Annotated in this window: 56 protein-coding genes, 1 tRNA gene and 1 other RNA gene (2 of these 58 only partly in view); 40 read left to right on the forward strand and 18 right to left on the reverse strand. The window is 42.8% G+C overall.

Going from position 1 to position 57169, the window contains the following annotated elements; genetic code table 11:
- The 5 genes from BUA59_RS15085 to BUA59_RS15105 form a co-directional block, all read right to left on the reverse strand.
- On the reverse strand, positions 1–389 hold the 5' portion of the coding sequence (locus BUA59_RS15085) for a TAXI family TRAP transporter solute-binding subunit (protein ID WP_072840526.1). The gene continues 574 nt to the left of window position 1, outside the view; only the first 389 of its 963 coding nucleotides appear in the window; it begins with the start codon at positions 387–389; its stop codon lies off the left edge, out of view.
- Between the two features lie 89 nt (positions 390–478).
- Positions 479–793, reverse strand: coding sequence for a non-heme iron oxygenase ferredoxin subunit (locus tag BUA59_RS15090; protein ID WP_072840527.1), 315 nt, complete (start codon positions 791–793; stop codon positions 479–481).
- Positions 794–828: 35 nt separating this feature from the next.
- On the reverse strand, positions 829–1317 hold the full coding sequence (locus BUA59_RS15095) for an aromatic-ring-hydroxylating dioxygenase subunit beta (RefSeq protein ID WP_072840528.1): 489 nt from the start codon (positions 1315–1317) through the stop codon (positions 829–831).
- A 2-nt stretch (positions 1318–1319) separates the two neighbouring features.
- Positions 1320–2576, reverse strand: coding sequence for an aromatic ring-hydroxylating dioxygenase subunit alpha (locus tag BUA59_RS15100; protein ID WP_072840529.1), 1257 nt, complete (start codon positions 2574–2576; stop codon positions 1320–1322).
- Positions 2577–2683: 107 nt separating this feature from the next.
- The gene (locus BUA59_RS15105) at positions 2684–3670 is read right to left on the reverse strand and encodes a 2Fe-2S iron-sulfur cluster-binding protein (RefSeq protein WP_072840530.1); all 987 of its coding nucleotides are present in this window, start codon (positions 3668–3670) and stop codon (positions 2684–2686) included.
- A 129-nt stretch (positions 3671–3799) separates the two neighbouring features.
- Here BUA59_RS15105 and BUA59_RS15110 point away from each other — a divergent pair, with 129 nt between their 5' ends.
- Positions 3800–4705, forward strand: coding sequence for a LysR family transcriptional regulator (locus BUA59_RS15110; protein ID WP_072840601.1), 906 nt, complete (start codon positions 3800–3802; stop codon positions 4703–4705).
- 100 nt (positions 4706–4805) lie between these two features.
- Here BUA59_RS15110 and BUA59_RS15115 read toward each other — a convergent pair whose 3' ends face one another.
- On the reverse strand, positions 4806–6080 hold the full coding sequence (locus tag BUA59_RS15115; RefSeq protein ID WP_072840531.1) for an aromatic ring-hydroxylating oxygenase subunit alpha: 1275 nt from the start codon (positions 6078–6080) through the stop codon (positions 4806–4808).
- Between the two features lie 318 nt (positions 6081–6398).
- Here BUA59_RS15115 and BUA59_RS15120 point away from each other — a divergent pair, with 318 nt between their 5' ends.
- Both BUA59_RS15120 and gbdR read left to right on the forward strand, forming a co-directional pair.
- Positions 6399–7523: an FAD-binding oxidoreductase gene (locus BUA59_RS15120; RefSeq protein ID WP_281251022.1), complete on the forward strand. Its 1125-nt coding sequence runs from the start codon at positions 6399–6401 to the stop codon at positions 7521–7523.
- Between the two features lie 255 nt (positions 7524–7778).
- Entirely contained in the window at positions 7779–8891 is a 1113-nt protein-coding gene (gene gbdR / locus BUA59_RS15125) for a choline metabolism transcriptional regulator GbdR (protein WP_072840532.1), read from the forward strand.
- A gap of 92 nt (positions 8892–8983) precedes the next feature.
- Here gbdR and BUA59_RS15130 read toward each other — a convergent pair whose 3' ends face one another.
- Complete coding sequence (locus BUA59_RS15130; protein ID WP_072840533.1) at positions 8984–10414, reverse strand: ArnT family glycosyltransferase; 1431 nt, start codon at positions 10412–10414, stop codon at positions 8984–8986.
- The gene (locus BUA59_RS15135; RefSeq protein WP_072840534.1) at positions 10414–11439 is read right to left on the reverse strand and encodes a glycosyltransferase family 2 protein; all 1026 of its coding nucleotides are present in this window, start codon (positions 11437–11439) and stop codon (positions 10414–10416) included. Before BUA59_RS15135 ends, BUA59_RS15130 begins: the two co-directional genes overlap by 1 nt.
- A 156-nt stretch (positions 11440–11595) precedes the next feature.
- Between BUA59_RS15135 and BUA59_RS15140 the strand changes: the two genes are divergently transcribed.
- From BUA59_RS15140 to BUA59_RS15150, 3 genes are all read left to right on the forward strand, one after another.
- A complete protein-coding gene (locus tag BUA59_RS15140; protein ID WP_072840535.1) occupies positions 11596–12276 on the forward strand; it encodes a response regulator transcription factor in 681 nt (226 codons plus the stop codon).
- A complete protein-coding gene (locus tag BUA59_RS15145; RefSeq protein WP_072840536.1) occupies positions 12273–13562 on the forward strand; it encodes a sensor histidine kinase in 1290 nt (429 codons plus the stop codon). The genes BUA59_RS15140 and BUA59_RS15145 overlap by 4 nt, the downstream gene beginning before the upstream one ends.
- Before the next feature lie 112 nt (positions 13563–13674).
- Positions 13675–14685: a pirin family protein gene (locus tag BUA59_RS15150; protein ID WP_072840537.1), complete on the forward strand. Its 1011-nt coding sequence runs from the start codon at positions 13675–13677 to the stop codon at positions 14683–14685.
- Positions 14686–14707: 22 nt separating this feature from the next.
- On the opposite strand, the gene BUA59_RS15155 is transcribed toward BUA59_RS15150, so the two are convergent.
- Positions 14708–15148: a GtrA family protein gene (locus BUA59_RS15155; RefSeq protein WP_072840538.1), complete on the reverse strand. Its 441-nt coding sequence runs from the start codon at positions 15146–15148 to the stop codon at positions 14708–14710.
- A 90-nt stretch (positions 15149–15238) separates the two neighbouring features.
- Here BUA59_RS15155 and BUA59_RS15160 point away from each other — a divergent pair, with 90 nt between their 5' ends.
- The 4 genes from BUA59_RS15160 to BUA59_RS15175 all read left to right on the forward strand — a co-directional run bounded on the left by BUA59_RS15160 (position 15239) and on the right by BUA59_RS15175 (position 18192).
- Positions 15239–15754: an NADPH-dependent FMN reductase gene (locus tag BUA59_RS15160; protein WP_072840539.1), complete on the forward strand. Its 516-nt coding sequence runs from the start codon at positions 15239–15241 to the stop codon at positions 15752–15754.
- 29 nt (positions 15755–15783) lie between these two features.
- Positions 15784–16842, forward strand: coding sequence for an NAD(P)H-dependent flavin oxidoreductase (locus BUA59_RS15165; protein WP_072840540.1), 1059 nt, complete (start codon positions 15784–15786; stop codon positions 16840–16842).
- 101 nt (positions 16843–16943) lie between these two features.
- Positions 16944–17831 carry an EamA family transporter gene (locus tag BUA59_RS15170; RefSeq protein ID WP_072840541.1) on the forward strand — a complete coding sequence of 296 codons (888 nt, stop codon included), beginning with the start codon at positions 16944–16946 and terminating at the stop codon, positions 17829–17831.
- Between the two features lie 7 nt (positions 17832–17838).
- Positions 17839–18192, forward strand: a complete 354-nt coding sequence (locus tag BUA59_RS15175; RefSeq protein ID WP_072840542.1) for a VOC family protein — start codon at positions 17839–17841, stop codon at positions 18190–18192.
- Between the two features lie 93 nt (positions 18193–18285).
- Here BUA59_RS15175 and BUA59_RS15180 read toward each other — a convergent pair whose 3' ends face one another.
- From BUA59_RS15180 to BUA59_RS15190, 3 genes are read right to left on the reverse strand one after another with little or no spacing between them, the layout of a single operon-like run.
- Positions 18286–19317, reverse strand: a complete 1032-nt coding sequence (locus BUA59_RS15180; RefSeq protein ID WP_072840543.1) for an asparaginase — start codon at positions 19315–19317, stop codon at positions 18286–18288.
- Complete coding sequence (locus BUA59_RS15185; protein WP_072840544.1) at positions 19314–20717, reverse strand: aspartate ammonia-lyase; 1404 nt, start codon at positions 20715–20717, stop codon at positions 19314–19316. Before BUA59_RS15185 ends, BUA59_RS15180 begins: the two co-directional genes overlap by 4 nt.
- Before the next feature lie 53 nt (positions 20718–20770).
- Positions 20771–22198, reverse strand: a complete 1428-nt coding sequence (locus tag BUA59_RS15190; protein WP_072840545.1) for an alanine/glycine:cation symporter family protein — start codon at positions 22196–22198, stop codon at positions 20771–20773.
- A gap of 236 nt (positions 22199–22434) precedes the next feature.
- On the opposite strand from BUA59_RS15190, the gene BUA59_RS15195 reads away from it, so the two are divergent.
- Complete coding sequence (locus BUA59_RS15195; RefSeq protein ID WP_072840546.1) at positions 22435–23250, forward strand: helix-turn-helix domain-containing protein; 816 nt, start codon at positions 22435–22437, stop codon at positions 23248–23250.
- On the opposite strand, the gene BUA59_RS15200 is transcribed toward BUA59_RS15195, so the two are convergent.
- Positions 23247–23444, reverse strand: a complete 198-nt coding sequence (locus BUA59_RS15200) for a DUF2986 domain-containing protein (protein WP_072840547.1) — start codon at positions 23442–23444, stop codon at positions 23247–23249. The genes BUA59_RS15195 and BUA59_RS15200 overlap by 4 nt on opposite strands.
- Before the next feature lie 88 nt (positions 23445–23532).
- A tRNA-Leu gene (locus tag BUA59_RS15205) sits at positions 23533–23617 on the reverse strand.
- Positions 23618–23775: 158 nt separating this feature from the next.
- On the opposite strand from BUA59_RS15205, the gene queA reads away from it, so the two are divergent.
- The 5 genes from queA to secF all read left to right on the forward strand — a co-directional run bounded on the left by queA (position 23776) and on the right by secF (position 29240).
- The gene (gene queA, locus BUA59_RS15210; RefSeq protein WP_072840548.1) at positions 23776–24837 is read left to right on the forward strand and encodes a tRNA preQ1(34) S-adenosylmethionine ribosyltransferase-isomerase QueA; all 1062 of its coding nucleotides are present in this window, start codon (positions 23776–23778) and stop codon (positions 24835–24837) included.
- A gap of 32 nt (positions 24838–24869) precedes the next feature.
- Positions 24870–25988 carry a tRNA guanosine(34) transglycosylase Tgt gene (gene tgt / locus BUA59_RS15215; protein ID WP_072840603.1) on the forward strand — a complete coding sequence of 373 codons (1119 nt, stop codon included), beginning with the start codon at positions 24870–24872 and terminating at the stop codon, positions 25986–25988.
- 72 nt (positions 25989–26060) lie between these two features.
- Positions 26061–26387, forward strand: coding sequence for a preprotein translocase subunit YajC (yajC, locus tag BUA59_RS15220; RefSeq protein WP_072840549.1), 327 nt, complete (start codon positions 26061–26063; stop codon positions 26385–26387).
- Positions 26388–26465: 78 nt separating this feature from the next.
- Positions 26466–28316 (forward strand): protein translocase subunit SecD, encoded by a 1851-nt coding sequence (secD, locus tag BUA59_RS15225; RefSeq protein WP_072840550.1) that lies wholly within the window; start codon positions 26466–26468, stop codon positions 28314–28316.
- A 9-nt stretch (positions 28317–28325) separates the two neighbouring features.
- Complete coding sequence (gene secF / locus BUA59_RS15230; protein ID WP_072840551.1) at positions 28326–29240, forward strand: protein translocase subunit SecF; 915 nt, start codon at positions 28326–28328, stop codon at positions 29238–29240.
- Positions 29241–29312: 72 nt separating this feature from the next.
- On the opposite strand, the gene asd is transcribed toward secF, so the two are convergent.
- The gene (asd, locus tag BUA59_RS15235; protein ID WP_072840552.1) at positions 29313–30173 is read right to left on the reverse strand and encodes an archaetidylserine decarboxylase; all 861 of its coding nucleotides are present in this window, start codon (positions 30171–30173) and stop codon (positions 29313–29315) included.
- A gap of 25 nt (positions 30174–30198) precedes the next feature.
- Positions 30199–31677, reverse strand: coding sequence for an HDOD domain-containing protein (locus tag BUA59_RS15240; RefSeq protein WP_072840553.1), 1479 nt, complete (start codon positions 31675–31677; stop codon positions 30199–30201).
- A gap of 120 nt (positions 31678–31797) precedes the next feature.
- Here BUA59_RS15240 and motA point away from each other — a divergent pair, with 120 nt between their 5' ends.
- Both motA and BUA59_RS15250 read left to right on the forward strand, forming a co-directional pair.
- Positions 31798–32652: a flagellar motor stator protein MotA gene (gene motA / locus BUA59_RS15245; protein WP_072840554.1), complete on the forward strand. Its 855-nt coding sequence runs from the start codon at positions 31798–31800 to the stop codon at positions 32650–32652.
- 36 nt (positions 32653–32688) lie between these two features.
- Positions 32689–33597 (forward strand): flagellar motor protein MotB, encoded by a 909-nt coding sequence (locus tag BUA59_RS15250; protein ID WP_072840555.1) that lies wholly within the window; start codon positions 32689–32691, stop codon positions 33595–33597.
- Here the strand turns inward: BUA59_RS15250 and rsgA are convergent.
- Entirely contained in the window at positions 33594–34628 is a 1035-nt protein-coding gene (gene rsgA, locus BUA59_RS15255; protein ID WP_072840556.1) for a small ribosomal subunit biogenesis GTPase RsgA, read from the reverse strand. The two genes, BUA59_RS15250 and rsgA, sit on opposite strands and share 4 nt — an antisense overlap.
- A 74-nt stretch (positions 34629–34702) precedes the next feature.
- Here rsgA and orn point away from each other — a divergent pair, with 74 nt between their 5' ends.
- A complete protein-coding gene (gene orn, locus BUA59_RS15260; RefSeq protein ID WP_072840557.1) occupies positions 34703–35260 on the forward strand; it encodes an oligoribonuclease in 558 nt (185 codons plus the stop codon).
- A gap of 102 nt (positions 35261–35362) precedes the next feature.
- On the opposite strand, the gene BUA59_RS15265 is transcribed toward orn, so the two are convergent.
- Positions 35363–36112, reverse strand: coding sequence for a sulfite exporter TauE/SafE family protein (locus tag BUA59_RS15265; RefSeq protein ID WP_072840558.1), 750 nt, complete (start codon positions 36110–36112; stop codon positions 35363–35365).
- Positions 36113–36274: 162 nt separating this feature from the next.
- Here BUA59_RS15265 and tsaE point away from each other — a divergent pair, with 162 nt between their 5' ends.
- From tsaE to mraY, 21 genes are all read left to right on the forward strand, one after another.
- Complete coding sequence (gene tsaE / locus BUA59_RS15270) at positions 36275–36745, forward strand: tRNA (adenosine(37)-N6)-threonylcarbamoyltransferase complex ATPase subunit type 1 TsaE (RefSeq protein ID WP_072840559.1); 471 nt, start codon at positions 36275–36277, stop codon at positions 36743–36745.
- An 86-nt stretch (positions 36746–36831) separates the two neighbouring features.
- Positions 36832–38160, forward strand: a complete 1329-nt coding sequence (locus BUA59_RS15275; RefSeq protein ID WP_072840560.1) for an N-acetylmuramoyl-L-alanine amidase — start codon at positions 36832–36834, stop codon at positions 38158–38160.
- Between the two features lie 59 nt (positions 38161–38219).
- Positions 38220–40145 (forward strand): DNA mismatch repair endonuclease MutL, encoded by a 1926-nt coding sequence (mutL, locus tag BUA59_RS15280; RefSeq protein WP_072840561.1) that lies wholly within the window; start codon positions 38220–38222, stop codon positions 40143–40145.
- Between the two features lies 1 nt (position 40146).
- Positions 40147–41079: a tRNA (adenosine(37)-N6)-dimethylallyltransferase MiaA gene (gene miaA, locus BUA59_RS15285; RefSeq protein ID WP_072840562.1), complete on the forward strand. Its 933-nt coding sequence runs from the start codon at positions 40147–40149 to the stop codon at positions 41077–41079.
- Positions 41080–41166: 87 nt separating this feature from the next.
- The gene (hfq, locus tag BUA59_RS15290) at positions 41167–41412 is read left to right on the forward strand and encodes an RNA chaperone Hfq (RefSeq protein WP_012070321.1); all 246 of its coding nucleotides are present in this window, start codon (positions 41167–41169) and stop codon (positions 41410–41412) included.
- Positions 41413–41447: 35 nt separating this feature from the next.
- Positions 41448–42737: a ribosome rescue GTPase HflX gene (gene hflX, locus BUA59_RS15295; RefSeq protein ID WP_072840563.1), complete on the forward strand. Its 1290-nt coding sequence runs from the start codon at positions 41448–41450 to the stop codon at positions 42735–42737.
- A 40-nt stretch (positions 42738–42777) separates the two neighbouring features.
- A complete protein-coding gene (gene hflK / locus BUA59_RS15300; protein WP_072840564.1) occupies positions 42778–44022 on the forward strand; it encodes an FtsH protease activity modulator HflK in 1245 nt (414 codons plus the stop codon).
- Positions 44022–44903 carry a protease modulator HflC gene (gene hflC / locus BUA59_RS15305; RefSeq protein WP_072840565.1) on the forward strand — a complete coding sequence of 294 codons (882 nt, stop codon included), beginning with the start codon at positions 44022–44024 and terminating at the stop codon, positions 44901–44903. The genes hflK and hflC overlap by 1 nt, the downstream gene beginning before the upstream one ends.
- A 115-nt stretch (positions 44904–45018) precedes the next feature.
- The gene (locus tag BUA59_RS15310; RefSeq protein WP_072840566.1) at positions 45019–45216 is read left to right on the forward strand and encodes a DUF2065 family protein; all 198 of its coding nucleotides are present in this window, start codon (positions 45019–45021) and stop codon (positions 45214–45216) included.
- 12 nt (positions 45217–45228) lie between these two features.
- Complete coding sequence (locus BUA59_RS15315) at positions 45229–46407, forward strand: ATP phosphoribosyltransferase regulatory subunit (protein WP_072840567.1); 1179 nt, start codon at positions 45229–45231, stop codon at positions 46405–46407.
- Between the two features lie 38 nt (positions 46408–46445).
- Complete coding sequence (locus BUA59_RS15320; RefSeq protein WP_072840604.1) at positions 46446–47744, forward strand: adenylosuccinate synthase; 1299 nt, start codon at positions 46446–46448, stop codon at positions 47742–47744.
- Positions 47745–47952: 208 nt separating this feature from the next.
- Entirely contained in the window at positions 47953–48651 is a 699-nt protein-coding gene (locus BUA59_RS15325) for a response regulator transcription factor (RefSeq protein ID WP_072840568.1), read from the forward strand.
- Between the two features lie 6 nt (positions 48652–48657).
- Positions 48658–49965 carry a sensor histidine kinase gene (locus tag BUA59_RS15330; protein ID WP_072840569.1) on the forward strand — a complete coding sequence of 436 codons (1308 nt, stop codon included), beginning with the start codon at positions 48658–48660 and terminating at the stop codon, positions 49963–49965.
- A gap of 95 nt (positions 49966–50060) precedes the next feature.
- Positions 50061–50409, forward strand: an RNA gene (rnpB, locus tag BUA59_RS15335) — RNase P RNA component class A.
- 312 nt (positions 50410–50721) lie between these two features.
- Positions 50722–51177, forward strand: a complete 456-nt coding sequence (gene mraZ, locus BUA59_RS15340; protein WP_072840605.1) for a division/cell wall cluster transcriptional repressor MraZ — start codon at positions 50722–50724, stop codon at positions 51175–51177.
- A complete protein-coding gene (gene rsmH, locus BUA59_RS15345; RefSeq protein WP_072840570.1) occupies positions 51174–52112 on the forward strand; it encodes a 16S rRNA (cytosine(1402)-N(4))-methyltransferase RsmH in 939 nt (312 codons plus the stop codon). The genes mraZ and rsmH overlap by 4 nt, the downstream gene beginning before the upstream one ends.
- The gene (gene ftsL, locus BUA59_RS15350) at positions 52105–52383 is read left to right on the forward strand and encodes a cell division protein FtsL (protein WP_072840571.1); all 279 of its coding nucleotides are present in this window, start codon (positions 52105–52107) and stop codon (positions 52381–52383) included. Before rsmH ends, ftsL begins: the two co-directional genes overlap by 8 nt.
- Complete coding sequence (locus tag BUA59_RS15355) at positions 52380–54143, forward strand: peptidoglycan D,D-transpeptidase FtsI family protein (RefSeq protein ID WP_072840572.1); 1764 nt, start codon at positions 52380–52382, stop codon at positions 54141–54143. The genes ftsL and BUA59_RS15355 overlap by 4 nt, the downstream gene beginning before the upstream one ends.
- A complete protein-coding gene (locus BUA59_RS15360; RefSeq protein ID WP_072840573.1) occupies positions 54144–55610 on the forward strand; it encodes a UDP-N-acetylmuramoyl-L-alanyl-D-glutamate--2,6-diaminopimelate ligase in 1467 nt (488 codons plus the stop codon). It abuts the gene before it with no gap.
- Positions 55600–56946, forward strand: a complete 1347-nt coding sequence (locus BUA59_RS15365; RefSeq protein ID WP_072840574.1) for a UDP-N-acetylmuramoyl-tripeptide--D-alanyl-D-alanine ligase — start codon at positions 55600–55602, stop codon at positions 56944–56946. Before BUA59_RS15360 ends, BUA59_RS15365 begins: the two co-directional genes overlap by 11 nt.
- A 14-nt stretch (positions 56947–56960) precedes the next feature.
- Positions 56961–57169: the beginning of a phospho-N-acetylmuramoyl-pentapeptide-transferase gene (gene mraY / locus BUA59_RS15370; RefSeq protein WP_072840575.1), read on the forward strand. It continues 874 nt past the right edge of the window; the window shows 209 of its 1083 coding nt (coding positions 1–209); its start codon is at positions 56961–56963; its stop codon lies beyond the right edge, outside the window.

The following is a 57169-nucleotide window of genomic DNA, read 5'->3' on the forward strand; positions in this document are numbered from 1 at the left end:
TCTGCAATCGTATTTATGCCCGCGTCTTTACGGACAAAAATGCCAATAGGTTGAGGGCTGATTCGTAGGGCAATTCTTAAGTGGTCGCGTTTTTTACCCTTGTAATCTGCTTCGCCTTGGGCAGCCACTATGGCATCGTTTACATCATTAATGGCAAACTCGGCCAAGCCTTGATTTACCGCATCCATCATGGCGCGGTTGCCGCTATAGGGCTGAACCACTAAATTAATGTTTTCTTTGGATCTGCCTACATTGGCTATGCCATTACTCATCGTGTTCCAAACAGAACCTTGTGGCGGTGACGCAATAGACAAAATTTGTGCAGAGGTATTGGCTGATAGCAGCGTGATTGAGCAAGTCGTAAGAACTGCTAATAGTGATTTTTTCATTGTTTCTCTCCAGATTATTTATATTTATTGTTTGCTGGTTTGCCAGTGATATCACAGCAGATGTTATAAGCATCAGACAGTGAATATCGTTAACTAAATCTTAGGAAAACCTGCCCGTTTTCCGTTCGAGTTACATAGGTTTTAATGTCTTCTGTTAGCGGTTCGCTCATGGCTTTACCGCTTTTTATACAGAACCGTCCTTGATGAAGAGGGCATTCAATTTCCCCATCTTCCAAGAAACCATCGCTTAACAAGGCATGCCCATGTGTGCAGATATTGTCTGTAGCGAAGATTTCATCTTCTACTTTATAAAGTGCTATCTGGTGGCCATTTACAGTGATACCAATAACGTCATCTTCGGGAATATCGTTAATACTGATCGTATTTATCCAATTTTCGCTCATAGGGACCTCGACTTATCCTTATGTTTTTAAGTGGGTTAGATGGGGTAAATTAACGAGTTGAGGATCATCTCGTTATCAAAAATACAGAGGCGGGATTCAATCTGAATACCATCATCTGTTATCCGCAAGCGATCGAGATAACGACCTACGTTGTAGACTTCTGCAATACCATCATTTTTGGTTCGGAAAACGGTGTAATTTGCTTGTGATTCAATAACACCTTTATCAGATTCACTGAGAATTAATGGTGATGACACCATATGCAATTGATGGTAAGGGTCGTGAAATATTGTTTCCGTGATGCCATAAATACGGTCTTTCAGCATGCCTTTACTGGTTAGCGAAAGCGCTGCCATTGGCAAGTTTCTGTCATAGTTTTCACGAGCTTGAACCTTGTAGACACAATCCTCTGCGAACATATCGAGCCATGCAGTCCAATTAGCTTGATCCACTACGGCGGCGTAGGTTTGATAGAACTGAGTCAGCTTTAGATAGTTTTCAGTTGTTATTAGCGTTGTTTTCATGGCTATACTCCCATCACTTTGCGCCAGTAGGCATACATGCCTCGGATTAAGGTTTCAGAGACCATGTGATCGGTTTCTTCTATGTCTTTACCGCCAAGTTCTGCAAGTGACCTATGGAAGGGTTTTTGTTCAAAACCCTGCTGGGAAAATTCAATAACCTCACCGTCATCGGCCGAAACAAAACCTGCTGGGCCAAATAAATTAGCTTGACGTAAACGGCGTTCAGTCATTTCTGGAGTGTCGTCTTCATAACCGAAATGCGTCCAGACAAAATCGAACGAGCCATGCCCATTGGGTTGAATGTGGCGCGTACTGACACTGTTAACTTGTTGTTGCAGAATGACACTAGGGAATAGGGTCATCATTACTGCTGTAGGACCGTCCCACCATGGCTCCACTTCAACATCCAGGAAGCTCGGATCATTGAGTTGCATGGACTCTTTAAAACTAGAGACATTGGTGGTTTGGGTGTCTTTACCACCTGAACCGCGAGTTGAAATCATTGCCGCATGACGAAAATGTTCATCCATTTTGAGTTCTGAGCGATTATCTGCACGCCATAAGCCAAAAGTGACAAACCAAGTATGCAATAAGCCAGGATGATAAGGATCTTTGATATTTTCTTGCATGAGTTTCCAGTTACCTGGAATGCGTTGTTTGTTGTAACCCAATAAAGTGAGTTTTCGACCATTAAACATGCGGTCAAAATAAGACAACATAGTAGGACCAAGGAAGGCTTCGAAAGATTCCACATCATGATCAAAACTGGCGAATACCACACCACCACGTTCTGCTACTAATAATTTGGTTAGCCCGTGATCGGAGGTTTTAAAGTCTTTTGACATGCCGCCTTTTACTTTGCCGTCTTGCTTGACGCCACGACGAAAAGGAACACCTTGAAGATTGCCTTCTAGGTCGTAATTCCACTGATGATAGGGGCAGGTGAAGCTTTTAGTGTTGCCATGCTTTTCACGGCAAAAACGCATGCCGCGGTGGGCGCAGACGTTTTCTACCACATAAATGCTGTTATCTTCATGGCGTACCATAATGACTGAGCGTTCACCAATCACGGTACGTTTGAAATCGCCTGGTTGTGGGATTTCTGCTTCTAATCCTACATAGCACCAATGATTCTTGTAGAAGAGCTTTTCAAGTTCTTGCTTGTGTATGTCTTCGTTTGTGTAAGCCCAAAATGGAATTCGACTCGTGTCTTCATGGTCCCAAATTGGCGTCATTGGAATGCGATTTTCCTGACTCATTTTGTTCACCCTTTTTTGTCTTTATTGTGGGTTGGATTTTGTCCTTTAAAGAAATGACTGGTTTTCTGTAAAGGCATTATTTGGATTCAAAAATTAGAAATACTGGCTTATACCCCACTCGGGTAAAATGCATCGGCGTATATCCGCTCGATGTCTGCACCGCGCTTAGTGCACGCCAAGGACGCAGCTTCTACCATGGCGGGAGCACCAGCTAAGTAGATTCGCCAGTTTTTAAGTTCGGGAAAATGAGCTGCGATGGCATCAGTCACCAAACCACGGAAAGAGGTGCTATTGGGTTTGGTATGATCTAAAGCGATTAAGTATTGGAAATTTGAGTATTCAGTAGCCAAGCAATTCAAATAGTCCAAGCCGTATAAATCTTCTTCCGTGCGGGCTCCAAATACCAAATGAATGTCGTTTTTCATACCAGATTCTAATGCACCACGAACAATTGAAAGAATGGGAGCAAGCCCTGTTCCAGTTGCGACACACAGCATAGGGTCGTTATTTTTACGTCTTAGGTAAGAGGCGCCAAGAGGGCCATTGAGTTTGATCGATGCACCAATTTCGATGTGTTCATCTAGTTTTGATGTGACTCGGCCATTGGGAACAAGACGTATATGAAATTCTAGTAAATCGTCTTCTGTAACCCCTGCCATTGAGTAAGAGCGGGTTCCGTCTTCACGCCAGAAAGTGAGGCTAGCAAATTGTCCTGGAGAATAGTCGAAGCCTTTGTTGATTTTGAGCTTAAGGCTACGAACGTCATTGGATAACACATCGTAAGCAACAATTTGGGCTTTTACTGTTTTGGTTGGGTGCGTAATGATTTCATCTGGCTCAGGTATCTCAATGATTGAATCGGTTTCAATACGGCTTTGGCAGGCTAAAACAAATTGACCATGTTGAGCCAAACGGCCTTCTGCAGCGGATGGTCCGCTTACAGTACCTTCAATTACTTTGCAGCGGCAGGTACCACAACGGCCAGATAAGCAACTATAGGAAATAGGAATCTGATTTTCCAAAAACGCTTCTAGCAATGTGCTGCCTTGAGTAGCTGTTATCGTTTTATTGGTAGGCTTAATTAAAATTTCCATCTTCGCTCTTACTTATTATTGTTTGATTTATGTGCGATGCTTTTGCATAAACGGACTATAGAAGTTGTAGAGATATTCAGATATAAAATAATCCTAATAATGTATATTCACGACAGTGAGATCTCTAACATGATTCGCCTGCAAGATATTGATTTAAACCTGTTGGTTGTTTTTCAACTAATGTATCGAGAACGTAAGACTGGGCTAGTGGCAGAACAGCTTGGATTAACTCAGCCTGCAGTAAGTAATGCCCTAGCCAGATTAAGGTTGGCGTTAAATGATGAGCTGTTTGAACGAACGGCACGTGGTATGAGGCCCACACCATTTGCCGACAGTATTGCGGAGTCTGTTGGCTATGCGTTAAGCACATTACAAGACGGCTTAAATTATCAGGAACGTTTTGATCCGCTTTCGAGTGATCGATCCTTTTGCATTAATATGACGGATTTAGGCGAGATTTATATGTTGCCAAGATTGATGGCGTATCTTGCTGAACATGCACCTAATATTTCGGTCAGTACTGTAAGAGATCAAGGGCAATCACTTAAAGAGGAATTAGAAACAGGAAGTGTGGATCTTGCGATTGGGCTTTTGCCTCAGTTAGAAGCGGGTTTTTATCAACGAAGACTATTTGACCAAGATTATGTTTGTTTGATGCGTAAAGGGCATCCCTATGCAGAAGAGACTCTTACTTTAGAAAGCTTTTCAGAATCGGAACATATTATTATAGAAGCTCAAGATACAGGGCATGGGCGAGTAGAAAAGTTATTGGCTAAAAGTGGTATTTTGCGAGTCAGTAAATTGAAGTTACCGCACTTTATTTCTGCTCCGTACATTGTTGCGAAAACAGATCTAATTGCTACAGTGACCGAGAAACTTGCCTTACAAACAGCCGAAAATCTTGGGTTGATCGTTAAGCCGCACCCAGTTGATATTCCTCCAGCACAGATTAATATGTTCTGGCATCGTCGCTATCACCAAGATACAGGCAACATTTGGTTTCGTAATCTGATTTTTGAATTGTTTTCAGAATAATTTTATAAAAAAGCAAAAAGCAAAAAGCGAATCAAACGATTCGCTTTTTGTTTTTCTAGAGGGACTAGAAAAAGATTTGGGCTATTTGAACATGTTCTAATTACTTGGCTTTTAGATTTTTCTGCATAGTGGATGAGTACCAGTCTAAAAAGTTGATAACACCAAATTCATAGGTTTCTGAGTAAGGACCAGGTTGGTAACCAATCGAGTTGATCCCTAACTGGTTGCGCTCGCCGAGAACTTTGTCTTGTTCGTTGGTGGCATCCCACACTTTGCGTAGGGTATCTGTCTCGTAATCTATGCCTTCTACGGCGTCTTTATGGACGAACCATTTGGTGGTGACGATGCTTTCTTGGGCCGAAACAGGTAATACGCGGAACACAATAAAGTGGTCTGACTGCATGTGGTTCCACGAGTTTGGTAAATGCAAAATACGCATGGAACCAAGTTCGCGGTTTTGAATTCTTCCAAGTGGTAACGAGCAAGCGGAAGAGCCGTCTATGGTCATTACTTTTGTTCCTTTTTTGAGCGGCATCCGCACGATGCGGTTACGTTGCACTTCACCAAAGCTTTTTAGCTTGTGAGGAATGCCTTCTTTATCCCATTGTGCAGCTTGAGCATTGTAATGATCGTGAAAGTCTTGTGGTGCGCGAGGATCTTCGGTGTCATCCCATTCTAATAATGTTTGAAGTAACTCTGGGTGACTACCGGCACAGTGGTAACACTCGCGGTTGTTTTCGAGTACCAATTTCCAGTTAGCGCGTTCATACATGGTGGATTCGACCGCTAATTTGGTGTTTTCCACGTCGTAGGGCTCCATGTATTCGTCTAGCGTTGCTAAGAATTCGTCAAATTCGTCGGTTGGTTCAGTTTTACCTAGGCAAACAAAGATGAAGCCACCGCCTGTTTTGCAAAACGCCGATTTTAGGCCGTGTTGCTTCAAATCGAACTCTTTATTCATTTCTGTGCCAGCAAACAGTAAGTTGCCTTTTAGATCATAAGTCCATTGGTGATAAGGACAAACGAGGTTGGCAACCTTGCCTCTGTGTTCGGTGCAAAGTATTGAGCCGCGGTGTCTACAAGTGTTGTGGAAGGCGTTCACGTTGCCCTCGCCGTCACGCAGAATCAACACTGGGTTTTGTCCAATTTCGACGGTTATATAGTCGCCTTTTTTTGGGATCTCACTAGTCATGCCCACAAATAGCCATTCTTTTTGAAAGACTTCTTCCATGTCGATTCTGAACATGTGTGGGTCGTTATAAAGCTGTGCGTCGAGTGAATAGTTGCTAGGACGTTTTTCTAGCAAGTCTGTCATGGCTGTTTTGGCTTCATCTAAGGAAGCATGGCGTACATTCAGTAGGTCGTGTTGATTCATCTTTCTGGGCCTTAATGACAAAAAGATTGATGGAATGCGTCTTTTGACTACGAGGCTATAGTCGCTTAATCAATAGGGAAAGAAATGACCATTAACGACAAGAGTTGATACATAAATCGACTCGCAATAGCTTGAGGTACCTAGTCTTGATCTAGCCTTGGCTGCCCTGAGCAACTAATTGTCGCGCAGAGTTAACTTGCATTGATCAACAGGACCCAGAATGGCTCAAAACGGTGCCGCTCTTTGTAAGTCAACGAGTAGATACTCAACTTCAGGCACTTTACTTTAGGTGTGTGAATTTAATTAAGAGATTTCAATATGACCAACTCTTCTACTATAGTGAACGCTGATTATTTAGCACCTGTAAATACTCAGACTTGGGTAAATGGACGTCACAATGTTCGTTGTGTGAAGGTGATTCATGAAACATGGGATGTGCGCACGTTTTGCTTTATGGCGCAGCAACCGGTTATGTTCTTTTTTAAACCGGGACAATTTGTCACTCTAGAGTTGGAGATCGAAGGCAAGCAGGTGATGCGCTCTTACACGATTTCGAGCTCGCCTTCTGTACCTTATAGCTTTTCGATTACGGTAAAGCGTGTACCTGGTGGTGAGGTGTCGAATTGGCTACATGAGAATATGTCGGTCGGTTCTGAACTGGCAGTACATGGTCCTGTCGGTCAGTTCAATTGCATCGACTTTCCCGCTGAGAAAGTCTTGTTACTGTCTGGTGGTGTTGGGATTACGCCTGTCATGTCCATGGCGCGCTGGTGGTTTGATACTAATGCAGATGTGGATATTACTTTTATTCACAGCGCGCGTTCGCCAAGGGATGTGATTTATTCCCGTGAGCTAGATCACATGGCGGCGCGATTAGACAATTTTGGTTTGTATTTGATTGTTGAGCGCATGGAGAACGGTCTGCCTTGGCAAGGATATCGAGGCTATTTGGATGCTTCAAAACTAGACATGATTTCTCCTGACTTTATGGAGCGAGAGATTTACTGCTGTGGCCCTGCGCCTTATATGAAAGCGATTCGTGCGCTGCTTCTCGATCGTGGCTTTGATATGTCGCACTATCATGAAGAATCTTTTGGCGCGACGCCAGCCGACGTAGTAGAAGACGCTATTGAGCAAGCAGAAGTGGCTCAGGCGGAAGCCGATGCAGTTAATCAAGAGGACTTATTGCGCGTTGAGTTTATGGGCAGTGGTAAGAGCATTCAGGTTCTTGCGGGGGAAACCTTGCATAATGCTGCGGCAAAACTGGATCTCATGATCCCGAAAGCCTGTGGTATGGGGATTTGCGGAACTTGTAAAGTTTTGGTGAAAGAGGGCGAAACCCAGATGGATCATAATGGCGGGATTACCGACGATGATATTGAAGCAGGTTATGTTTTGTCTTGTTGTACGGTGCCTAAATCAAACGTGGTTGTGGAATATTAGAGATAGGCGATTTTTTATTAAATAAGCGTTCAATAAAAGCGCGATCTTGTTCTATATTAGTGCATGGTGTTATGTTCTACGTATTGGTCTTTATTGAGGGTTAGGATGATTTACTCTCTAGAGTCGATAGGCATTGTGTGAATATACAATGTGATACCTTGGATTTTGTATTTCCTTAAAAAATAAAAAAGTGCTCGTTTAAACATGGTCTGGATTTTGCCTGTGTAAGTGAAGCACACATATGAGGACACTAATATGGTAATGGCAAATAACGCTACGCTCGCTTTTGATGCAAGAAGCACAACTAAAGTAGGTTTTCTATTGCTCGATCATTTTACGATGATCGCGCTTGCCTCTTCTATTGAACCGCTGCGTATGGCGAATCAGTTATCGGCAGAAGAACTCTATAGTTGGAGTTTGATTTCTGAAAATGGCCAGCCGGTTACCGCCAGTGACGGCTTGAGTTTGACACCTGATATGTCGATTGAAGACAGTACGGAGTTTGACCTCATTATTGTTGCTGGTGGTATCGATATTACTCGTACTTTTACCGCGAAGCAGGTTTCTTGGTTAATGAAACAATCGCGTAAAGGTGTCCAGCTTGGTGGTATTTGTACTGGCGCTTACGTGCTTGCTTATGCTGGCTTGTTAAATGGCTATCAGTGTAGCGTGCATTGGGAGTGTTTAACTGCTCTACAAGAAACCTTCCCCAAAGTTAACTGTAATAACAAGCTGTTCTCCATCGATAAAGATCGTCTGACGTCATCTGGTGGCAGTGCACCAATGGACATGTTTTTAAACATGATGACCAAGCAGCATGGTCCTAAATTATCTAATGCGATCTCCGATATGTTTATTTGTGATCGTATTCGTAATGAATCCGATCAGCAGCGTATGCCAATGCGTCAGTTTAATAGTGCAGGTGTTTGCACGCCGAAGCTGGTGGATGTGATCGAGTTAATGGAAAACAACTTGGAAGAACCCATTGAGCTAGATGAATTGGCGACTTTTGTTGACGTATCTCGTCGTCAAATTGAGCGCATGTTTCATCGCCATTTAGATTGTTCTCCGTCACGCTTTTATTTACGCCTGAGACTCGAACGAGCGCGTAAATTATTAAAACAATCGAATATGTCGATTGTAGAAATCTCCATGGCGTGTGGCTTTATCTCGACACCGCATTTTAGTCGCTGTTATCGAAAACACATTGGCGTATCGCCTCGTGATGAACGAAAAATTGCCTGGAAAGGTGAGGCGTCTGAGTCGCTTAAAATCGAAAAAGATGATGCGATTGTCTATATTCCTCATGCCCATGATGCGTTAAATCATTCGCATACTGAACCGAGTTATGGATCTGTTGCTGTTTAGGTTTACTGACTTAACATATTGAAAAGGAGCCTTAATCGGCTCCTTTGTTTATGTCTTGCTCTAAAACACGTTTAGTAAAGTAGAAATCAAAGTTATGGTTTGTTTTCGCAATACATAAGATCTTCTTTTCCTGTTGTGTTTCTTTCCTCACATAACCAATTTGAATACACAATATGATCATTATTAGATTGCACGATGAAAAACGGCTTGTTTTGTGCTGGTAACCAAGAGCTTAAATCTGTTGAGCGCTGTTTCGCTTTACCAGATGAATAGTATTGACCAGAGAACGGGCGCTTATGCAGATAAAATAAATCGCTTTGCGTAGCTTCTGGCTGTTGTTTCCAAACGGCAAGTATTTTGTTTTCAGAGCGGTTTGGTATTAAATCAAAATGCAATACGCTGATTAGAGCGATAAGTAAAAATGGCGTTATGAATCCGACTTTGTAGAGCCAGTTTTGTAACGGTCTTTGCTTATGAAGATGCGCTAATAACAGCGCCATTGCTGGCAATGCCGGCATCACGTAGCTCGCTAAAATGTTGCCGGAAAAACTGAATAGAATCATCGGTGACAACATCCAGAATAATAAGAAAGTGCCGAAACCATCTGAGCTTTCTTCAACATCTTTGTCGTCTCTTATAGAGCGAATCCATTGCCATATAATAAGGGGACTCCAAGGTAGCATAGAAGCTAACGCGTAAACCCAAATAGTGCCGCGAGTTCTTTCGTGTGCGCTGCCATACAAATCCCCTTGCCAGCCGCTGACAATGAAACGCTTTATGTGTTCACCGACGATGAAGTAATCTAGAAAACCTGGCGTTTTATATTCAGCAATGGCGTACCAAGGCACAGTAATAACGAGAAAAAGTAATGTGCCATATCCCCAAGGTAGAATGTTCCATAGTCTTTTCCAGCGGCCATTAGGAGTCAACCAAATAGTTAAACTTATGCCAATCAATACAATCGCCAATGGGCCTTTTGATAACATGCCTAATGCTAAACCGATAAAGAATAAATAACCCCAGATCTTGCCTTTATTACTCCAAGCTTGCCAAAAGCTAATCATGCTCAGGGCGATAGAAAAGGTGAGGGCCGTATCAGTCATTACCGCGCCACTTAATACGATAAACGAGACGGTAGAGGCTAATATGCTGGCAGAAAAAATGCCCATTACTGAAGATTGAAAGTGGTCTTTTGCCAACTTGTAAACTAACCAAATAACTGCTAATCCAACAATCAGGTGTGGTACTCGTGCGGCAAATTCATTGACGCCAAATAGGCTAAATCCAAGACTACTTAACCAAGTGAAAATTGGCGGTTTTCCCCAAAATGGCACATTGTAGTCAAACATCGGCGTGATCCAGTTGCCAGTTTCAAACATGATGCGTGCCATTTCGCCATAACGTGCTTCGGTGGTGTCCATTAACGGATAAAGAGATAAAGAAATAAAACGCAATGCCAAACAGCTAATTAATAGTATCAGCAGTAATTTGGCCGAGGGTAATGAGTAGGTCGGTTGTTGCATTATTCAGAGTCCGAGTATTTGAACGTGGGTTTTGTCATAGCGTCTTCCATGAGTACATACAACGGTCGTTGTTTGGACTCAATAAACAACCGTCCAACGTACTCGCCTAGTACACCAATGGATAAAAGCTGAATACCACCTAAAAATAAAACGACGAGTATTGTCGATGGATAACCTGCAACTGGATCACCCCAAACGATGGTTTTGGTGAAAATAATCAGAGCCATAATAAAGGCGATAGCCGATGTGGTTAATCCTGCCATAGTCGCCCAGCGTAATGGTTTGGTGCTGAATGAGGTAATGCCTTCCAATGCCAAATGAATGAGTTTTGGGTAATTCCACTTGGTGTCACCGGCCAAACGAGGGTCGCGGTCAAAGGTGAGGACTTTACGAGTAAAACCAGGCCAAGCAAGTAAACCTTTCATAAAGCGGGTCCTTTCTGGCAAAGTGTTAATAACGTTTACGACTTTTTGATCCATCAAACGAAAATCACCGACGTTTTCGGTAATTGGGTGATTGCTTATTTTGGACATAAAACGATAGAAGCAATGTGCGGTGGTGCGTTTTACCCAGCTCTCTCCATGGCGCTCGCGGCGTTGCATTTCGACGACTTGTGCGCCATCTTGCCACGCTTGTACCATATCGGGAATGTATTCTGGTGGATCTTGTAAATCCGCATCAAGTAGAATGACACAGCGGCCTGAGGCTGCTTTCATGCCTGCGCTCATCGCGGCTTCTTTACCGAAATTTCTGCTTAATCTTAAGCTGCGTATTTGATGTAAGGGGTGTTTGAACTGACTCACCATTTTCCAGCTGTTGTCATTACTGCCATCATCGATGTAGATGATTTCACAATACTGTTGGAGTTTAGAAAGCGCTTCACAGACACGTCGATGGCAAACTGCCAATACATCCGCTTCATTTAGGAATGGAATGATTACTGATACGAGAGGCTGCGCCTTTACTGTAGGCTCCTTTGCCGCGGATTCAAAGTTCGCGTATTGTCTATATGGAATGGCGCTCATTGGCGTTCTCCTGAAACGGAAAAAAGTTCATGAGTACATCCTAATAACAGTGGTGTCGCAAAAAGGTGATTCACTTTTTTTTCACGCTTTTATGTGACAATTCGGCTTTATTAGCCCACTCTTTTTTTACAGCATTTTTTGATAATTGAGACGAATATGAAATTACTGTTAGTGGAAGACCATAAAGATATTGCCGGTGTGATTTTTGATTACTTTGAAATCAAAAACTATGTGCTAGATTACGCGAATAATGGTTTGCAAGGTTATGAATTAGCAAAAGCCGAACATTATGATGCCATTATTTTAGATGTAATGTTGCCTAAAATGGACGGACTAACGGTATGTAAATCATTGCGAGAAGCCGGTATTGATACGCCTATATTAATGCTGACAGCGCGCGATACCAAAGACGATATATTGACTGGTTTTGCCCATTTTGCTGACGATTATTTAGTGAAGCCTTTTGATTTGGAAATTCTTGATTCTCGATTGCAAGCTCTGGTAAGAAGACGAAAAGGCAGTGTCGCCAACCGTACGTTGACTTTTGGTAATTTGTCTTTGGATATGAATACACGAGTGTTGCAGCGTGAAGGTGGCCGATATTCTTTAAATCCTTCTCAATACACGATTTTAAAATGTCTTATTCAAAAAGCCCCTGATGTGGTGTCAAAAGATGAAATCTGCGATGCCTTATGGGGTGATGAAGAACCAGATAGCAAAGTGCTGCGTAGTCATATTTATCAATTACGCAGTTTGATTGATCGACCTTTTGAGCATGCTTATTTAAGAACCGTATCTAAGGTGGGTTATCGTCTTGTTGCTGAAGGTGATGAATGAAACAAATTAAAACTGCGAAACAGCTAACCTTCACTTATTTCTCAATCGTAGCGTTCGCGATTATAGCGTTTCACTTTTCTATGTTTACCTCAATGATCGAAAACATAGAAATGATTTATGCAGAAAATCGCATGTTAAAAGATAAAAATACGGCTGTTTCTTTATTAAATGGCACTGATTTAACACATGTTTCTGTGCCGCCTTTTTCCGAAGTGTACGTGGGTAAAGAAAACTTACCATCTGGTGTGGTTCTTGCCGCCAACGCCAAAGACGATAAGCCTTATGAATTAGACAAAGAATCAGATACGACGTTAGAAATGTTTTCTATGCATTCTAGAGTGATGCTAAATGGCGAGTTGAAAGATATTTATGTGATTCATTACGATGAGATTTATGAAATCTCTGAAGCCCAGATGTTTGAAACACAGAGTACTCAACTTGTGTTGTCTCTGTTGTTGTTGATCGTCAGTTTGTGGGTGGTCATGCGAATCTCTGATCGCTTAACCAAACCGCTTGCCCAACTTTCTAAAAGTCTTGGCGAAAGAACGCCTGCCAATTTGTCTGCTATTGAGTTGCCAGAAGGGGCGGCGACAAGAGAAATTCGCCATTTAGTTGATAGGTTAAATAGCTACCAAAATCAAATTCGAGAGTTGATTCAGCGAGAGAGAGCATTCAACCGTTATGCGAGTCATGAGCTACGTACACCTCTAATGGTCATGAAGGGCGCGACAACGCTGCTTGGTAAATCTGACTCGAAGGAATTTTTAGAACGTCAACGAGTGCGCATGGTTCAAGCCTGTCAAGAGATGGAAGATTACATTACGACTCTGTTGTCTCTAACTCGAGATGAAGATTTGGCTGCTATTGCTTCGCGTGTTGTGCAGACAAGTGAATATGAAGACATTCGACAGACGCATTTGGGGTATCTCACAGGTAAATCTGTTGCGGTTGATATTGTTGAAAATGGTCAAATTATTACTAAATTACCTATTCCTACTTTTCATATTTTAGTGGGGAATTTACTGAAAAATGCCATGGCCTGTACTGAAGAGGGCTATGTGAATCTAGTGATATCAGATAATGAATTATCTATTGTCGATACAGGTTGTGGTTTGAGCGGCAAACCGGGCGGCGAAAGTTATGGTTTGGGGTTGATGATAGTGCGCGATATTTGCGCCAAGTATCATTGTTCGTTCTCTTTGGCGGATAACTGTTCAGCTGATAATGGTGCGCTAGGGTGCACTGCTACAGTCGTTTTTCCAAGTGATACACAATGTTCTCAATGATCTATGCATTTAAAAAATAGATAGATTGGAACCAATATAAGCATAAAACAATCAAGTTTATAGATGTTATGATGTGTGCATCAGTTACACTATTTCTTGATGGAGAAACATAATGAGCTCGTCAATTTTAAAACGAATTCCTCTGCAAATGTTCTGGCCTACATTTGATCCTTTTTTATTTTGTGCTTTCCATAATGATACTTACCCAAAAGCAAACGCATCTATGGGGCCTGATGCACCGCTAAATAATCGTCCATTGGGGCAAGACTTTGGCGGTATTGATGGTTGGCGTATGTATCACGGTAAAAGTATTCCTGGGTTTCCTGCTCATCCGCATCGCGGGTTTGAAACGGTAACCATTGTGAACAAAGGCTTTGTTGATCATGCCGATTCTATTGGTGCGGCTGGCCGTTATGGGGAGGGTGATACTCAGTGGATGACGGCAGGTGAAGGCGTTCAGCATTCCGAAATGTTCCCTTTGTTGAATGAAGAAGATGTTAATCCATTAGAACTTTTTCAAATTTGGTTAAATTTGCCAAGCAAGAATAAAATGGTGCCACCGCATTTCACCATGCTTTGGAATGAAGATACGCCAGTGGTAAAGGTTGCCGACAGTGAAGGTCTGGAAACTCAAGTTAAGGTGGTTGCTGGCACGTTTCAAAATGTTGATCCTTCACCTTGTCCGCCTAATTCATGGGCGGCGGATAGTAAAAACGATGTTGCTATTTGGTTGATTGATTTGCCAGAAAACGGTGAATGGAACTTGCCTGCAGCGGTAGCTAATTTGAGCCGTACTTTGTACTTTTTTGAAGGTGAGAAGGTCACGTTAGATGGTGCAAATGCGTCTATTAATGAAGCTTTTGTCTTGAAAAGTGATTCCGCTTTGGTATTGCGTAATCAGGGCAAAAAAGCCAGATTCTTGTTGTTGCAAGGCCGCCCAATCGGTGAGCATGTTGAGCAACATGGTCCTTTTGTTATGAATACACGTGCAGAGCTACAGCAAGCGTTTCAAGATTATCAACGTACACAATTTGGTGGTTGGCCTTGGCCGCGCCATGATCAAGTGCATGATAAATCGAAAGGGCGATTTGCTGAATATAGCGCTGAGCAAGCCAAGGCTTGATTGAATTGACAAGCACGGCTGATTAAAGCTTAGCGGGAGAAAACACCCAATAGCGTGAGAAAACATAATTGAGCATCATGCCAATTAATATGCCGGGTATCATGGCTAAATAAGGCCATAAAAGAGTCAGTGTAGAATTGGATGTTGCTGGTGGTTGAGACATTAATATTAGATAGCAACCCCAATTAGGCACAAAGGCAATAACAGAGCTGCCGAGAAATTGCATCCATTGCAGAGCAGCAGCCTTTTTGCTGTTGCTTGTTTTTTCTTGTTTGGGGTCAGTAAAAGTAATAGTGCGATTCCACCACCAGTTCGAGCTGGCTGCGACCCAAAATGCGAAACCACGAGCAACAAGATGCGGCAACCAAATGGAAAGCAGCAGCATACTGGCAAGGTCGACTAGAAAGCCAGCACCACCGACGATAGCAAAGCGTACAAAAGTATGTTTGAAAATTAAGTTCATGGTGGCATTCTAAGCAGCTGAACATCAAAAAAATATGAAACTATTTCTCTTGAAGAAATTTTTAATCTTAACGAAATAAAAGGACCGAAAATGAAAATACTTGCATTTGGTGCTAGTTCAAGCCGCCAGTCTATTAACAAGGCTTTGGCCGGTTATACAGCAAACCTTGTAGAAGGCGCGGAAGTGACACTTCTTGATCTTAATGATTTCGAAATGCCGCTTTTCAGTGAAGACTTTGAGAAAGAATCAGGTGTTCCAGCTCAAGCACAAGCATTTGTAGATGCTATTGCTCAAACAGATGTAATCGTTGCATCTTTTGCTGAGCACAATGGTTCTTATTCTGCTGCTTATAAAAATATCTTTGATTGGGCATCTCGTATTGAAAAAGCCGTTTATCAAGATAAGCCAATTGCTGTGCTTTCAACATCTCCAGGACCTGGTGGTGCAAGTAGTGTGCTTGCACAAACTGTTAACAGCATGCCGTTTTTCAAAGGCAATATTGTTGGTAGCCTGAGTGTGCCTAACTTCTATAATGTAATGAAAGACGGTGAGGTTGTTGACGCTGCCATTAAGCAAGCCTTGTCGGATATTGTTGCTAAGTTTTAAGCTTTTAGTTTTAAGTATAAGGAGGCCAGATGAAACAATTTCTTTTATGTGATTGGTTGGGGATGGACTATCCGATTATTCAGGCACCTATGGCAGGTGTTCAAGACAGCGCTTTGGCTATTGCGGTGTCGGAAGCGGGTGGTTTAGGTTCTTTGCCATGCGCTATGCTAAGCGTGGATGATATTGCTCATCAGGTTTCCTTAATTAAAGCCTCGACGAATAAACCGTATAATCTGAATTTTTTCTGTCATGACACTTCAGAATACAATGAAATAAAGCATCAACAATGGCGAGTGTTGTTGAAACCGTATTTTGATGAGCTTTCAGGTCAATATGATGCGACCATAAAAGCCGCAACCCGAATGCCTTTCAGTCATGATATTGCCGATGTGATAGAAGACTTTGCTCCCCCCGTTATTAGTTTTCACTTTGGTTTGCCTGACGCTAAGTTGCTTGCACGGGTTAAAAGTTGGGGAACTAAGGTACTGTCTTCTGCGACAACACTTGAAGAGGCGGTTTGGTTAGAAGAAAATGGCGTGGATGGCATCATTGCGCAAGGTCTTGAGGCGGGAGGGCATCGAGGGATGTTTCTGTCGAAAGATGTTTCTACTCAAATTGGTTTGTTTTCACTATTGCCTCAAATTGTCGATCGAGTAAGTGTCCCTGTGATTGCAGCAGGTGGTATTTGTGATACTCGCAGTATTGACTGCGCTTTGTCTCTGGGTGCGTCAGTAGTACAAATAGGGACTTCTTATTTGTTGTGTCACGAAGCTAAAACATCTCAACTTCATCGTGCTGCGTTAAAAAGTCAAAGAGCCCATCATACGGCTTTAACCAATGTTTTTACTGGGCGACCTGCACGAGGTATTGCTAATCGTATTATGAAAGATCTTGGCTATATGAATTCCAGTGTGCCAGATTTTCCTTATGCATCAATGGAAATGGCGCAATTGAAAAATTTGGCAGAGAAGCAGAATTTGGATGATTTTTCTTCTTTGTGGAGTGGGCAGAATGTGTCAGGTTGCCAAGAAATATCCGCTTTTGATTTGACCAAACAATTCGCTGAGGCCTGTCGAATTGTTTCCTAATTATTCCTATATGGAATCCAAAATATAAGTTTTATTCCTTTTACAAATACATGTCTTAACCTCATGCTAACGCTTTCAAATTTGTGAGATAAGGCGTTGGCATGTGGATCTTTATTACTCTGTTTGCAGCAGGTTGTCAGTCGGTTCGAACGGCGTATCAAAATACTCTGGCTCGTGAAACTGGGTTTTTACATGCCACTATGTCGCGTTCTTTATATGGCTTGCCATTAGTTAGTGTGTATCTTGTTATTTGTTGGCAGCTATTTGGTTGGGTATCTGTCGAAAAAAATCTAGTTTTTGTCGTCGCGGCAAGCATTTGTGCCATTACTCAGATTATGGCGACGTATTTTATGTTGCGAGCCTTTCAGGCTGGTAGTTTCGCATTGGGAACCTTGTTGTCTAAAACAGAAGCGGTTTTGGCTGCGTTAATTGGTTTGCCTCTGCTGCATTATACTTTGACAATGGGTGCGTGGTTTGGCATTGCTTTTGGTGTGCTAGGAGCTATTGTAATGAGTGTTAAGTGGAACAATATTAGACAAGCGCACAAGGACGTATCTCTTTTACTTGGGCTTGCTAGTGGTTTGTGTTTTGCTATTACCTCGGTAACATCGTCTATCGCCAGTCATTCTTTATCTGGTTCTCTCATTACTAGTGCAGGCGTCACGCTTTGGTATGTTTTAGCTTTGCAATCTATTATTTTGTGTGGCATTCAGATTTATAAAAGCAAAGATATTTTAGCTCCGTTTAGGCATGAATTTGCGTTAAGTTGTAAGGTAGGTGTCTTAAGTTCTCTAGGGTCAATTGGTTGGTTTACTGGTTTTGCTTTGGTTAATCCAGCTTTGGTGAAAACGTTAGGGCAGATTGAAATAATCGGAACCTTGTATTATTCAAAAGTTCGTTTTTCTGAAAAAATGACGACGCAGCAATGGATTGGTGGCGCAATGATTGTGATCAGCGTTATCTTAGTAGTGACATCGACGATTAAGTGAGGGATACATGGAATCCAATAAGATCAATTATGTTGAATTACCAGCGCGTGATTTGGCGTTAAATAAAGCCTTTTTTAGTCAAGTGTTTGGTTGGGGGTTTAGAGATTACGGCCCAGAATATTCAGCGTTTGAAAATGCAGGATTAGATGGAGGCTTTTTTCAAGCGAATTTTTGTTCAAGACCACAAAATGGCGCGGCGTTGATTATTCTGTATAGTAATGAACTTGAAGTCGTATTTGAAAAAGTACAAGCGGCGGGTGGAACGATTGAACAAGTAATTTTTGACTTCCCTGGTGGTCGTCGTTTTCACTTTCTAGATCCGTGTGGTAACGAATGGGCGGTGTGGAGTGAGCCTGCTTAACGTTTTAATCTGCAAATAAACATAACCGGACTGAATTCAAAAACAAACTCTGTCCGGTTATTGTGTCTGCCTATTTGTTTCCTCTAGTCATCGTTATTGGAGAGTAAACTCGCCACAATAATTAGTGTTCCATTTTTCTAGTATGCCGTAATAGCTTTCGCCTGTAGCAATGAGCCAATGGAGCTTGCAGAAGGCTGCTTCTAGGGTCATGTCTCTACCACTCAAAACGTTCATAGAGGATAAGATAGATCCCGCTGCATACGCGCCCTGGGACACTCCGCCGTGTAGGCATTGAGTCAGATTTACAATGTTTTTCTTGCGTAGCATAGCTTCTGTTAAGAATGATAAAAACGCTGGGTTTTGATCTGGTACATTACCTGCACCATAAGTTAGCAGAACAATTGCCTTGCAGTTATCGTCGTCCAAGAGGCTTAAATAAATGGCAACCGGTTGACTAGGGTGCAGTGTAACCACTCCAACCGCACCAGTTTTAAAGCTGACAATATTGTTTTCAAGTAATGTTGTTACGCTCTCGTCATTACTTTTAATCATGCGATTTGGATAAAGCTGCATGCCAATCGCTAATTCACCTAACAAATCGTCATTTGGGGTATGGAAGGCTTCAAATCGACCGCTGCTAATTTTTTGGATGCGATTGCCGCGCATTAGTTTGCCATCAAAAACCAAGCTTACGTCTGCTATCCTATGAGAAATTGCCAATGATAGGGCAGCTTGTAAATTTGAAGTGGCATCACTTCGGTTCATCCCTAACGGAATTTGAGAGCCTGTTAGAATGATGTTTTTAGTGCAGGCGCCTAGCATGAAAGACAAGGCTGAGGCAGTGTACGCCATGGTGTCCGTACCATGAAGAATCACAAAGCCATCATAGTCTTGCCAATGAGTTGCAAGAATAGACACTAGTTTGGTCCAGTGCTTTGGCGTTATATTGGCGCTGTCAATTAAAGGTGAAATTTCCAGCACTTCAAAAGAGGGAAGAGTGTTTATGCTCATCCCTAACGCCATTTCTATACGCTCTTGCAAACCAGAAGCAGGGGCTAAGCCCTGCTCTGTTTGAATCATGCCTATGGTACCACCTGTATACAAGATGAGTACTTTTGCGCTCATATTACAACCTTGCTAGGGGAAAGCATGGATTGTGGGCTTAGCAAAATATTCACCTGCTCTTCCGTTAGCAGGTTTTCTTCAATTACCAAGGCTTTTACTGTGTTGCCAGTGTGCAGTGCGGTGTTAGCAATTCGAGATGCATTAGCGTAACCAATATGCGGAACCAGCGCAGTAATGATACCGATACTGTTTTCAACGTGACCAGCGCACACGGCTTCATTGGCAGTGATGCCGCGTATGCAGCGAGTTTCCAGCATTTGGCAGGCTTCTTTAAGCATTTTTAACGAATTTAGTACGTTATAAATGATCATAGGTTCCATGGCGTTCAACTGTAATTGACCCGCTTCAGCCGCTAGAGTTACAGCAAGATCAGACGCGATGACTTGATACGCAGTTTGGTTCATCGCTTCAGGAATAACAGGGTTTACCTTACCTGGCATAATGGATGAGCCTGGCTGCATTGGTGGTAGGTTTATTTCGCCTAAACCTGTACGAGGTCCACTAGATAGCAAGCGCAAGTCGTTGCTCATCTTGCTTAGTTTAATAGCAAGACGCTTCAAAATGCCGGAGAAAAATACAAACGCACCCATGTCTGATGTTGCTTCGACTAAGTTGCTGGCAGGTACGAGTGGTTTTGTTGAAATAGTTGCTAGTTTTTCTACTACTAGTTTGGCATAACCTTCAGGTGTATTGATGCCAGTACCGATTGCAGTACCGCCAAGGTTTACTTCGCAAAGTAGTGCGCAGGCTTCACTGATGCGGTCGATATCTTCACCAAGGGTAACAGCAAAGGCATCAAACTCTTGGCCTAATGTCATTGGTACTGCGTCTTGAAGCTGCGTACGTCCCATTTTTACGATGTGCGCGAATTCACGAGCTTTGGCTTCTAATGCTTCTTTTAGTGATGCAAGGCTTGGTACAAAGTTGTCGGCTGCAAACTGAATGCCCAAGCATGCTGCCGTTGGGTAAGCGTCGTTGGTGGATTGTGAGCGGTTTACGTCATCGTTTGGGTGTAGGAACTTGTATTCGCCTTTCTCATGCCCTAATTTCATTAGTGCGATGTTGGCAATAACTTCGTTGGCGTTCATGTTGGTTGAAGTGCCTGCACCACCTTGAATTACATCAACAATGAATTGATCGTGATATTGACCTTGGATCAAATCTTGGCAGGCATAGACAATGGCATCGGCTTTTTCAGTTGTTAGTAGTTTCATATCTTGGTTGGTTCGAGCTGCAGCCGCTTTTACCATTGCCAAGGCTTTAATCAATTCAGGAAAGTGAGAAATAGGAACGCCAGTAATCGAGAAGTTTTGAGCTGCACGCAATGTCTGTATACCATACAACGCGTCAGCGGGAACGTCCATATTGCCAAGTAAATCGTATTCAGAGCGAGTATTCATGATGTTCTTCCTGACGCCTCACCGGATCACGATGAGGCGTAATTTAAGTTGGTTTATTGGTGGTTATTTTCGTTATTTGGCCAAGACTCTTGGTCTAGATCCAAATCGGCGAAACGGTTTGCTTCAAACGTTGGCACTTTATTACCTTTTTTGCGCTGATCATCAAAGTCTTTCATAACGCGTTTAGCAACTTTAAACAACAGAGCTAGAGCAAATAAGTTAACGAGCGCCAATAGACCCATGCTCAAATCTGCAAAGGCGAACACTGTTCCTAGATCAAGGATAGCACCCGTGCAGCAAAGGCAAATGATGATGACGCGGAAGGCATTCATGTAGAAGCCATGATTGTCTGATTTAGTTAGGTAGCTAACGCTGTTTTCGCCTAAGTAGTAGTTGTACAAGATGGTACTAAAACCAAATAGCAGCAGAGCAATACTGACGAACATACGGCCATAATCGCCCATGTGAGTTGCCAATGATGCTTGAGTTAGAGCTACGCCTTGAACAGTTTCAGTGCTGCTTGGATCATAAGCGCTACCAAGAAGGATAATCAGTGCAGTACAAGTACATAATACGATTGTGTCGATAAATACAGAGAAGGCTTGAACGATACCTTGGTTCGCTGGGTGTGGAATATAAGCAACCGCTGCAACGTTTGGTGCGCTACCAAGACCCGCTTCGTTAGAGAATAGGCCGCGTTTTACACCCATTAATATAGCGGCACCAATACCACCGCCAAATGCTGGCTCTAAGCCGAACGCGCTTTTAACTATCATAATCAAAGTATCTGGAACCGCGCTTAGGTTCATCGCAAGAACGATAAGAGCAATTAACAAATAGCCGCCAGCCATAATAGGGACTAGTATTTCAGCTACTTGCGCAATACGTTTAACGCCGCCAAAAATAATCAGGCCAACAATTAGTGCCATGCCGATGCCGCTGTAGTAAGGCTGGATGCCAAATGCGTCTTCTAATGAGGTAGCGACAGAATAAGATTGCAAGGTCGTGAAGGCGATACCGAAAGTGGCTAATAGTAAGATTGAATACAGTACGGATAACCATTTCCAATTTTTACCTAGACCGCGTTCAATATAAAATGCTGGGCCGCCACGGAAAGTACCGTCTTTTTCTGAAGCTTTATAGGTTTGTGCTAGCATACATTCGACAAAGCTGGTTGCCATGCCCATTAGGCCAACAACCCACATCCAGAAAATTGCACCTGGGCCGCCAATCGTAATCGCAACCGCAACACCAGCAATATTACCGCCGCCGACACGGCCCGCTACAGATAAAATTAAAGCTTGGAATGAGCTTAAATGTTTGCCATCAGCTTCATGATGTTTTGCGGTAAGAATACCGAACATATTGCCGAAATAGCGAAATTGTACAAAACGGGTTGCAATGGTAAACCAGATACCAATGCCGATTAATACGGCGATAAGAACCTTGCTCCAAAGCAAGTCGGTGAGAAGAGATAGCATGGGGGAACTCCTACTTTTTTAGATTTATTATTTAGTTTTATTTGGTAGTGCTAAGAAGCTCATTGGAACGAAAAATTAGTAGGAAAGGCAGTTCGTAAAAAGGCGCTATTTGGTGCTATTTGATGCTTCTATAGCGTCAACTAGCATCATATTTAGCGTGTTTTTGGTGAGATTATTTATTACACTGCTGAGTTGTTGGGTGAGTAGATTTTGGTATCGATTGAGTGGGAATAATCATGGTGCAGCATTTTGCTGATAATCTGCAGTTGTTATGCAGTTACTACAAATCGGTGGCGGATGTATGTCGTCGACTAAATATCAATCGTGCTCAATTTAATCGTTACCTAAATGGGACGACGGTGCCGAGTAGTAGTACGCGGCGTCGTATAGGAGAGTTTTTTGGTGTTGAGCCTAGTGAGATGGCGTTGCCACACGACCAATTTGTTAAATTGGTTCAAGCACGACCTATTCGTCAGAGTGAGGACGTAAAAAGTCTTACGCCTGAGCAGCAGCAATTTAATCAGCTGAATCAATCTGGACAGCATGGTTTAGCTAAGTACTCTGGTTATTACTTTGAATATTATCTTTCCATGGCGTGCCCAGGAAAAATTTTACGCACCTTGGTTCATATAGAGTCTCAAGGTGACAAAACTTACTATCAGCGTACTGAGCGTCTGAATCCTCGTAATTTAAAAAAATCTTTTCATGGTATTTATAATGGTGTGGTGCAGCTCTTATCGGATCGATTATTTTTAATTGATTATGAACGTCAGACTCATGTTGAGATGACGCAGACGATTCTTTATCCTTCTTTTCAAAATCGTGTCGAGCGATTAACTGGATTGCGTTTAGGTGTATCAGGAAGTGGTGAAAGAGCACCATGTTGCGCTCGAGTTGTCTATGAGTACTTAGGTTTGAATATCAATAAAAAGCGTGCAGTTGCTCAATGTGGATTGTATGACGTAGACAGTGATCTGATAGATGAGGATATTTGCCAGTCAATCAAAAATGATATGAAAGAAGGTGACTGGCATTTTAGAGCGAGATTTTAAGCGTCTTTTGTTTCGCTTGTTTCAGAGGCTTCTGCGTCAACATCCGTGCTTGGATTTGCAGCAGCTTCTGCTTCCATTTTTGCGCGCTCAGCTTTAGAAATGTACTTAGGCTTAGCCTTTTTAGGGTTAACCTTTAAGTTAGCTTGCTTCATACGCTTATCATAAATGTCTTTGATTTTTTTGCGGCGATTCATGTTTTGTTCCTAAAATGACGCTGTTGTCCCAGAATAGCATTCAAGGAACGAAAAAAAAGCCCTGATCAATGATCAGGGCTTTTTATGTTGGTACCAGTAGGCGGACTCGAACCGCCACACCCGAAGGCAACGGATTTTGAATCCGTCGTGTCTACCAATTCCACCACACTGGCCTTGAAAAAGGTGAGGCGTATTCTAGAGTATTTATAAGATAAGTCAACGGCTATACGTATTATTTTTTATCTTTTTAACAAGTAGTGGCTTGGAAGTACCTTTTTGAGAGGATTTTCGCTAGAATGCTGGGTCGTTTTTTCTAGGTAGCTTTCTTTTCATGCTCGTTTCCGATTATCACTTTGATTTACCTGATTCACTGATCGCTAATTACCCTATGCCTGATAGAACAGCCAGTCGGTTGTTGCATCTTGATGGTCCTAGCGGTGACGTGGTTCATCGTCAATTTCCAGATGTGTTGGATTTGGTTCAACCCGGTGACTTGATGGTGTTTAACAACACTCGAGTTATTCCTGCGCGGGTATTTGGTCAAAAGGAATCTGGCGGGAAAGTTGAGGTACTGGTTGAGCGAGTTATTAATACGAATGAAGCGCTGGCTCATGTTCGTGCAAGTAAGTCGCCAAAAGAAAACAGCAAGCTGATTTTGGGGCAAGATAAAGGTGAGCAGATTGAAGCGACTATGGTTGGTCGTTCAGGTGCGTTGTTCCACCTTGTTTTTAATGAGCCTGTGTTGGATGTCTTGACGCGTGCTGGTCATATGCCGTTGCCGCCTTATATTGAGCGTCCTGATGAAGACAGTGATCAAGAACGTTATCAGACGGTTTATAATCAAAAGCCCGGTGCTGTTGCGGCACCGACTGCTGGTTTGCATTTTGATGAAGTTTTACTTGAAAAGCTACAGGCAAAAGGCGTTGAGATAGCATTTGTTACCCTACATGTTGGTGCTGGAACATTTCAGCCAATGAAGGTCGAAAATGTAAAAGACCACATTATGCACGCCGAATACGTAGAAGTTGAACCCAGCGTAGTTGAGCAAGTTAAAGCTGCTAAGGCCCGTGGCGGACGAGTTATCGCTGTTGGTACGACCAGTGTTCGTAGTCTTGAGTCGGCAAGCCAGAGTGGGGAAATAGCGCCGATGCAGGACGACACCAGTATTTTTATTTACCCAGGTTACGAATTTAAAACAGTGGATGCTTTGGTGACGAATTTTCATTTGCCAGAGTCAACACTGATTATGCTAATTAGCGCTTTTGCGGGTTATGACCATGTGATGGCCGCTTATAAAAAAGCAGTTGAGCAGAAATATCGATTTTTTAGTTATGGTGATGCCATGTTTATTACACGAAATGCGCAGGCTAAAGGCCCGCAAGGTGAGGAATAAGACGTATGTCTGATAAGCGTCCAGAATGTTTTATGGATTTTGAACTTCACACTACGTCAGGAAAGGCGCGTCGTGCTACCTTGACGTTTCCGCGTGGAAAAGTTGAAACGCCAGCTTTTATGCCTGTTGGTACTTACGGTACGGTGAAGGGTATGTTGACCAAAGATATTGAAGAAATTGGTGCTGATATCATTTTGGGAAACACTTTCCATCTTTGGTTGCGTCCGGGAACAGATGTTGTGAAAGCACATGGTGATTTGCATGATTTCACTCAATGGAAAAAGCCAATCTTAACAGACTCTGGCGGTTTTCAAGTGTTTTCGCTTGGCGAAATGCGCAAAATTACCGAAGAAGGCGTTAGCTTTCGTTCGCCAATTAATGGTTCGAAGGTGTTTTTAAGTCCTGAAATCTCCATGCAAGTTCAACGCGATCTTGGCTCTGATATTGTGATGATTTTCGACGAATGTACGCCTTATCCAGCGACGCCAGAAGTGGCCGCTAAGTCCATGCGTATGAGTTTGCGTTGGGCGCAACGCTCGAAGGATGAGCACGGTGACAGTCCATCTGCGTTATTTGGCATTATCCAAGGCAGTATGTATGAAAACCTTCGAGATGAGTCTCTAGAGGGGCTGGTGGATATTGGTTTTGATGGTTATGCGATTGGCGGATTGTCAGTTGGTGAGCCTAAAGACGAAATGATGAAGGTGTTAGATCACACCACGCCAAAAATGCCTGAAGATAAACCTCGCTATTTGATGGGCGTCGGCAAACCAGAGGATTTGGTTGAAGGTGTTCGTCGTGGTGTTGATATGTTCGATTGCGTTATGCCAACGCGTAATGCGCGCAATGGTCATCTGTTTACTTCAGATGGTGTAGTTCGTATTCGTAATGCTCAATATCGTCACGATGTTGGCCCATTAGATAAAGAATGTGATTGTTACACTTGTAAAAACTTTTCTCGGTCTTATTTACATCATTTGGATAAGTGTCAAGAAATGGTAGGGGCGCAATTAAATACAATTCATAACCTACGATATTACCAAACACTCATGGCGGGATTGCGTCAGGCGCTCGATGAAGGTAGATTTGACGCCTTTGTTGATGAGTTTTATGCAAAGCGAGGCCTAGAAACGCCAGCTTTGAGTGAATAATAAACAAAATTATGCAAATTCCTTTACAAAAGGGTTCGCAACAGTTTCATAAACCATTGGAGAGTTAACACCATGATCGCATTGATCTCACCAGCTTACGCTGAAGGCGGCGCAGCAGCAGATACAGGTATTTTTAACCTAGTGCTTCTTGCAGGCTTCGTTGTCATTTTTTACTTCCTTATGTGGCGCCCACAAGCGAAACGTGCAAAAGAGCATAAAAACTTGATTGCATCTCTAGCGAAAGGTACTGAGGTAGTAACTGGCGGTGGTGTACTAGGTAAAGTGTCTAAAGTAGACGATAACTATGTAGTACTTGAAGTATCTGAAGGCATCGAAATGAAGTTTCAAAAGTCTTCAGTTGCTGCTGTTTTGCCTAAGGGAACGTTAAAGTCAATTTAACCTTCTTTGAAAAGCGCCTTCCTAGGCGCTTTTCTTCTTTATCGATCCATTTAATTTTTTAGGTGTAAAGGAATTTTCATGCTTAACAAGTATCCCTTGTGGAAGTATTTGCTAATTCTTCTTGTTTTGGCTTTGGGGCTACTGTATGCCTTCCCAAACCTTTATCCGGATGATCCAGCGCTACAACTATCTACCCAAAAAGCGACTGCTGTTGTTGATGAGCAGGCTCTGCAAAAAGCGAAAAGTGCGCTTTCAAAAGCGAATATAGATTTAAAAGAAGCAGAGCTTACCTCTGCTGGCGGTACCTTACGCTTTAATAGCGGTGAGGACCAACTTGCTGCTAAGCCGGTTGTAGCGGCAGCATTGGGTGATGACTATGTAACAGCGCTTAACCTTGTTCCTACGACGCCTGAATGGCTGTCTTCTTTAGGTGCTGGGCCTGCTAAGCTTGGTCTTGATTTGCGTGGAGGTGTTCACTTCTTACTGGAAGTTGATACGCCTGCAGCGTTAAAGCAAAAGCTTGAAGTTAGCTCAAGTGAAATGAAAGCAGTCTTGCGAAAAGATCGAGTGCGTTATCGCAGTGTTGACATTGAAGATGGTGTGCTTTCGATTCGCTTTTTACAGCAGCCTGATTTGGCTTCAGCTGAAACCTTGTTAAAGAAAGACTTTTCTGAATACCGTTATGCGACTCGTCAAGATGGCAGTGATTTTTACCTAGATGTGAGTTTTACTGAAGCGGCTAAGAAAGAAATCGAATCTTATGCGCTAAAGCAAAACTTAACGACATTACGAAATCGTGTAAACGAACTGGGTGTAGCTGAGCCTTTAGTGCAGCGTCAAGGTAGTAATCGTATTGTTGTTGAGTTACCTGGCGTTCAGGATACAGCTGCAGCGAAACGTATTATCGGTGCAACGGCCAACCTTGAGTTCCATTTGGAAGCAGGTTTGGATAGCAATGGTAGTGATGTTGAAACTTTAACTTTCCGTGATGGTAGTGGTCGTACTGCTCGTTTAGAGCGTGATCTTATTATTACTGGTGATAGTGTTTCTGATGCAAGTTCCTCTTTTGATGAAAATGGTCGCCCACAGGTAAACATTAGTTTGGATGCTAAAGGCGGTAAGCAGATGAGTAAAGTCACTCGTTCTGCTGTAGGTCGTAACATGGGGGTTGTCTTTATTGAGCATAAGTCTCGCAGTCGTTTTGTCGAAAAAGATGGCAAAATGGAAGAAGTGCGTAGAAGTTACAGCGAAAAAAGCATCATTTCTTTAGCGACGATTCAAACGACGCTGGGTAATTCATTTCGTATTACTGGGCTAGATAGTCCTCGTGAGTCTTCTGAGTTGGCTTTGTTGTTGCGTGCCGGTGCTTTAGCTGCGCCAATTTACTTTGTTGAAGAGCGTACCATTGGGCCTAGTTTGGGTGCAGAGAACATTAAATTAGGTGTTGATTCTGCCCAAATTGGTTTGTTGGTTGTTATGGTGTTTATGCTGCTTTATTACAAGGTGTTTGGTCTTTTTGCCAATATCTCGTTAGCATTAAATATTGTGTTGCTGATGGCGTGTATGTCTTTGCTTTCCGCTACGCTTACCTTGCCAGGTATAGCTGGTATTGTATTGACGATGGGGATGGCTGTGGATGCAAACGTGTTGATTTTCTCGAGGATAAAAGAGGAATTAGCAAGTGGAGTGCCGAATCAGCAAGCGATTCACTCTGGTTTTAACCGCGCATTTACGACTATTTTTGATGCCAATATCACCACTTTGTTGGTTGCTGTGATTTTGTTCGCGGTAGGAACTGGGCCTGTTAAAGGTTTCGCAGTGACATTGTCGCTGGGTATTCTTACTTCTATGTTTACGGCAATCGTTGTAACTCGTGCACAGGTTAATCTTGTGTATGGTGGTCGTAAAAACAAGAAACTGTACATTTAGGAGAACGCCATGAAAGTGACAAATATTCCGTTTATGGCAATGCGTAAGATCGTAGCTGTCTTTTCGCTTACGCTGATACTCATCTCTCTTGGCTCTTTGGCAACAAAGGGACTACAGTTTGGGTTGGATTTTACTGGTGGTACATTGATTGAGGTGTCTTATAAAGAGGCACCACAGTTAGATGATGTACGTGCGCTGCTAGGTGAGAATGGGTACTCTGATGTCGTTGTGCAGAACTTTGGTTCGCCAACTGATGTTGTGGTTCGTATGGCAAATTCCTACACAGCGACCCTTGGTGATGAAGTGTTATCTACACTTCAAAATAATGGGACGACTGATGTATCTCTACAGCGCTCTGAGTTTGTGGGTGCGCAAGTAGGTGAGGAATTACGTGAGCAGGGTGGTCTGGGTATGTTGCTTGCCTTGGCCATTGTGATGATTTACGTAGCTGTGCGTTTCCAGTTTAAGTTCTCTGTGGCATCCGTTGCGGCTTTGATTCACGACGTAATTATCACGTTAGGGTTCTTTTCTATCTTCGAGGTAGAGTTTGATCTTACAGTACTGGCAGCGTTGCTTGCTGTGGTCGGTTACTCTCTGAACGATACGATAGTGGTGTGTGACCGAATTCGTGAGAATTTCCGTATTATGCGCGATACGAAGCCCTATGATTTGGTGAATGATTCTATCAATCAGACGCTTGATCGTACTTTGATAACATCATTAACAACGTTGTTTGTGTTGGTTGTTTTGTTTGTTATGGGCGGCGAAGCTATTCACAATTTCTCTATGGCGTTGTTGGTAGGGATTGTGATTGGTACTTATTCTTCTATCTTCGTGGCAGCAAATTTGCTACTAGCGATGGATGTTAAGCGAGAGGATTTAATCCCCGCGCCAAAGGCGGAATTGGAAGACGATCTGCCTTAGGTGGTGAGTTTATTTTACACATAAAAAAGCCTGCTTCGAGCAGGCTTTTTTATGTGTTTTCTTTTGTGATAGTTATTTATCGGCAATTTTGCCAAAATGCATGCCCATTTTTGTTGGGGTTTCTGCTTGCAGAGATTCCTCCCAATTAACGGCATTTTTTCCAAATAAAACGATAGCTGTTGATCCTAGTTTGAATCGTCCCATTTCTTCGCCTTTTTTGATTTCAATGTTATTTAGTTCTTTGTAGTCCCAAGTAACGACGTTCTTATTGAATGGCGTTACTTGTCCAGCCCATACTGTTTCTATGCTGGCAACTATCATAGCCCCCACTAATATAACGGCCATTGGGCCTGCTTCTGTGTCAAATAGGCATACTGTACGTTCATTGCGTGCGAAGACGCTAGGTATTTGCTCTGCTGTCACTTTGTTGACTGAGAATAGCCTGCCTGGGATGTGAATCATTTTTGTCAGTTTGCCAGTCAGTGGCATGTGGACTCGATGGTAATCTTTTGGAGATAGGTAAACGGTCGCAAAAGAGCCGCCAAGAAATTGATTTGATAGAGAGGCGTCGCCACCCAAAAGGCTTGTTAGGCTATAGTGGTGTCCTTTTGCTTGTAGGATTGTGCCGTGCTCTATTTTGCCAAGTTGGCTGATTGCGCCGTCAGCAGGACAGGCGATGCCGTTATCTTCATCGCAGATTGGGCGTAGCTCTGGGCGAATGGCTCGGGTAAAAAAATCGTTAAAGTTACGGTAAGATAGTGGGTCATTATTGATCGCCTCAGACATATCTACTTGGTATTTTTTTACAAATTGGCCAATAAATGTGTTTTTAACCCAGTTGTTTTCGCATTCGGCTATTTTTCCAATAGCGCGAGACAGTGTTTTTTGCGGGGTGATGTGTTGAGCAAATGCAAAAAGTTGATCTTTAGTCACGTTATTTATCCTGATATTTGTGAATTTATAGTATGTTGTGGCTGATTAAAGACACGATCTGTTTTAGGTTTTTATAATCTATTTCGTTGAATTCGGTGCGGGTTTCTAACCAGAATATCGCTGTTTCATCTTTTGAGGTTTGTGTTGATGCCAGAATAAGGTGGCTATTTGCGTCAATTATTTGATCAGATGTGTGTGGTAAATCTTTTAGTAAATTATCAAGTTTTTGACCAAATATGTGAATGGCAGAGCGCTTGTCGGACAATTTTTTAAACACGCTTGATGGTGCGCTCCATTGGATGGCTTTGATGACATCTATATTGTAGCCAAATTGGTACATGGGGGCGGTTTTGTTATTTGAGTGTTTAAAAATAATGCTGTGTTGTGCATTTGGTATAGCTTGCTTGATGGCTTTTAGAGCAAGTCCTGTTTTTTGTTTTGTGTCGTATTCTTTATTTTGCTTGAGTGCTTTTTTGAGTGCTGCAATAGGGGATAAAGATGTTTTAGGTTTTGATCTTGTTTTTCCTAAATATAAATCAGGATCAAGTAATTGTTGCGCAAGTGGGATTTTTCCGCCGTTGTTAAATAAAGTTGCAGCTTCAGTGCTTGCGAAGTGTGCTGTTTTGATGATGTCGCTCAGTCGCTTGTGCATTACCGTGGCAACAACGCGATAGAAAAATGGCAGGTTTTTGGAGTCCCATCGCATTAGGCTGGCTTCATGGGCTACCTTGTTTGCGCAGTACGAAAAAATAAGTGGATTATTTACTAAAATGGTCAGTCTTTTATCTTCGGTGAAACCAGGTAGCTCGTCTGGATGGTTTGCTAGATGTGCCAGTGCTTGTAGCTCCTTTGCGTTCGGTATGTGCTTGGTTAAAAATGATTCTATGACTTTGTTTGGTGTGTGCCAATGGTTGCATAGATGGACGGTGAGCTCATCTATGCGACACCCCAAAATGTTTAGCTCGGCTTGGCTGGCTTTTTCGCCTTGCTGTATTCTTTGCTTTAGGGCTGCCATGGTTGGGTAGGCATAGAACCACAATAGCCACCTTGCAGAATCTCGAAATAGCGTTATCCAGAAAATATCATCTTCTTGGCTGGTTAGTTTTTCAATTGACCAGTGTCTGGCAATGGTAGCTGCTTCATAGCTGGTTTGTATCTCGCTTAAAAAGGCGACTAAATGTGGAGGTTTTTTTTGGGTGTTGGGCTCGTAGGGGGCAAAGTGTGAAAGTAGTTTTGCAATGCCGTTCATTCCCACCATGGCAGCAGCATGAAAAGGCGTTTTTATTTCATTGTTTTTATTCGGTATGATGCGATTTGCTTCATTTAGAATAGCGAAAGCTAGCAGTGGGTCTGAGGCTATATTTGCTTGCATTCCATCAAGAGTGTCTTCTGTTCTTTTAATTTGAGTTTTTAGGCGAGCTAAATTAACTGCTCTAACAGGAAATTTTTTATTTTTAAGAAAATGTAGCCATTCATTTAGGCCAGAAGGTGACTTGTCTATCATAGCTGGTTACATTAGTGACTCGGTTGTAGGTAGTTTTTAAATGCTCTTATATTTTTGATCTCATTAATCATACTGTATATTGAGGTAAGAGCATACTTTGTCGGTATTAAGGAAGAGAATATGTTTGCATTAGCTGGCTTGCTAGTGGTTATTGTTAGTGTGGTATTTGGCTATTTAGCATCCCACGGGAATTTGTTGGCGTTATGGCAGCCTTTTGAAATAGTCATTATTTGTGGTGCTGCTTTAGGTGCTTTTATGGTGGCGAACCCATTTATTGTGCAGAAAAAAGTGTTAACTATGTTGCCCCAAGTTATTTCTGGTAGTCGGCACAATAAGAAATTTTATTTGCAGTTGCTAGGGTTGATGTATTGTTTATTTCAGAAAAGCCGTCAGGAGGGTTTTTTGTCCATCGAAGACGATATTGAGTCGCCTTTTACTAGTGAATTATTTAATCGTTTCCCTGATGTGGTTCGTGACCATGAAGTGGTGGATTTTTTGACAGATAACTATCGTATCTTCACATTAACGGGTCTGCCTGCTTATGAAATAGAAGCCATCATGGATAATGAAATTGAGCAAATTCAAGAAGAATTGGTTGCTCCAAGTCATGCTCTAACTCGGGTAGCTGAAGGTTTGCCAGGTTTTGGTATTGTTGCTGCAGTGTTGGGTATTGTTATTACCATGGGATCTATTGGTGGTCCGCTAGAAGAGATTGGTGCTCATGTAGCTGCCGCTTTGGTGGGGACATTCTTGGGTATCTTTTTTGGTTATGGTTTTGTTGGGCCTGCCGCTTCGCACTTAGAGAGCTTGGGGATGCATGAATTGAAAGCCTATTTGTGTATTAAGGCATGCTTGAATTCCATTGTGTCTGGCTATGCGCCGCCTGTAGCTGTCGAGACGGGTCGAAAGTTACTTCCTCCGGAAATGCGTCCAAGTTTTATTGAGCTGTCGGATGGTCTTAAGCAATATCGTTAGACTGGGTGCATCGTGCTAAGTTGAGGAGAGTGTTAGATGGCCCTAGGTTCTAATGGGTTAGTAATTCGTCGGGTTAAGAAAATCAAAAAGGGCGGTCATCACGGTGGTGCTTGGAAAATAGCATTAGCTGATTTTGCCTTGGCGATGATGGCGTTTTTTCTTGTTTTGTGGATTATGAGTGTCGCTTCTCCAGAAGAGTTGAAAAGTATCGAGGGGTATTTTCAAGATCCTATGGGTGCATCTACGGCTGGATATAGTGCGAACCCTATAGATTTGGGGGGGAGTCCAGCAAAGAGTACAGAGAAAAAATTAGATCTGCAGTTACCTGAAGCGGGTAGTACTGATATGCAATCTAGAGATAAGCTTCTGGGGAATGGTCCTGATTCTGCAGAGTCTAAGAGCATTAATAACATGCTGCGAGAGGAGATGAGTAAAATGAACACTTTACTCTCTCAGCAGAAAAATATGCGCATTGAGATCACACCACTTGGTGTTCGGATTACTCTGTTAGATGATCCAAATAAGCCGATGTTTGAGCGTGGAAGTGCTCGAATGATGCCTGATATTGAGAATACTTTGCTTAGTATGGCGCCAATCTTCAATAGAGTGACGAATCCAATTGTTATCACCGGCCATACTGATTCATCTAAATTTGGTGGGGCTGGTCGAATTGATAATTGGGATTTATCTGCCCTAAGGGCTAATGCGGCGCGGCATATATTAGAAGAAGGTGGTGTTGAGGATAAGCGTATTGCTCAGGTGATAGGTTTGTCTGATACTATTCCTTACAATCGATTTGATACGGATAGTGCAGAAAATAGGCGTATCAGTATTACGTTATTAACGGATGATGCGTATAAGAAATTGCTGGACCAGAATCGTAGTAATTTTGGTAATCCTGGCCAGCAATCTGATTTTAAGTTAACACCTGAAACGGTTTTTTAGAACGCTTGATTCTCTCGTATTGAGTGCTTGATCCTTAAGAAGCTTTGGAAGCGGTGTTCTGTGATTTCACCTTTTTCTAAGGCTTCTAGGATTGCGCACCCCGGCTCTTTTTCATGAGCGCAATCGCGGAATCGACAATAACCAATATGCGGTCGAAACTCGATAAAACCGTTTAGAAGTTCGTCTTCCGAAATATGCCACAAGCCAAACTCTCGGATCCCTGGGGAATCAATAAGATCGCCGCCTTTCGGCATATGAAATAGTCGAGCAGTTGTGGTGGTATGTACGCCTTTTTTGCGCTTCTGTGAAAGCTCACCAACGCTGATGTCTATATCGGGTAGTAGTGTCCCAATAAGGGATGATTTGCCTACACCTGATTGCCCAACAAAAACGCTTGTTTTGTCTTGTAAGAAATCATAAAGCGCTTCCATCCCTGCTTGGTTCTTGATAGATGTCCTGATGATTTTGTAATTCAAATCTTCATAGGTTTTTAGTAGCTTGTCTAAATCTGCTTTGTTGCTGTCATCGATTAAGTCGCATTTGTTAAGTAGTATGACCGGTGGAATACCAACGGTTTCTGCTGCAACTAAGTAGCGATCTATTAAATTGGCGTGAGCAACTGGCTCGGCGGCAATAACAACAATTATATGATCTATGTTGGCGGCAACAGGTTTGATTCTGCCGTGCATGTCTGGACGAGATAGTGATGTATGTCTTGGTGTGGTAGCAACAACGACGCCACCTTCATTTTGTTTTGGGCGCCAGACAACCTTGTCGCCAGTTACAAGTTGGCCTAGATTGGCGCGTAAATTGCAGCGTGTAGAGGTGCCAATAAAAGGCTCTTGAGTGCCCTCCACTTCAACTTGTGTGCCGAAGTGAGAAATAATAATGCCTTCAGTTTCAGGTCCTAGGTCGGATGACTGAAGGAGTTCTTCGGCGACATCTCCTCGTTTTTGAGTGCGTTCAACGCGCTCTTTGTGAATTCTTTCGATTCGCCAAGTTTGTTGTTTAGTAAGTTTTCGCTTCGACATTAGATTCGTCTGGTCATAAAGTAAGGCGCATAGAGTATAATGCTTGGCATTGATAATAAAGGACTTGGAAGATTATGAGCTTAAATGAAGAGAATTTAGTGTGGATCGATCTTGAAATGACAGGATTGGACCCAGAAACCGACACTATTATTGAGATTGCTACCGTAGTAACTGATAAGCATTTGAATGTGTTGGCTAAGGGGCCGAGCCTTGCTATTCATCAAGAAAAAGCGGTGATGGATGCAATGGATGAATGGTGCACTCAGCACCATGGTGATTCTGGGCTGACGGCTAGAGTGTTGTCTTCGACTATTAGTATGGCGCAAGCAGAAGAGGAAACGGTTAATTTTTTGGCCCAGTACGTTCCGGCTGGAAAGTCACCTATTTGCGGTAATAGTGTTGGGCAGGATCGTCGTTTTTTGTACCGTTATATGCCTAAGTTGGAAGCCTTTTTTCATTACCGCTACTTGGATGTTAGTACAGTTAAAGAGCTTGCAAAGCGTTGGAAGCCAGAGGCGTTGGATGGTTTTTCTAAATCAGGTTCCCATCTGGCTATGGATGATATTTTAGAGTCTATAGGTGAATTGAAGCATTATCGTAAAACCATGTTTGGTTTGGATGATAAGGCTTAAGCGATTTTGTGTTAATCTCTTCTTACGAATTAGCGAGCTTATAAATTGTTTTGAAGCTCGCTAATCGGTTTGTTTCTTCTTTTTTTGTCGTCTATTTCTTTGTTAGCCAAGTCCCGTTATCCCGTCCCATATTAGCTTTACTCCTGTCAGGAAAAGAAAGCTGTACATGACTTTAAAAAATAATACGGTAGATATTTTGTAGTGTAGCCATGCGCCGAGTTGAACGCCTATAAAAGCCACAGGTATAAAGCAAAGTGACAGAAGTATGTTTGAACTATTAAGTTGTCCAAGCATTCCATATGGAATGAGTTTTACATAGTTGATGGCGGTAAAAATAACCGCTGCCGTTGCTACGTACTGTGTCTTGTCTAGATTTGCTCTAAGTAAATAAACGCTCATTGGTGGTCCGCCAGCGTGAGCAATAAAACTTGTAAAGCCGCCAAGTGCGCACCAGAGTTTTCCGGCCAGAGTGCTGAGTGGTTTTAGCGGTGTTGTTCGGCTCTTTTTTGGCCATGAATTTAGAGTGAAGCCTACCGCGATAATCCCTACCATTATTTTTAGCCATTCTGCCGAAAACCATGATGCTGTGAGGCCGCCGATTACAACACCAATAATGGCCGCTGGAATACATCTTATGAGTTGCTCGGTGTTCCATTTTTTCCAAAACTTTTGCACGGTAAATATGTCCATGATGCACAGAATTGGCAGCATTATGGCGGCTGCTAAGGTTGGTGAAGTTTGCAGTGATATTAGCGGGACAGCGATAATGCCAAATGCGCCTGAAAAGCCACCTTTAGATATGCCTGTAATGAAAACAGCAATGGCAATGAGTGAAATGAAAAGCCAGTCCATGTGAATCCTTTATTGTGTGGTTGTTGTTATGGATGGAAAAGTTAAATTATTATGAGTTATTGGTGCTTGTTTCAAAAGGCTTCTGTATTAGAATTGTTAGAAATAAAATGACCGTGTGGTCAGTGTTTGCTCTATTTTGAGTGGGAAAAGGATCGATAGGTAATGCAAATAGAAAAAGATGTTTATGGCGAAGAAGCAATGGAAAGCTTTGGTGAGGCTTTTTCGTTGGCGCTGACGTCGGGCGCAGTTGTGTATTTGGAAGGTGATCTCGGGATGGGTAAGACAACTCTTGTGAGAGGGGTTTTGCGCGGTTTGGGATATCAAGGGCCCGTAAAGAGCCCAACGTATACGATTGTTGAGCCTTACGATTTGTCGGGTTTTGAAGCTTTTCATTTTGATTTGTATCGAGTGGCGGATGCTGAAGAGCTTGAGTTTATGGGGATTCGTGATTATTTCACTGACGGAAGTTTATGTTTGATTGAGTGGGCTGAAATGGGGCGCGGAGCCTTGCCGGAAGCGGATTTGGTTATATCATTGAGCTTGATTCGACAAGGGCGTCATGTGTCTGTAGATGCCTATACAGAAAAAGGTAGAGCGGCTTTAGATGTTTTACGAGGCGCTATAACTTCTTGATGTATAGAAGACTTTACTATAAGTAAGATTGAGATCCATTTAATCAGCAGTTATAGTGTGTCAGATATACTAGCTAGCTGTCTGATATGCATACTAAATTTCGTACTTATCTATTTATTTTTGTCAATTTAATTTTGTCTTTGTCAACCTGTAGTGTTTTGGCTGCAGAGGTTCGAGATATACGTGTTGCCCAGCAAGAAGGGGTGACGCGTTTGGTGTTTGAGCTTTCTGAGGCGGCAGAGCATCGAATTTTTCCTCTTTCAAATCCTGATCGCGTTGTTTTAGACATCAGTGGCGTCGATTTGAATGCGTCTGTTGTTAATGGCTTATCGGCATTGTCTTCCGATGTGTTGATGCGCGTACGTTACGCTAGGCGAGACACTGGTGTTCGTTTTGTACTTGATCTAGGTCAGGCAGCTAAGGCGAAAAGTACTGTGTTGGCGGCAAATGGTACTTATGGGCCTAGGATATTGGTTGAGCTTGAGTATGGTGCTAGAAAGCCTGCGACCATAGTAAAAAGCTTGGCGAGCTTATCCAAGGAAAAGCGCGATATTGTGATTGCAATTGACCCTGGGCATGGAGGCAAAGACCCTGGTGCCTTGGGGCAATACAATGTGCGAGAAAAAGATGTTGTGCTCTCTATTGGTCGAGAGTTGGCAAGTAGAATTAATGCGGTTGATGGCTTTAAGGCTGTTTTGACTCGATCAACGGACACCTATCTTCAGCTTCGAGATCGATCGAGGGTTGCTCGTGAGGCCAATGCAGATTTGATGATTTCTATTCATGCGGATGCGTTTACCAAATCTAGTGCTAGAGGTGCTTCTGTTTGGGCGCTTTCATTGAGTGGTAAGAGTTCTGAAATGGGGCGTTGGTTGGCTCAACAAGAAAATTCTGCCGATCTGGTGGGGGGGATTTCGCTGGATGATAAAGATCAGTTGCTTGCTGAGGTTTTATTGGATATGTCGATGAACTCTACTATTCAAATGAGTTTGAATATAGGTAAGAGTGTTTTAGGTGAAATGAAAGGGGTTGCTGTTTTGCATAAAGACAGTGTTCAGCAGGCGGGTTTTGTTGTGCTGAAATCGCCAGATATTCCTTCTATATTGATAGAAACTGGTTTTGTTTCGAATAAAACAGAGGCCAAGAATTTGTCGAGCAGAACTTATCGTGTGAAATTAGCGGATTCTATTTCAAAGGGTGTAGTTGAATATTTTACTAAAAATGCCCCTGATGGAACCTTGGTCAATTGGAAGCAAAAGAAAAATTCTGATTATGTTTATACGGTTAGTAAGGGGGACACCTTGTCCGAAATTGCTCGTCGTAATCAAGTGTCTTTACCTGTTTTGCGGCAGGCCAATAATTTGAATAATGATGTTATTTGGATTGGTCAGAAACTTGTTATCCCTGCAGGGTAAAGTCTTATTGAGGCCTTTTTTGTTTTTCAAAAGGGCTGTTTTCACATCAAAGGTCGTTCATGCAAAGAATTAATCTTTTATCTCCACGTTTAGCCAACCAAATTGCCGCGGGAGAGGTGGTTGAACGACCAGCTTCCGTTGTTAAAGAGTTGCTTGAAAATAGTCTTGATGCAGGAGCCTCTCAGCTTGATATTGATGTGGAGCAGGGTGGTGTAAGGCGTATTAAGATTCGTGATAATGGTACTGGCATCATGAAAGACGATTTGTCTTTGGCTTTAAGTCGTCACGCAACGAGTAAAATTATTACGCTGGATGATTTGGAAGCTGTGCGCACGTTGGGATTTCGTGGCGAGGCGCTGGCCAGTATTAGCTCTGTTTCGAGGATGCACCTTACTTCTCAGGCAGAAAATGAAGTGGAAGCTTGGCGAGTTGAGGCGGAAGGGAAAGATATGGCGACAGCCATTCGACCTGCATCGCATCCTCAAGGTACTACGATTGAGGTGCGAGATTTATTTTTTAATACACCGGCTCGTCGAAAATTCCTTCGTACTGAAAAGACAGAATTTGTTCACTTGGAAGAAGTGGTAAAGCGACTGGCATTGAGTCGTTATGAAACTGGCTTTCGTCTAAGTCATAACGGCAAGCAGGTTTATGATCTTCGTCCTGTTACCGATCAGCTTCATGCTGAACATCGGCTAGCAACTTTACTTGGTAAAAAGTTCATTGAAAACTCCTTGACGCTGGATGTTGAGGCGGCTGGATTGCGTCTATGGGGTTGGATTGGTTTGCCGACTTTTTCTCGTTCTCAGGCGGATTTGCAGTATTTTTTTGTTAATGGTCGAGTTGTTAAGGATAAGTTAGTCGCTCATGCTGTTCGTCAGGCTTATCGTGATGTTTTGTATAATGGTCGCCATCCTACTTTTGTGTTGTATCTAGAGTTGGACCCTTCGACAGTCGATGTGAATGTCCACCCTACTAAGCACGAAGTGCGCTTCCGAGATGGGCGTTTGGTGCATGATTTCTTATTTAGTCGAATTCATAAGGCGATTGCAGATGTGAGGCCTGAATCTGATGCTGCGCCTACGGGTATGAATGATTCCGCTAATAATGAGTCTGCTGCTTATGGTGCGAATATTACGGAACAATCCGCTTTGCTGCTGTCTAATCGACCTGTGTCTAGTTCGATGGATTGGATGCGATCTACTTCAAATTCATTGGGGACTTCAGAAGTGCGTGGGCAGCTTGATGGCATGAGTCGTCTTTCTGGTTATGCGCAAGAATATGTTGCTAAGACTGAGGAAGTTGATCCTGAAACGGGCGAAATAAGAGAGGTTTCTCCCCCTGGCGCTTTAGGGCAAAGTGAAAGTCCGTTTGTGAGGCAAGAGGGTGATTATCAGGCCGTGCCGCCGTTGGGTTTTGCGGTAGCTCAGCTGCACGGAGTGTATATTCTTTCTGAGAGCGAGCAGGGGCTTATTCTGGTGGACATGCATGCGGCTCATGAGCGAATTGTTTATGAGCGAATGAAAACAGCGTTTTATCAGAAAAATATATCGTCTCAGCCTTTGTTAGTGCCGATAAATATTGCGGTTTCGCAAAGTGAAGCTGATCTTGTTGAAGAAAGCGGTGAGGTTTTTGAGGCCTTCGGTTTCCGTGTAGAAAGAACTGGGTTAGAAAGTGCGATGGTTCGCGAGGTTCCCGTTATACTGATTCGAGGTGACGTAGAAGGTCTTGTGCGTGATGTTATTAGTGATCTGTCTGCTAATGGCGTATCGGATCTTATGGAGTCGCGGGCGAATGAATTGATGGCGTCAATGGCGTGCCACGGTGCTGTTCGTGCAAATCGTAAGCTTACGATTGCGGAGATGAATAGCCTTCTTCGTGATATGGAGGTGACTGAACGCAGTGGGCAGTGTAATCATGGACGACCGACTTGGGCGCATTTGAGTATGTCCGATTTAGATAAACTCTTTTTGAGAGGACGTTGATATGACAAAACCGCATGTTGTGTGTTTGATGGGGCCGACGGCATCAGGTAAAACAGGTTTGGCAGTTGAGTTGGCTGAGCAGCACAATTTTGAAATTATCAGTGTCGATTCTGCTCTTGTTTACAAAGGAATGGATATTGGTACGGCCAAGCCAGATGCAGCGTTACTTGCAAGGGCTCCACATAGGCTAATTGATATTATCGATCCTCTTGAATCTTACTCCGCTGCTGATTTTGTTTTGGATGCAGTTGAGCATTCGAAAGAGATTATTGCTAAGGGGAAAACGCCACTTTTGGTGGGTGGGACTATGATGTACTTCAATGCCCTACAAAAAGGCTTGGCGGAAATGCCGCAAGCTGATGCGGAGCTTAGGGCGTTAATTGAGGTTGAGGCGGCTGAGAAAGGTTGGGGGTCCTTGCATGAAGAGTTGCAAACCTTTGATCCTGAAGCGGCGTCTCGCATTCATCCTAATGACCCGCAGCGTTTGCAGCGCGCTATTGAAGTGTATCGCTTGACAGGCAAGACCATGACTCAGTTCTGGGCGCAGCAAGAGGCTGTCTCTTTACCATTTGATATGATTAATATGGCGGTGATGCCGAAAGAGCGAAGTGTGCTTCATGAGCGGATAGAGCAACGTTTTTACGACATGATGGATCAAGGTTTTTTGGCTGAGGTGGAAGGGTTTTATCATCGTGGTGATTTGACTGTTGATATGCCCTCCATGCGCTGTGTTGGTTATCGCCAACTATGGCAATATTTAGACGGTGTTGATTTGCTAGATGATGCTATCTTTAAGGGAGTGGTCGCCTCTCGCCAATTGGCAAAAAGGCAGCTTACTTGGTTGAGAGGGTGGGAGGATTTGATGATTTTTGATAGTTTGTCGAAAGATCTTGTGCCTGAAGCCTTGAATTACATAGAAAGCAGGATTATATAGGGAAATAAATAAAGATTTGGTGTAGTATCTACAGTATTGTTTTATCAATAATTAATTTAATTTTTTTGCTTGTTTAAGGAGATTACAATGTCAAAAGGGCAATCATTACAAGACCCTTATCTAAATATTCTACGTAAAGAAAGAGTGCCAGTATCCATCTTTCTTGTAAATGGAATTAAGTTACAAGGTCAAATCGAATCATTCGATCAGTTTGTGATTCTATTGAAAAATACTGTTAGTCAAATGGTTTACAAACATGCCATTTCTACAGTTGTACCTTCCCGTACAATTCGCATCCCGTCTCCTGATCAGCCGGAAGATGACGCTGAATAGTTTGTCTGTAATAAGACAAGCAGAGGAATACTAGATTGTTTTTTGAACGTCCAGATAGTGGTGAAATAGCTGTATTGGTCCATATAGATTTTCACGATCAAAGTGAATCTTATGGACCGGAAGAGTTTGTTGAGCTTGCTATTTCTGCTGGTGCTGACCCTGTTGCTGTTGTTTCAGGGACTCGCCAGCGTCCAGATGCTAGATACTTTATTGGTACTGGCAAGCTAGCAGAAATTAAAGATATTGTTGATCGAGAAGAGGCGCAGGTTGTGCTTTTTGATCATGCACTATCTCCCTCCCAAGAGCGTAATTTAGAAAGTGTTTTGCAGTGTCGTGTGCTTGATCGTACAGGGCTTATACTTGATATTTTTGCTCAACGTGCACGTACCCACGAAGGTAAGTTGCAGGTAGAGTTAGCTCAATTACAACATATGTCGACTCGTCTTATTCGTGGTTGGACACACTTAGAACGCCAAAAAGGCGGTATAGGTATGCGTGGGCCTGGTGAGACGCAGCTTGAGACTGACCGTCGATTGCTTAGAGAGCGCATTAAAGCCATTCAAAAACGATTGGCGAAAGTGGGTTCTCAGCGTGATCAGAATCGTCGGTCTCGCGATAGATCTTCTGTGCCAACTGTTTCGTTGGTTGGTTATACCAATGCGGGTAAGTCTACTTTATTTAATCGTGCAACGGGTGCAGATGTGTATGCGGCGGATCAGTTGTTCGCAACACTTGATCCAACGTTGAGGCGTCTAGATATAGAGCAGATTGGCTCTATAGTATTGGCTGATACGGTTGGGTTTATTCGTCAATTGCCCCATAGATTGATTAAAGCATTTCAGGCGACATTAAAAGAGTCGTCTGAGGCGGATTTATTGTTACATGTTGTTGATGCTGCTGATATTTCTCGTGATGAAAATATGAAGCATGTTGACTCTGTGTTGGAGGAAATTGGTGCTAATGAAGTTCCAACTTTAACTATATTTAACAAAATTGATGCATTACCGACGGCAGAACCTAGAATTGATAGGGATGCTAACGGGAACCCTTTTCGAGTTTGGTTGTCTGCTCGTGATGGGCAAGGTATTGATTTGCTTAAGCAAGCCATTGCTGAGTTGTTGGCAGAGGATGTTTTTAGTGAAACACTTTATTTGTCGAGCAAGTATGGGCGTTTGAGAGCTATGTTGTTCGAGCATGGAGCTGTAAAATCGGAGCGCTTTGATGAGGCGGGTCGTTTTGTTCTTGAAGTAAAGTTGCCTAAGAAAGATTATTTGCAGATTTTGGCTCGTACGGGCATGTCTGAGGATCAGATAGAAGCTGTGTGAGCTGTACAGGATTATCATTAAAATAAAGTGGAGATGTAGTATGGCCTGGAATGAACCGGGTAATAACGACAATGACCCATGGAATCCAGATAAAAACCGTAATAATGGTGCTGGGCGCCCCGATGGAGATCGTGAAAAAGAGACCAATAATGACCCGTGGGGTCGTAAGCCTGGAGGTAAAGAACAGGGTCCTCCAGACTTGGATGAAGCCTTTCAGAAGCTGATGGGAATGCTTGGGGTTAAAAAAACTCGCAAATCCGGTGGTTCTAATGGCGGCGATTCCGGTATGTCTGGCAAATTTGGCGGTGGCTTGATTGCTATTGTGCTAATTGCTTTGCTTGCCTTGTGGGCGGCTACAGGTGTTTATCAGGTCGATCAACAGGAGCGTGGTGTTGTCCTTCGTTTAGGTAAATACCATTCTACCGTTATGCCTGGTCTTCATTGGAATCCACCAATGATAGATTCTGTTAGTAAGGTGAATGTAACTAAGGTTCGTTCCCATGATCACAAAGCGCTAATGTTGACGGTTGATGATGCCATTGTTGAAGTGGGTGTTTCTGTACAATATTCTGTGCAGGATCCAAAGAACTTCTTGCTTAATGTTCGTAATCCTGAAGAGTCACTTGCTCAGGTCACTGAAAGTGCGCTTCGTCATGTTGTTGGTGGTTCTGAAATGGATCAGATCTTAACGGAAGGTCGTGAGTTGTTAGCGACGGAAGTTAAGGCGCGTATTCAGGACTACAGTGATGCATATGGCACTGGCTTATTGATTTCAAAGGTTAACGTTGAAAATACTCAGGCGCCTACACAAGTGCAAGAGGCATTTGATGATGTTATCAAGGCGAAAGAGGATGAGTTGAGAGTTCGTAACGAAGCTGAGTCTTATGCAAATGGTATTATTCCTGAGGCTCGTGGTCGTGCTCAACGTATCCGAGAAGAAGCGGAAGCTTACCGATCTGAGATTGTTGCTCGTGCTAGCGGTCAAGCGGATCGTTTTGACAGATTGTATCGTGAGTACACTAAGGCGCCAGACGTAACTCGTCGTCGTTTGTATATAGAGACGATGGAGTCGGTCTATAAAGATGTGAATAAAGTTGTTGTTGATACTAAAGGTGGAAATAACATGATGTATTTGCCTCTAGATCAGTTGATGAAGCAACGTGCGGAGTCGTCTAAAGGGGCGGGTTCTGTAAATTCAGGGAATATTGGGGCGTTAACAGATCAAGTACTTGATGAAATACGTAAGCGCCAAAGTGCAACAGTTCGTAGAGAGGGCAGAAACTAATGAAAGGCTTTTCTTTTTCAGTTTTATTTGTTGTTCTTCTTGGTGTGCTGATTGCTTCCCAGACGCTTTTTGTTGTCAATGAGACCGAGCGTGCGGTTGTACTTAAGTTTGGTGAGGTTGTCCGGGATGATGTAGCGCCTGGTATTCACTTTAAACTGCCGATTATGAACGAAGTCAAAAAATTTGATTCTCGTGTTTTGACAATGGACTCTCGTCCTCAGCGTTATTTAACGTTGGAGAAGAAGGCTGTTATTGTTGATTCTTATGTGAAGTGGAAAATAGACTCCGTTACTAAATTCTATCAGGCAACGTCTGGTGATGAGTTTGTGGCAAATCGTGTATTGTCTTCTCGTGTAGATACTGGGCTTCGAAATAAGTTTGGTGAGCGAACTATGCATGAGGTGGTTTCTGGGGAGCGTGATCAGTTGATGACTGAGTTGCGTGACGACTTGAATAAAGTTGCTCAGAGTGAGTTGGGTATTTCTATTGTTGATATCCGAGTTAAGCGCATTGATTTGCCGCCAGATGTTAGTGAGTCTGTTTATCAGCGTATGAGAACTGAACGTGAGCGTGAAGCTCGAGAGCATAGATCAAAAGGTCTAGAGCTTGCTGAAGGTATTCGTGCGGATGCAGATCGTCAGCAGGTAGTCTTGGAGGCTGAGGCTCAACGTGATGCAGAGATGATTCGTGGTGATGGTGATGCTAAAGCAGCCGCTATTTACTCTAAGGTTTATAAGCAAGATCCTGAGTTTTACGAGTTTTACCGTAGTCTTCAGGCGTACCGTGAAAGCTTTAACGGTAACAATGATTTGTTTGTTCTTGAACCTGATAGCGAATTCTTTAAGTATCTGAATAGCTCTACTAGTCGTAGTGCTAAATAGAGTAGATATTCATCAATAATCGTACATGAAGCCTATTTGTTAAAATGGGAAACATGGTACTATTACACAAACCGGGCCTGGCCCGGTTTTTTAATGGTCAAAATAAAGAGAATCTATGCAGGAATTGTTGCAGTCGCTGCTGGTTGGCGTCAGCCTTTTATTGATCGCCGAGGGGTTTTTGCCATTTCTCGCTCCAAATATCTGGAGAGAAATAATGGTCAAAGCTATCGCGAGCTCAGATTGGAATTTACGTATTCTGGGCGCGGTTAGTATGTTTCTTGGATTAATGCTTCTTTTGCTGACTCGAAGCTAAGAGGATAATTTAATGACATTAGCAGATCGCTGGTTACTTCCTGAGGGCGTTGATGAGGCGTTGCCTGAACAGGCCGCTAAGATCGAGCACCTTAGAAGAACTCTGCTTAATCTCCATGAAAGTTGGGGATATCACTTAGTAATACCTCCTCTTTTAGAGTATCTGGATTCCCTTCTTACGGGTGCTGGCTCAGACCTAGAAATTGAAACATTTAAAGTTATTGACCAGTTATCAGGTCGACTTTTAGGTATTCGTGCCGATTTTACATCCCAGGTTGCTCGTATCGATGCTCATTGCCTTAAAGATGATGGTGTGCAACGTTTGAGCTATTGCGGCAGTGTTTTAAGAACAATGCCTGCTGGCTTAGATGGTACTCGTAGCCCTATTCAGTTAGGGGCTGAAATTTATGGTCATGGCGGCGTAGAAAGTGATGTTGAAGTTTTGTCTTTAATGTTGCAGACCTTGTCTACGGCCGGCTTGTCTAATCTCGTTCTTGATCTTGGGCATGTTGATGTTGTAAGTGGTGTGCTTGCTGCTTGCGGTCTTAGTGCAGATCAAGAAGGTAAGTTGATTGAGCTTTACAAGGCTAAAGATTTGCCGGAGCTTGATCGATATGCTGAAGAGCTTGGTTTTCTGAGTGATATTCAAAAGCAATGGTTGGTTGGTTTGCCGCGTTTGTGTGGTGGTAAAGAAGTATTAAAACATGCGACAGATTTGCTGGGTGATGTGAATGAATCAATTCGTGATGCGATTGTATTATTGCAGAAAGTGAGTGATTTCATCTGTAAGCGCTTCCCTCAGGTTGGCCTACATTTCGATCTGAGTGATTTGGTTTCTTATAGTTATCATACGGGTGTGATCTTTGCGGCTTACGTTCCAGGTCATGGTAATGCTATTGCTCGTGGCGGGCGTTATAACAATATTGGGCAAGTGTTTGGTCGGTCTCGTCCGGCTACGGGTTTTAGTACGGATGTGAAGGCCTTGGTTGCTTTGACTGATATTGTGGTCAATAAGCCAAAAACTGTTCTGTCGCCAATTTGCTCAAGTGATGAGCTTTGGCAGAAAGCAAATTCCTTACGTACTGAGGGATATCGAGTGGTAGAGGTCTTGGATGATATTTACGCTGGAGATGCTGATTTTAAGCTGGAATTTGTTGATGAAGCTTGGCAGTTAATGCCGGTTCATAACTAGACTTTTCTTTAAGAACTATCTAAATGAGACCTGAAATTATGGGTAAAAATGTTGTTATTCTAGGCACTCAATGGGGCGATGAAGGTAAAGGTAAGGTTGTAGACCTACTTACTGAAGATGTTGCTGCAGTTGTACGTTTTCAAGGTGGCCATAATGCGGGCCACACCTTGGTTATCGATGGCAAGAAGACAGTTTTGCATTTGATACCTTCTGGTATTTTGCGTGAAGGTGTTCAATGCATTATCGGTAATGGTGTTGTGTTGTCTCCTGCAGCGTTGAAGGCTGAAGTGCTTGAACTGCTTGAGCAAGGTGTTCCAGCAGTTGATCGCTTGAAAATTAGCGCGGCTTGTCCTCTGATTCTTCCTTACCATATTGCTATTGATCAGGCTCGTGAGCTTGCTAGAGGTGAGAAGAAAATTGGTACAACTGGCCGTGGTATTGGGCCAGCTTATGAAGATAAAGTAGCACGACGAGCAATTCGCGTTGGTGATTTATTGGATTCTGAGCGTTTCGCGTCTAAGCTTAAGGAAGTGCTTGAGTATTATAACTTTGTCCTTACTCAGTATCACAAAGTTGAGTCTATCTCTTTTGATGAGGTTTATGCTTCTGGTTTAGAAATGGCAGAATTTCTACGTCCTATGGTGGCTGATACTATTACTTTGTTGCATGACTTGCGTAAAGCGGGTGCGAACATCATGTTTGAGGGTGCGCAAGGTTCATTATTAGATGTCGATCACGGTACTTATCCTTATGTGACGTCTTCAAATACAACGGCAGGTGGTGCTCCAGCGGGTACTGGTTTTGGCCCTTTGTACTTGGATTATGTGCTTGGCATCACGAAAGCCTATACCACCCGTGTTGGCTCTGGTCCTTTCCCAACAGAGCTTTTTGACGAAGATGGTGAGCGTTTAGGTCGTCGTGGTCATGAGTTTGGTGCTACTACTGGTCGTTCGCGTCGTTGTGGTTGGTTTGATTCGGTTGCTTTGCGCCATGCGGTTCAGATTAACTCGGTTTCTGGCATCTGTCTGACTAAATTGGACGTGCTTGATGGTTCTTCTGTCATTAAAGTTTGTGTTTCTTACGCAGATGAAAATGGCAACCCTGTCGCTGGTTCTTTGGTTGATAGTGAAGGGTACGAAAAGGCTAAGCCGGTCTATGTTGAGTTACCTGGTTGGACTGAATCTACGGTAGGTGCTGAAAATTTTGAAGCTTTGCCAAAAAATGCTCAAGATTATATTCGCTTCCTAGAAGAGCAGGTTGGTGTGCCGGTTGATATTATTTCTACTGGGCCAGATCGTAATGAGACAATTGTGATTCGCGATCCTTTTAAACAATAAGTCTAAATTGCTGGATGTATTGTTAAAAAAAGCCGCTTAGTTGCGGCTTTTTTGTTTTTATGGATAGCTAAGTTCATCATATTAGTATTCTTTGTAAATAGAGTGAAAAGAGGGGGAGGAGTTTGTCTGGCGCTAAGGTAATATTTACAATTGAATTTTAGGCGATATAAGTGCCTGCTAAATAATGAAAAAATGAGAGGGAATATTTATGGTTAAGTTATTGCTTGCTGATGATGATGCTCGTTTATCGGATTTAATCAAAGAGTACTTTGATGGCGAGGGTTATGAAGTAGCGCATGCTTGGAATGGTCGTGAGGCATTAGAGCTTATGGCAGCAGACATGCCTGATATTATTATTCTCGATGTAATGATGCCTGAATTAGACGGTTTCGAAACGTTAAAGCAGATCCGTAATAAAAGCTCGGTGCCGGTTATTATGTTGACGGCAAAGGGTGACGATATAGATCGTATTCTTGGTTTAGAAATGGGGGCTGATGATTATTTGTCTAAGCCTTTTAATCCGCGTGAATTGTTGGCCCGAATTAAAGCGATTTTGCGTCGAGCTAGCCAAGAGCGTGAGGATGATCCAACAGCAGATATAGATCTTTCTGGTGTTTTATTGCGTCGCAAAGATCGTACTGTGTATCTGGAAGGTGAGTTAGTAGAGTTGACGACATCTGAATATACTTTGCTAGAGTGTATGTTGATGGCGCCAGGTCAGGTACTCACGAAGCAAGAGCTTTCTGAAAAGGCCCTTGGTCGTAAATTAACCATGTACGATCGAAGTTTAGATATGCACATTAGTAATTTACGTAAAAAAATTGGCAATTTAGAAAATGGCGATCCACGAATCAAAACAGTTCGCGGTGTAGGCTATATTTTTGTGTCAAATGAGCAGGGTGCATAGTCTTCTATGAAAAATACTTTTCTACGTGTGTTTCTGGTGGTGTTACTGTCCAATATTGTTGTTGTTAGTATTGGTTTGGCGATGGTTCAGTTTATCCAGAAGCGCAATCAGGTATCAGCTGATTTACTGGGAGATGTCGGTGTTCAGTTGGTGGCTGGGTATGAAAAGTTTGGTATTACTTCATTGCAGGAGGAAACTAAAAAGGCAGAGAAGCGATTGTCCGGAACTATTTATTTGTATCAGGAGAATGGTCGCCCTTTGTTAAAGCCTTTGCCTCGTAATTTTAAGGAGCAAAATACGCCAAGCGTTACTACTCGGCCAGCAGCGGATTTTTTACATAGCCAATTCATTCAGGTTATTGGTGGGAATAATGTTCAGTATCTGCTTATTTTTAAGCCGAATCCTGAAATTAGCTCTCTTGCACCTGAGGCAGTTGTTGGCTTCTCTTTGTTGGGTTTGTTTGTTTCGAGTGGGGTATTGGCGTATTGGTTGCTGGGGCCTTTGCTTAAGTTGCAGCGAGTAGCTCGTTCCTTTGGTCAGGGTGACATGACGGCTAGGGTCGAAAATAAGTTGGCTCGAAGAAGTGATGCTGTTGGTAAATTGGCGCGAGAGTTTAATGAGATGGCGGTCAGGATTGATACTCTACTCTCGTCGAAAGAGAGGTTGATGCGTGATGTTTCTCATGAGTTAAGGACGCCGCTGGCAAGGATTGAAGTAGCACTGACTATAGCGGAAGATAAATATGCAACAGAGGCTCAGAAAGGGTATTTGAGTCGTATTCGTACTGAGCTTCATGAGCTTGATGAGTTGATTGGTCAGGTTCTTACCTTGAGTCGGTTGGAGGCTGCTTCTCTAATAAAAGAGGAGATGGATCTTCAGGAATGGTTAAGTGAAATTGTTGCGGATGTAAGTTTTGAGAGTCAGTTAAAGGGAATTTCCGTTTCTAAAATTGGGCGTACACCAAAAACAATATTGGGGGATCCTCTACAGTTGCGTCATGCAATCGAAAATGTGCTTCGTAATGCCTGCTTTTATGCGGGTTGTAATGGGGTTATTGAGGTCGAAACTCAAGAAAAAGCCGGAACGGCTTTTATCTATGTGCGTGATAATGGTCCGGGTGTTTCCGATGATAAGTTAGAAAAGATTTTTCACGCTTTTTATCGCTCTTCTGAAGCAAGAGAGGCGAATAGTGGTGGATTTGGTGTTGGCCTTACTATTTCGCAACGTATTATTCGTGCTCATAAGGGGCAGATAATGGCGAGAAATCGGGAGGAAGGTGGTCTTGAGGTGTGTTTTCAGCTGCCTATTGCTTGATTTTTGATCTTTTGGTTTTTTTAATATGCATGAAAATTTTCAGCTTTCGAGAAAGCACTTGTTATTGTCTCTATAGATAAGTAATATGCGCCTCGCAAGTTGGCTAGGCAGTCGCCGCTCAATTTATTGGGGGGAGGAAAGTCCGGGCTTCGCAGGGTAAAGTGCCAGGTAACGCCTGGGGGGCGTGAGCCTACGGAAAGTGCAGCAGAAAATACACCGCCTAAGCAGTTTACTGCCGGTAAGGTTGAAATGGTGCGGTAAGAGCGCACCGCGCGACTGGCAACAGTTCGTGGCTAGGTAAACCCCACTTGAAGCAAGACCAAATAGGAGCTCTTTGGCGTGACCCGCGCTGAGTTCGGGTAGGTTGCTAAAGACGTGCAGTGATGTACGTATTAGATGAATGACTGTCCACGACAGAACCCGGCTTATCGGCCAACTTGCAATTTTTTCCTCGCGTTTCGTCTCCTTTTTTATTCTATGAGTGCCATGGTTAGTGGTGCTTTCCGTTTTATTGAATTTCCAGATCTGTTTGCTTCTTCTATCTATCGTTTGTGCTCAATTGCGTGAATGGCTTTCTTTTGCCTAAAAAGTGTCGGTTTGTGTTTTTTCTTCTGTTTTAGTCTCTCCATTTGTCTATTTTTTGCCTCTTTACAAAATCATTGCATCTATTTTTGCCTATTTGGTTGGTTTTTTTTTACTCTTTTTCATAAATAGTGTTAAATTGTGGGATAAAGTGTCGATAAGTGGGATATGGCAATGTTTCGTGGGATTCATCAGGTGAGTGTAGATGTGAAGGGGCGAATGTCGCTTCCGGCACGCTTACGCGATGATCTCGCCCAATATGATGACGATGGTGTGGTTGTGACCATTGATCCTGTTTCTCGATGCTTGTTGCTCTATCCTTTATCTGAATGGGAATTGATTCAGCAAAAATTAGATAAGTTGCCCACGTTTCAGCCACAAGCTAGGCGTTTGCAGCGTCTTTTAGTGGGGCATGCGACTGATTTGGAAGTGGATAAAGCGGGTCGGATTTTGTTGCCTGCGCCACTGCGTGAATTTGCTCGGTTGGATAAAAAGTTAACGATTCTTGGCCAAGGTAAGAAGTTAGAAATTTGGAGCCAAGAAGAGTGGGAAGCGCAACGTGAAGATTATTTGTCCCAAGATGCTCTTGCGGACTTACAAACTGAAACCATGATGGATATTTCTTTATGACAAAGACGATGGCAGAACACATAAGCGTCATGCTTAATGAGTCCGTCGATATGCTAGTAACCGATACCAATGGTCTGTATGTCGATGGGACGTTTGGTCGCGGTGGGCATACTCGTTTGGTTTTGGATCGATTAGATAAAGGCCGTTTGCTTGGTTTTGATAAAGACCCTGTGGCGATTGGTCATGGCAAGTTGTTAGAGCAAGAAGATGCACGTTTTTCTATTGTGCAAGATAGCTTTGCAAACATGGCTGAACACATTACGGGTGTGTTTGGTGTTGATAGGGTCGATGGTGTGATGATGGATTTGGGTGTGTCTTCTCCTCAGATCGATGACGCCGAACGCGGTTTTAGTTTTATGAATGACGGTCCGCTTGATATGCGGATGAATCCTGACAAGGGTATAAGTGCTGCCCAGTGGATAGCCACTGTTAGCGAAAAAGATATGGCGGATGTGATGTATCAGTATGGCGAAGAAAGATTCTCTCGTCGTATTGCAAAAGCTATCTGCGAATATCGTTCTCATACACCAATCTTAACAACGCTCCAGCTATCAAAAATTATTGCTGAAGCGAATCCAGCTTGGGAAAAAGGCAAAAATCCAGCTACTCGGGCGTTCCAAGGTATTCGAATTTACATTAATAATGAATTGGGTGACTTGGAAATTGGTCTTGATGCTGCTGCGCAAGCTCTAAAAGTTGGTGGTCGATTAGCTGTTATCAGTTTTCATTCTCTTGAAGATCGTATCGTTAAACGCTTTATGAAATTGCAAGCGAAAGGGCCTGAATTACCAAGACATTTGCCAATTCGAAATGCTCATCTTGATATTAAGTTTAAAACAGTCGGTAAGGCGATTAAGCCATCTCAATCTGAAGTGAGTGAGAATGTTCGCTCTCGTAGTGCTGTCTTGCGCGTTTTGGAGCGGGTCAGTGATTAAGGCTCGTTTTTCACCGTTAGTATTTGCTATCGGTGTTGTTGTTTTAGTGATTGTTTCAATTGCTGTTGTTATTCAGGTATACGATTTTAGGAAGGATTTCTCTTACCTTCAAACATTGAAGCAAGATGAAGTGGATTATGAAGTGAAATGGGGCCAGTTGCTTCTTGAACAAAGTGCACTAACCCAGCCAAGTCGCTTAGAGCAAGCGGCTATTAAAGATTTAAAAATGCACGCACCCTCTCAGGATGAATTGATAATAGTGAAACCATGAATATTGAAGACAGTGTTCACACTCCAGGAAAATGGCGCTTTAGATTTGTATATGGCGTCGCTTTGTTATTGTTTCTTATTGCGGGCGGTCGACTATTTTATTTGACTGTTGTTGATAAGGCGTTTCTACAAAACCAAGGCGAGATGAGAGCTGTACGCACAGAAGCCATTCCGGCGACCCGAGGTATGATTCTGGATCGTCGTGGAGAGCCTTTGGCTGTTAGTACGCCAACTTGGACGATAATTGCTAATCCAAGAGCCTTATGGAAGCTTCCTCGAGATCCTTCTTTAAATATTGGCCCAGAGCAAGAGATTAAACGTCTAGCAGAAGTGATGGGGGTTGGTCGTGCTTGGCTACAAGAAAGATTTGAAGCTAATAAGACTCGTTCTTTTATGTATCTTCGACGTCAAATACCGCCTCATGAAGCTGATGCTATTATGGCGGCTAATGTTGTTGGGGTGAGTAAGACTAAAGAATATAAGCGTTTTTATCCTGCTGGTGAAGTGGCGTCTCATGTTGTTGGTTTTACCAATATCGATGACAAAGGTCAGGAGGGTATCGAACTTGCTTATGATCAAGCTTTAGAAGGTCAGCCTGGTCGTCGAAGCTATGTGAAGGATCTTACTGGCAATATCATTCGTGGTGTTGGTGTTGAAGAAGCAGAGCATCCGGGTGAAAATATTGAGCTAAGTATTGATCTTAGATTGCAGTATTTGGCTTATCGAGAGCTTAAAGCTGCAGTGACGGAGCATCGCGCTACGTCTGCATCGGCGGTGATTTTAGACGTTAAGACTGGTGAAATCTTAGCGATGGTTAATCAGCCATCTTATAATCCAAATGACCGTTCTAAACTGGAATATGAAGAGCTGCGCAATCGTGCTGTGATTGATTTGTTTGAACCAGGTTCTACCATGAAACCGTTCACTATTTCGGCGGCGTTGATGTCTGGTCAATATACGACAGAGACAACAATTGATACCTCTCCCGGTTATTTGCGCTTTGGTCGTTATACTATCCGAGATGCCGCCAATTACGGTGTAATCGATTTTGAAAAGTTGCTAATTAAATCGAGTAACGTAGGGGCGTCGAAAATTGCTTTGTCTTTACCTCAGGATGCGGTATGGAATATTGATTATGAATTAGGTATAGGTTCGCCTGTCGGAATTGGGTTTCCAGGAGAAGCATCCGGTGTTCTTCCGTCTCATCCTAAATGGCATCCATCTGAAATTGCTACTTTATCCTATGGTTACGGCTTGTCTGTGTCTACATTGCAGTTGGCACAGGCTTATATGGTCTTAGCGAATGATGGTTATCGTGTTCCAGTTACAATGTTTAAGCAGGATGCACCGCCTGCTGGTAAGCAAGTGATTCCTCAAAAAGTGGCTCATGATGTTGTGAAGATGATGGAGTCTGTTGTGCAGCGAGGTTCTGGTAAAGCTGCGCAAATCCCAGGTTATCGAGTCGCAGGCAAAACGGGAACTGTGCATAAAGTTGGTTCTAAAGGTTACGAATACGATCAATACATTGCCTTGTTTGCGGGGGTTGCGCCTGCGTCAAATCCTAGATTGGCAATGGTGGTAATGATTAATGATCCAAAAGGTCGTGAATATTATGGCGGTGAGGTTGCTGCGCCAGTATTTTCTCGCGTTATGGAAGGAGCGTTAACAACTCTGAATATTTATCCTGATTTGCCAGAAGGGCTCAGAGAAGTTCGTTTAGAGTCTAAAAAAGTTCCTTATCAAGTTGTACAGGGTGGTTAAATGGGGCAAATAACACATGCTCAACTGCTTAATTTGGCGGGTTATTCTTTGGAGGATAACTCGCATTCTGCTTTATATAACCATCTGGAAACTGACAGTCGCAAAGTGGGTCGGGAAGGTGTTTTTTTTGCTTTGCCTGGTGTAACTTCAAATGGCTGGGAATATTTAGATGATGTCATTGAGCTAGGTTGTAAGATCGCGGTTGTTCCTTCTGAATTAAATTTGCAGCGTGATGATATTGAACTTGTTTCTGTTGCTAACCCAGCTGAGCTGTTAATTACTTGTTTACATAGTTTTTTTGGTCGTATGCCGCAGCGTATGGTGGCAGTGACTGGCACCAATGGCAAATCTTCTATTTGTTTTTATATTGCTCAGCTCGCTAAATATATTGGCTTTTCGAGTGGGTTGGTTGGTACTTTTGGTGTTGGGCCTTTGGACCGTTTGACAGAAGCTAAGCAAACGACACCTGATCTTCTCTCTTTACATCTCACTTTGATGAAAATGGCTGAAATAGGCGTCGATTTTGTTGCTTTTGAGGCGTCGTCGCACGCTTTAGATCAGGGGCGTATTGAAGGCGTTCCTTTTCAAACCGCTGTATTTTCAAATCTTTCTCGTGATCATCTCGATTATCATGGCGATATGAATTCCTACGCTTTAGCTAAGCAGCGTTTGTTTGCTTTTGATAGTTTATCTCATTCCATATTTTGTCTTGATGATAGTTATGCTGGTTTTATGGCGGAAGCTGCGGCTGGTTCGAGTCGCCATTATTATAGTGAGCAAAACTCGCAAGCTGATTTTTATGTGAAGCAGTTAGTGTTGGAGCCGGCAGGTTGTAGATTTATTTTGTGTCACCCGGAAGGTGAAACTCCCGTATTTTTGCCATTGTTAGGGCGTTTTAATGTGCAGAATGCCCTAGCTGCTTTAGTAAGTCTTTGGTATGAGGTAAGAGATAAATCGACCTTAATAAACGGTCTCTCTACATTAAGTGGTGCGCCTGGTCGTATGGATAAGGTTGAGTTACCAAATGCCCCTCTTGTCGTTGTTGATTTTGCGCACACTGCCGATGCTTTGGGAGTCGCTTTGCAGGCATTAAAAGAGCATACGAATGGTCGATTAATCTGTGTGTTTGGTTGTGGTGGTGATAGAGATCGAGGTAAACGACCTCTAATGATGGCGGCAGCTATGCAAAATGCTGATTACGTATGGTTAACATCAGATAATCCTCGTACTGAATCCATAGAGCAAATATTTTCTGATGTCTTAGCGCAAACAAACGAGGATGAGGCATTTAGTTTTGAGCCTGATCGTCGAGCGGCTATTCGTCAGGCCGTTTTGTCGGCTGGACCTAATGATGTGGTTCTTATTGCTGGAAAAGGACATGAAACTTATCAGGATGTTCAGGGTGTTAAACATCATTTCAATGACAAAGAAGAGGCGCTGAGAGCGTTGGAGGCTTATGTTAATTAACCTTACTCTTTCAGATATCGCCGAAGCTTGCGGCGGCCAACTTATCGGTGAAAATTGCGTGTTAAATGCAGTTATTACTGATACAAGGAAAATAACTTCAGGCTGTGTCTTCGTTGCCTTAAAAGGTGAGCGTTTTGATGGACATGATTATATAGGGCAAGCGGTTCAAGAAGGTGCTGTTGGTGTTGTCTCTGATCGAGATGTTGATGCGCCTAATTATGTTAAAGTTGTGGACACCACATTAGCTTATGGTGTGATTGCTCGCTTGATTCGGGATGCCTTTAAGGGACCTGTTGTATGCATTACAGGCAGTAATGGTAAAACAACCGTAAAAGATTGGTTGGCTCAGTCCCTTACGGATAAAAATGTGTTAAAAACACGCGCCAATTTGAACAATCAAATAGGTGTGCCACAAACGCTTCTTGAGTTAGATGCTGATCACGATGTTGCAGTCATAGAGGCGGGGACTAGTTTTACTGGCGAAATTCCTCTGTTGGCTAAGATTGCGTTTCCAGACATCGTTATATTGACGAATGCCAGTGGAAGTCATTTTGAAGGATTGGGTGGTATTGAGGATATTGCAAAAGAAAAAGGAGCGTTGATTTCTGGCTCCTCGCCCAATGCTAGCATAATTCTAAATGCTGATGATGAGTACTTCGATTATTGGTGTAGTTTAGCTGGAGATCGTCAGGTTTATTCTTTTGGATTTACTGAATCTGCCGATCTTTATGTGTCTGATATTGAGTTGAGTGCTGAGTCTAGTTTAGCTGTGTTTAATTACAATGGGGGAGCTCAATCCGTCTCTATTGCTGGTGCTGGAAAGCATCAAATTGCAAACGGTATGGCCGTTGTTTTGGCTATGTTAGTAATGGGGATTGATTTTAAACAAGCGGCTGATAAATTAGCCACCCCTGTGCTAGTTTCTGGACGATTAGAGCGGCTTAAAGCAAAAAATGGCGCTCTATTAATCAATGATTGTTACAATGCCAGCCCAGCGTCTGTTGAGGCGGCTATTGATGTTCTTGCAATTCAGCCAGTAGAAGAAACTTGGTTGATTTTAGGGGCTTTAGCTGAGCTTGGTGCTCAAAGAGATGACATTCATCATGGCTTAGGGGTATATGCTAAAAACAAAGGGATTTCGTGTTTGATTTGTGTCGGTCCCGTAGCGAGTATTGCTGGTGCTGCTTTTAGAAGTGAAGGTGGTAACGCTATTTTTTGTAATACTCATAATGAAGCGGCGACAGTAGTTCGTCCGCTAGATAAAAAACACGCTATTTTAGTCAAAGGTTCTCGTTCGGCTAAAATGGAAAATGTCATTGAAGCACTAATTAATTAGGATATTCCTTACCAATGTTACTTCTGTTAACGGCTTATTTAAGTAAATATCATACATTTTTTACGGTATTTAATTACTTGTCTCTGCGCGCCATTTTAGGTGTTCTCACTGCATTGGCTATTTCTCTATTAGTTGGCAATAAGGTTATTGTTTTGTTGCAGCGCTTGCAAATTGGTCAGGCGGTTCGCAGTGATGGGCCTCAAACGCATTTAGCGAAAGCTGG

Origin of the sequence: Marinomonas polaris DSM 16579 (assembly GCF_900129155.1) — a bacterium.
Classification (GTDB): Bacteria; Pseudomonadota; Gammaproteobacteria; order Pseudomonadales; family Marinomonadaceae; genus Marinomonas; species Marinomonas polaris.

Bases quoted from the DNA above. Each gene is read 5' to 3' on its own strand.
- hfq (WP_012070321.1), top strand. From the start codon at position 41,167: ATGTCAAAAGGGCAATCATTACAAGACCCTTATCTAAATATTCTACGT.
- BUA59_RS15185 (WP_072840544.1), bottom strand. From the start codon at position 20,717: ATGAATACTCGCTCTGAATACGATTTACTTGGCAATATGGACGTTCCC.
- BUA59_RS15145 (WP_072840536.1), top strand. From the start codon at position 12,273: ATGAAACAAATTAAAACTGCGAAACAGCTAACCTTCACTTATTTCTCA.
- BUA59_RS15310 (WP_072840566.1), top strand. From the start codon at position 45,019: ATGCAGGAATTGTTGCAGTCGCTGCTGGTTGGCGTCAGCCTTTTATTG.
- BUA59_RS15160 (WP_072840539.1), top strand. From the start codon at position 15,239: ATGAAAATACTTGCATTTGGTGCTAGTTCAAGCCGCCAGTCTATTAAC.
- BUA59_RS15115 (WP_072840531.1), bottom strand. From the start codon at position 6,080: ATGAATCAACACGACCTACTGAATGTACGCCATGCTTCCTTAGATGAA.
- BUA59_RS15120 (WP_281251022.1), top strand. From the start codon at position 6,399: ATGACCAACTCTTCTACTATAGTGAACGCTGATTATTTAGCACCTGTA.
- BUA59_RS15265 (WP_072840558.1), bottom strand. From the start codon at position 36,112: ATGGACTGGCTTTTCATTTCACTCATTGCCATTGCTGTTTTCATTACA.
- mutL (WP_072840561.1), top strand. From the start codon at position 38,220: ATGCAAAGAATTAATCTTTTATCTCCACGTTTAGCCAACCAAATTGCC.
- BUA59_RS15170 (WP_072840541.1), top strand. From the start codon at position 16,944: ATGTGGATCTTTATTACTCTGTTTGCAGCAGGTTGTCAGTCGGTTCGA.
- BUA59_RS15105 (WP_072840530.1), bottom strand. From the start codon at position 3,670: ATGGAAATTTTAATTAAGCCTACCAATAAAACGATAACAGCTACTCAA.
- BUA59_RS15175 (WP_072840542.1), top strand. From the start codon at position 17,839: ATGGAATCCAATAAGATCAATTATGTTGAATTACCAGCGCGTGATTTG.
- BUA59_RS15360 (WP_072840573.1), top strand. From the start codon at position 54,144: ATGGGGCAAATAACACATGCTCAACTGCTTAATTTGGCGGGTTATTCT.
- BUA59_RS15110 (WP_072840601.1), top strand. From the start codon at position 3,800: ATGATTCGCCTGCAAGATATTGATTTAAACCTGTTGGTTGTTTTTCAA.
- secF (WP_072840551.1), top strand. From the start codon at position 28,326: ATGAAAGTGACAAATATTCCGTTTATGGCAATGCGTAAGATCGTAGCT.
- BUA59_RS15355 (WP_072840572.1), top strand. From the start codon at position 52,380: ATGAATATTGAAGACAGTGTTCACACTCCAGGAAAATGGCGCTTTAGA.
- rsmH (WP_072840570.1), top strand. From the start codon at position 51,174: ATGACAAAGACGATGGCAGAACACATAAGCGTCATGCTTAATGAGTCC.
- orn (WP_072840557.1), top strand. From the start codon at position 34,703: ATGAGCTTAAATGAAGAGAATTTAGTGTGGATCGATCTTGAAATGACA.
- tsaE (WP_072840559.1), top strand. From the start codon at position 36,275: ATGCAAATAGAAAAAGATGTTTATGGCGAAGAAGCAATGGAAAGCTTT.
- BUA59_RS15240 (WP_072840553.1), bottom strand. From the start codon at position 31,677: ATGATAGACAAGTCACCTTCTGGCCTAAATGAATGGCTACATTTTCTT.
- miaA (WP_072840562.1), top strand. From the start codon at position 40,147: ATGACAAAACCGCATGTTGTGTGTTTGATGGGGCCGACGGCATCAGGT.
- gbdR (WP_072840532.1), top strand. From the start codon at position 7,779: ATGGTAATGGCAAATAACGCTACGCTCGCTTTTGATGCAAGAAGCACA.
- BUA59_RS15150 (WP_072840537.1), top strand. From the start codon at position 13,675: ATGAGCTCGTCAATTTTAAAACGAATTCCTCTGCAAATGTTCTGGCCT.
- BUA59_RS15095 (WP_072840528.1), bottom strand. From the start codon at position 1,317: ATGAAAACAACGCTAATAACAACTGAAAACTATCTAAAGCTGACTCAG.
- BUA59_RS15155 (WP_072840538.1), bottom strand. From the start codon at position 15,148: ATGAACTTAATTTTCAAACATACTTTTGTACGCTTTGCTATCGTCGGT.
- BUA59_RS15135 (WP_072840534.1), bottom strand. From the start codon at position 11,439: ATGAGCGCCATTCCATATAGACAATACGCGAACTTTGAATCCGCGGCA.
- BUA59_RS15180 (WP_072840543.1), bottom strand. From the start codon at position 19,317: ATGAGCGCAAAAGTACTCATCTTGTATACAGGTGGTACCATAGGCATG.
- queA (WP_072840548.1), top strand. From the start codon at position 23,776: ATGCTCGTTTCCGATTATCACTTTGATTTACCTGATTCACTGATCGCT.
- BUA59_RS15315 (WP_072840567.1), top strand. From the start codon at position 45,229: ATGACATTAGCAGATCGCTGGTTACTTCCTGAGGGCGTTGATGAGGCG.
- hflC (WP_072840565.1), top strand. From the start codon at position 44,022: ATGAAAGGCTTTTCTTTTTCAGTTTTATTTGTTGTTCTTCTTGGTGTG.
- yajC (WP_072840549.1), top strand. From the start codon at position 26,061: ATGATCGCATTGATCTCACCAGCTTACGCTGAAGGCGGCGCAGCAGCA.
- BUA59_RS15165 (WP_072840540.1), top strand. From the start codon at position 15,784: ATGAAACAATTTCTTTTATGTGATTGGTTGGGGATGGACTATCCGATT.
- BUA59_RS15275 (WP_072840560.1), top strand. From the start codon at position 36,832: ATGCATACTAAATTTCGTACTTATCTATTTATTTTTGTCAATTTAATT.
- BUA59_RS15090 (WP_072840527.1), bottom strand. From the start codon at position 793: ATGAGCGAAAATTGGATAAATACGATCAGTATTAACGATATTCCCGAA.
- BUA59_RS15330 (WP_072840569.1), top strand. From the start codon at position 48,658: ATGAAAAATACTTTTCTACGTGTGTTTCTGGTGGTGTTACTGTCCAAT.
- BUA59_RS15140 (WP_072840535.1), top strand. From the start codon at position 11,596: ATGAAATTACTGTTAGTGGAAGACCATAAAGATATTGCCGGTGTGATT.
- BUA59_RS15320 (WP_072840604.1), top strand. From the start codon at position 46,446: ATGGGTAAAAATGTTGTTATTCTAGGCACTCAATGGGGCGATGAAGGT.
- BUA59_RS15130 (WP_072840533.1), bottom strand. From the start codon at position 10,414: ATGCAACAACCGACCTACTCATTACCCTCGGCCAAATTACTGCTGATA.
- BUA59_RS15365 (WP_072840574.1), top strand. From the start codon at position 55,600: ATGTTAATTAACCTTACTCTTTCAGATATCGCCGAAGCTTGCGGCGGC.
- motA (WP_072840554.1), top strand. From the start codon at position 31,798: ATGTTTGCATTAGCTGGCTTGCTAGTGGTTATTGTTAGTGTGGTATTT.
- BUA59_RS15250 (WP_072840555.1), top strand. From the start codon at position 32,689: ATGGCCCTAGGTTCTAATGGGTTAGTAATTCGTCGGGTTAAGAAAATC.
- BUA59_RS15190 (WP_072840545.1), bottom strand. From the start codon at position 22,198: ATGCTATCTCTTCTCACCGACTTGCTTTGGAGCAAGGTTCTTATCGCC.
- BUA59_RS15325 (WP_072840568.1), top strand. From the start codon at position 47,953: ATGGTTAAGTTATTGCTTGCTGATGATGATGCTCGTTTATCGGATTTA.
- BUA59_RS15200 (WP_072840547.1), bottom strand. From the start codon at position 23,444: ATGAATCGCCGCAAAAAAATCAAAGACATTTATGATAAGCGTATGAAG.
- rsgA (WP_072840556.1), bottom strand. From the start codon at position 34,628: ATGTCGAAGCGAAAACTTACTAAACAACAAACTTGGCGAATCGAAAGA.
- BUA59_RS15100 (WP_072840529.1), bottom strand. From the start codon at position 2,576: ATGAGTCAGGAAAATCGCATTCCAATGACGCCAATTTGGGACCATGAA.
- BUA59_RS15195 (WP_072840546.1), top strand. From the start codon at position 22,435: ATGGTGCAGCATTTTGCTGATAATCTGCAGTTGTTATGCAGTTACTAC.
- tgt (WP_072840603.1), top strand. From the start codon at position 24,870: ATGGATTTTGAACTTCACACTACGTCAGGAAAGGCGCGTCGTGCTACC.
- hflK (WP_072840564.1), top strand. From the start codon at position 42,778: ATGGCCTGGAATGAACCGGGTAATAACGACAATGACCCATGGAATCCA.
- secD (WP_072840550.1), top strand. From the start codon at position 26,466: ATGCTTAACAAGTATCCCTTGTGGAAGTATTTGCTAATTCTTCTTGTT.
- mraZ (WP_072840605.1), top strand. From the start codon at position 50,722: ATGTTTCGTGGGATTCATCAGGTGAGTGTAGATGTGAAGGGGCGAATG.